General features: G+C 57.8%; 50 protein-coding genes, 1 tRNA gene and 1 riboswitch (2 of these 52 cut by a window edge). Of the genes, 34 read left to right on the top strand and 17 right to left on the bottom strand.

The annotated features are described in order from the left end of the window. The 3 genes from LAC65_RS13585 to hldE form a co-directional block, all read left to right on the top strand. Positions 1-959, top strand: the 3' portion of a protein-coding gene (locus tag LAC65_RS13585) for a CYTH domain-containing protein (RefSeq protein ID WP_039380227.1). Its footprint begins 352 nt before the window's first position; the window shows 959 of its 1,311 coding nt (coding positions 353-1,311); its start codon lies off the left edge, out of view; the stop codon is at positions 957-959. A gap of 29 nt (positions 960-988) precedes the next feature. Further along, the gene (glnE, locus tag LAC65_RS13580) at positions 989-3,838 is read left to right on the top strand and encodes a bifunctional [glutamate--ammonia ligase]-adenylyl-L-tyrosine phosphorylase/[glutamate--ammonia-ligase] adenylyltransferase (RefSeq protein ID WP_039380225.1); all 2,850 of its coding nucleotides are present in this window, start codon (positions 989-991) and stop codon (positions 3,836-3,838) included. A gap of 81 nt (positions 3,839-3,919) precedes the next feature. Then, positions 3,920-5,344, top strand: a complete 1,425-nt coding sequence (gene hldE / locus LAC65_RS13575) for a bifunctional D-glycero-beta-D-manno-heptose-7-phosphate kinase/D-glycero-beta-D-manno-heptose 1-phosphate adenylyltransferase HldE (protein WP_039380223.1) — start codon at positions 3,920-3,922, stop codon at positions 5,342-5,344. 39 nt (positions 5,345-5,383) lie between these two features. Here the strand turns inward: hldE and ubiK are convergent, their stop codons facing one another. Beyond that, on the bottom strand, positions 5,384-5,689 hold the full coding sequence (gene ubiK / locus LAC65_RS13570) for a ubiquinone biosynthesis accessory factor UbiK (RefSeq protein WP_034828368.1): 306 nt from the start codon (positions 5,687-5,689) through the stop codon (positions 5,384-5,386). Positions 5,690-5,860: 171 nt separating this feature from the next. Further along, a riboswitch (FMN riboswitch) is annotated at positions 5,861-6,010 on the top strand. A 108-nt stretch (positions 6,011-6,118) separates the two neighbouring features. Between ubiK and ribB the strand changes: the two genes are divergently transcribed. Next, positions 6,119-6,775 (top strand): 3,4-dihydroxy-2-butanone-4-phosphate synthase, encoded by a 657-nt coding sequence (ribB, locus tag LAC65_RS13565; protein WP_039380221.1) that lies wholly within the window; start codon positions 6,119-6,121, stop codon positions 6,773-6,775. A 39-nt stretch (positions 6,776-6,814) separates the two neighbouring features. On the opposite strand, the gene zupT is transcribed toward ribB, so the two are convergent. Then, a complete protein-coding gene (gene zupT, locus LAC65_RS13560) occupies positions 6,815-7,582 on the bottom strand; it encodes a zinc transporter ZupT (protein ID WP_039380219.1) in 768 nt (255 codons plus the stop codon). Positions 7,583-7,778: 196 nt separating this feature from the next. Between zupT and ygiD the strand changes: the two genes are divergently transcribed. Further along, the gene (ygiD, locus tag LAC65_RS13555; RefSeq protein ID WP_169713297.1) at positions 7,779-8,558 is read left to right on the top strand and encodes a 4,5-DOPA-extradiol-dioxygenase; all 780 of its coding nucleotides are present in this window, start codon (positions 7,779-7,781) and stop codon (positions 8,556-8,558) included. A gap of 52 nt (positions 8,559-8,610) precedes the next feature. Here ygiD and LAC65_RS13550 read toward each other — a convergent pair whose 3' ends face one another. The 3 genes from LAC65_RS13550 to tolC all read right to left on the bottom strand — a co-directional run bounded on the left by LAC65_RS13550 (position 8,611) and on the right by tolC (position 12,065). Next, positions 8,611-9,774, bottom strand: coding sequence for a glutathionylspermidine synthase family protein (locus tag LAC65_RS13550; RefSeq protein ID WP_039380217.1), 1,164 nt, complete (start codon positions 9,772-9,774; stop codon positions 8,611-8,613). 7 nt (positions 9,775-9,781) lie between these two features. After that, positions 9,782-10,456, bottom strand: coding sequence for a DUF1190 family protein (locus LAC65_RS13545; RefSeq protein ID WP_039380215.1), 675 nt, complete (start codon positions 10,454-10,456; stop codon positions 9,782-9,784). A 139-nt stretch (positions 10,457-10,595) separates the two neighbouring features. Then, positions 10,596-12,065 (bottom strand): outer membrane channel protein TolC, encoded by a 1,470-nt coding sequence (gene tolC / locus LAC65_RS13540; protein ID WP_039380213.1) that lies wholly within the window; start codon positions 12,063-12,065, stop codon positions 10,596-10,598. A gap of 213 nt (positions 12,066-12,278) precedes the next feature. On the opposite strand from tolC, the gene nudF reads away from it, so the two are divergent. Genes nudF through LAC65_RS13510 form a run of 6 tightly spaced genes read left to right on the top strand, consistent with a single transcriptional unit; the run spans position 12,279 to position 17,661 of the window. Continuing rightward, complete coding sequence (gene nudF, locus LAC65_RS13535) at positions 12,279-12,914, top strand: ADP-ribose diphosphatase (protein ID WP_039380210.1); 636 nt, start codon at positions 12,279-12,281, stop codon at positions 12,912-12,914. Beyond that, a complete protein-coding gene (locus LAC65_RS13530; protein ID WP_039380208.1) occupies positions 12,911-13,336 on the top strand; it encodes a DUF1249 family protein in 426 nt (141 codons plus the stop codon). The genes nudF and LAC65_RS13530 overlap by 4 nt, the downstream gene beginning before the upstream one ends. A 42-nt stretch (positions 13,337-13,378) precedes the next feature. After that, positions 13,379-14,206 carry a 3',5'-cyclic-AMP phosphodiesterase gene (cpdA, locus tag LAC65_RS13525; protein WP_039380205.1) on the top strand — a complete coding sequence of 276 codons (828 nt, stop codon included), beginning with the start codon at positions 13,379-13,381 and terminating at the stop codon, positions 14,204-14,206. Positions 14,207-14,209: 3 nt separating this feature from the next. Continuing rightward, positions 14,210-14,791, top strand: a complete 582-nt coding sequence (gene yqiA, locus LAC65_RS13520) for an esterase YqiA (protein ID WP_039380202.1) — start codon at positions 14,210-14,212, stop codon at positions 14,789-14,791. Between the two features lie 45 nt (positions 14,792-14,836). Then, the gene (parE, locus tag LAC65_RS13515) at positions 14,837-16,732 is read left to right on the top strand and encodes a DNA topoisomerase IV subunit B (protein WP_039380200.1); all 1,896 of its coding nucleotides are present in this window, start codon (positions 14,837-14,839) and stop codon (positions 16,730-16,732) included. Between the two features lie 29 nt (positions 16,733-16,761). After that, positions 16,762-17,661, top strand: coding sequence for a LysR substrate-binding domain-containing protein (locus LAC65_RS13510; protein WP_039385639.1), 900 nt, complete (start codon positions 16,762-16,764; stop codon positions 17,659-17,661). A 53-nt stretch (positions 17,662-17,714) separates the two neighbouring features. Here LAC65_RS13510 and LAC65_RS13505 read toward each other — a convergent pair whose 3' ends face one another. Both LAC65_RS13505 and LAC65_RS13500 read right to left on the bottom strand, forming a co-directional pair. Continuing rightward, positions 17,715-18,023, bottom strand: a complete 309-nt coding sequence (locus tag LAC65_RS13505) for a putative quinol monooxygenase (protein ID WP_039380197.1) — start codon at positions 18,021-18,023, stop codon at positions 17,715-17,717. Positions 18,024-18,054: 31 nt separating this feature from the next. After that, positions 18,055-18,636, bottom strand: coding sequence for an NAD(P)H-dependent oxidoreductase (locus tag LAC65_RS13500; RefSeq protein ID WP_039380195.1), 582 nt, complete (start codon positions 18,634-18,636; stop codon positions 18,055-18,057). A gap of 161 nt (positions 18,637-18,797) precedes the next feature. Between LAC65_RS13500 and LAC65_RS13495 the strand changes: the two genes are divergently transcribed. The 4 genes from LAC65_RS13495 to ftsP all read left to right on the top strand — a co-directional run bounded on the left by LAC65_RS13495 (position 18,798) and on the right by ftsP (position 24,355). Next, positions 18,798-19,562 carry a transporter substrate-binding domain-containing protein gene (locus tag LAC65_RS13495; protein ID WP_039380192.1) on the top strand — a complete coding sequence of 255 codons (765 nt, stop codon included), beginning with the start codon at positions 18,798-18,800 and terminating at the stop codon, positions 19,560-19,562. Positions 19,563-19,775: 213 nt separating this feature from the next. Next, positions 19,776-22,046, top strand: coding sequence for a DNA topoisomerase IV subunit A (gene parC, locus LAC65_RS13490; protein WP_039380189.1), 2,271 nt, complete (start codon positions 19,776-19,778; stop codon positions 22,044-22,046). 38 nt (positions 22,047-22,084) lie between these two features. After that, positions 22,085-22,822, top strand: coding sequence for a 1-acylglycerol-3-phosphate O-acyltransferase (locus LAC65_RS13485; RefSeq protein WP_039380186.1), 738 nt, complete (start codon positions 22,085-22,087; stop codon positions 22,820-22,822). Between the two features lie 105 nt (positions 22,823-22,927). Next, on the top strand, positions 22,928-24,355 hold the full coding sequence (gene ftsP, locus LAC65_RS13480; protein WP_039380184.1) for a cell division protein FtsP: 1,428 nt from the start codon (positions 22,928-22,930) through the stop codon (positions 24,353-24,355). 46 nt (positions 24,356-24,401) lie between these two features. On the opposite strand, the gene dkgA is transcribed toward ftsP, so the two are convergent. Beyond that, positions 24,402-25,229 (bottom strand): 2,5-didehydrogluconate reductase DkgA, encoded by an 828-nt coding sequence (gene dkgA, locus LAC65_RS13475; protein WP_039380182.1) that lies wholly within the window; start codon positions 25,227-25,229, stop codon positions 24,402-24,404. A 192-nt stretch (positions 25,230-25,421) separates the two neighbouring features. On the opposite strand from dkgA, the gene LAC65_RS13470 reads away from it, so the two are divergent. Beyond that, positions 25,422-26,339 carry an AraC family transcriptional regulator gene (locus LAC65_RS13470; RefSeq protein WP_039380180.1) on the top strand — a complete coding sequence of 306 codons (918 nt, stop codon included), beginning with the start codon at positions 25,422-25,424 and terminating at the stop codon, positions 26,337-26,339. Between the two features lie 3 nt (positions 26,340-26,342). On the opposite strand, the gene LAC65_RS13465 is transcribed toward LAC65_RS13470, so the two are convergent. Beyond that, positions 26,343-27,005 (bottom strand): DedA family protein, encoded by a 663-nt coding sequence (locus LAC65_RS13465; protein WP_039380178.1) that lies wholly within the window; start codon positions 27,003-27,005, stop codon positions 26,343-26,345. 97 nt (positions 27,006-27,102) lie between these two features. Further along, positions 27,103-28,293: a cystathionine beta-lyase gene (metC, locus tag LAC65_RS13460; protein ID WP_039380176.1), complete on the bottom strand. Its 1,191-nt coding sequence runs from the start codon at positions 28,291-28,293 to the stop codon at positions 27,103-27,105. Positions 28,294-28,539: 246 nt separating this feature from the next. Here metC and exbB point away from each other — a divergent pair, with 246 nt between their 5' ends. The 3 genes from exbB to tcuC all read left to right on the top strand — a co-directional run bounded on the left by exbB (position 28,540) and on the right by tcuC (position 31,221). Then, complete coding sequence (gene exbB, locus LAC65_RS13455) at positions 28,540-29,268, top strand: tol-pal system-associated acyl-CoA thioesterase (RefSeq protein ID WP_175540485.1); 729 nt, start codon at positions 28,540-28,542, stop codon at positions 29,266-29,268. A gap of 5 nt (positions 29,269-29,273) precedes the next feature. Further along, entirely contained in the window at positions 29,274-29,696 is a 423-nt protein-coding gene (gene exbD / locus LAC65_RS13450; protein WP_039380171.1) for a TonB system transport protein ExbD, read from the top strand. 202 nt (positions 29,697-29,898) lie between these two features. Then, a complete protein-coding gene (tcuC, locus tag LAC65_RS13445; protein ID WP_039380169.1) occupies positions 29,899-31,221 on the top strand; it encodes an MFS transporter in 1,323 nt (440 codons plus the stop codon). Positions 31,222-31,260: 39 nt separating this feature from the next. On the opposite strand, the gene LAC65_RS13440 is transcribed toward tcuC, so the two are convergent. From LAC65_RS13440 to LAC65_RS13420, 5 genes are read right to left on the bottom strand one after another with little or no spacing between them, the layout of a single operon-like run. Beyond that, the gene (locus LAC65_RS13440; protein WP_039380166.1) at positions 31,261-32,223 is read right to left on the bottom strand and encodes a Csu type fimbrial protein; all 963 of its coding nucleotides are present in this window, start codon (positions 32,221-32,223) and stop codon (positions 31,261-31,263) included. Beyond that, a complete protein-coding gene (locus LAC65_RS13435; RefSeq protein ID WP_039380164.1) occupies positions 32,216-34,648 on the bottom strand; it encodes a fimbria/pilus outer membrane usher protein in 2,433 nt (810 codons plus the stop codon). The genes LAC65_RS13440 and LAC65_RS13435 overlap by 8 nt, the downstream gene beginning before the upstream one ends. Beyond that, entirely contained in the window at positions 34,648-35,337 is a 690-nt protein-coding gene (locus LAC65_RS13430; protein WP_039380162.1) for a fimbrial biogenesis chaperone, read from the bottom strand. Before LAC65_RS13430 ends, LAC65_RS13435 begins: the two co-directional genes overlap by 1 nt. A gap of 22 nt (positions 35,338-35,359) precedes the next feature. Beyond that, the gene (locus LAC65_RS13425; RefSeq protein WP_039385638.1) at positions 35,360-35,836 is read right to left on the bottom strand and encodes a Csu type fimbrial protein; all 477 of its coding nucleotides are present in this window, start codon (positions 35,834-35,836) and stop codon (positions 35,360-35,362) included. 53 nt (positions 35,837-35,889) lie between these two features. Further along, positions 35,890-36,459, bottom strand: a complete 570-nt coding sequence (locus LAC65_RS13420; protein WP_039380159.1) for a spore coat protein U domain-containing protein — start codon at positions 36,457-36,459, stop codon at positions 35,890-35,892. Between the two features lie 403 nt (positions 36,460-36,862). Between LAC65_RS13420 and LAC65_RS13415 the strand changes: the two genes are divergently transcribed. From LAC65_RS13415 to LAC65_RS13405, 3 genes are all read left to right on the top strand, one after another. After that, positions 36,863-38,950, top strand: coding sequence for a putative bifunctional diguanylate cyclase/phosphodiesterase (locus tag LAC65_RS13415; protein ID WP_039380156.1), 2,088 nt, complete (start codon positions 36,863-36,865; stop codon positions 38,948-38,950). Between the two features lie 181 nt (positions 38,951-39,131). Then, positions 39,132-39,734, top strand: coding sequence for a hypothetical protein (locus tag LAC65_RS13410; protein ID WP_039380155.1), 603 nt, complete (start codon positions 39,132-39,134; stop codon positions 39,732-39,734). Positions 39,735-40,012: 278 nt separating this feature from the next. Continuing rightward, positions 40,013-42,856, top strand: coding sequence for a sensor domain-containing protein (locus tag LAC65_RS13405; protein ID WP_052246446.1), 2,844 nt, complete (start codon positions 40,013-40,015; stop codon positions 42,854-42,856). 154 nt (positions 42,857-43,010) lie between these two features. Here LAC65_RS13405 and ftnA read toward each other — a convergent pair whose 3' ends face one another. Next, positions 43,011-43,517 (bottom strand): non-heme ferritin, encoded by a 507-nt coding sequence (gene ftnA, locus LAC65_RS13400; protein ID WP_039380152.1) that lies wholly within the window; start codon positions 43,515-43,517, stop codon positions 43,011-43,013. A 429-nt stretch (positions 43,518-43,946) separates the two neighbouring features. On the opposite strand from ftnA, the gene prfC reads away from it, so the two are divergent. The 10 genes from prfC (at position 43,947) to mrdA (ending at position 55,214) form a co-directional block, all read left to right on the top strand. After that, complete coding sequence (gene prfC, locus LAC65_RS13395) at positions 43,947-45,536, top strand: peptide chain release factor 3 (protein ID WP_039380149.1); 1,590 nt, start codon at positions 43,947-43,949, stop codon at positions 45,534-45,536. Between the two features lie 257 nt (positions 45,537-45,793). Further along, on the top strand, positions 45,794-46,381 hold the full coding sequence (gene osmY, locus LAC65_RS13390; protein ID WP_039380146.1) for a molecular chaperone OsmY: 588 nt from the start codon (positions 45,794-45,796) through the stop codon (positions 46,379-46,381). Positions 46,382-46,477: 96 nt separating this feature from the next. After that, the gene (locus tag LAC65_RS13385) at positions 46,478-46,639 is read left to right on the top strand and encodes a DUF1328 domain-containing protein (protein WP_065648197.1); all 162 of its coding nucleotides are present in this window, start codon (positions 46,478-46,480) and stop codon (positions 46,637-46,639) included. Between the two features lie 171 nt (positions 46,640-46,810). Continuing rightward, positions 46,811-47,863 carry a patatin-like phospholipase family protein gene (locus tag LAC65_RS13380; protein WP_039380144.1) on the top strand — a complete coding sequence of 351 codons (1,053 nt, stop codon included), beginning with the start codon at positions 46,811-46,813 and terminating at the stop codon, positions 47,861-47,863. Next, a complete protein-coding gene (locus LAC65_RS13375; RefSeq protein WP_052246445.1) occupies positions 47,860-48,663 on the top strand; it encodes a TatD family hydrolase in 804 nt (267 codons plus the stop codon). The genes LAC65_RS13380 and LAC65_RS13375 overlap by 4 nt, the downstream gene beginning before the upstream one ends. Positions 48,664-48,883: 220 nt before the next feature. Continuing rightward, on the top strand, positions 48,884-49,663 hold the full coding sequence (gene deoC, locus LAC65_RS13370) for a deoxyribose-phosphate aldolase (protein WP_039380141.1): 780 nt from the start codon (positions 48,884-48,886) through the stop codon (positions 49,661-49,663). Positions 49,664-49,801: 138 nt separating this feature from the next. After that, on the top strand, positions 49,802-51,124 hold the full coding sequence (gene deoA, locus LAC65_RS13365) for a thymidine phosphorylase (RefSeq protein WP_039380139.1): 1,323 nt from the start codon (positions 49,802-49,804) through the stop codon (positions 51,122-51,124). 94 nt (positions 51,125-51,218) lie between these two features. Then, the gene (gene deoB / locus LAC65_RS13360) at positions 51,219-52,442 is read left to right on the top strand and encodes a phosphopentomutase (RefSeq protein WP_039380136.1); all 1,224 of its coding nucleotides are present in this window, start codon (positions 51,219-51,221) and stop codon (positions 52,440-52,442) included. Between the two features lie 35 nt (positions 52,443-52,477). Further along, positions 52,478-53,191 (top strand): purine-nucleoside phosphorylase, encoded by a 714-nt coding sequence (gene deoD, locus LAC65_RS13355; RefSeq protein ID WP_039380134.1) that lies wholly within the window; start codon positions 52,478-52,480, stop codon positions 53,189-53,191. 148 nt (positions 53,192-53,339) lie between these two features. Further along, complete coding sequence (gene mrdA, locus LAC65_RS13350) at positions 53,340-55,214, top strand: penicillin-binding protein 2 (RefSeq protein ID WP_039380131.1); 1,875 nt, start codon at positions 53,340-53,342, stop codon at positions 55,212-55,214. 3 nt (positions 55,215-55,217) lie between these two features. Here the strand turns inward: mrdA and LAC65_RS18225 are convergent, their stop codons facing one another. Continuing rightward, positions 55,218-56,534 carry a methyl-accepting chemotaxis protein gene (locus tag LAC65_RS18225; RefSeq protein ID WP_039380129.1) on the bottom strand — a complete coding sequence of 439 codons (1,317 nt, stop codon included), beginning with the start codon at positions 56,532-56,534 and terminating at the stop codon, positions 55,218-55,220. Positions 56,535-56,730: 196 nt separating this feature from the next. Between LAC65_RS18225 and LAC65_RS13335 the strand changes: the two genes are divergently transcribed. Together LAC65_RS13335 and LAC65_RS13330 are read left to right on the top strand one after the other, a co-directional pair. Then, positions 56,731-56,806 (top strand) — tRNA-Phe (locus LAC65_RS13335). A gap of 255 nt (positions 56,807-57,061) precedes the next feature. Continuing rightward, positions 57,062-57,671, top strand: partial view of an MFS transporter gene (locus LAC65_RS13330; RefSeq protein ID WP_039380128.1) — the 5' portion only. 584 nt of this gene lie beyond the right edge of the window; only the first 610 of its 1,194 coding nucleotides appear in the window; it begins with the start codon at positions 57,062-57,064; the stop codon falls past the right edge of the window.

Genomic DNA, 57,671 nt, shown 5'->3' with positions numbered 1-57,671 from the left:
CGCTATTCAGCACGCATTTCCGGCGCGAAACCTGGACGGTAGAGGCAGGTAACAGCACGATTGAAATTGCCTTCGATCAGGGCAGCGTGGCGGCCGGCGAGCTTAGCGAACCGCTGTGTGAAGTTGAGCTGGAGCTTAAACAGGGCACGCCTGCCGATCTGCTCAGGCTCGCGCAGACGCTGGCAGCGGGCGGCGGACTCCGTCCCGGCAGCCTGAGCAAAGCCGCGCGTGGCTATCAGCTGGCGCAGGGTGACGCGCTGCGCCCGGTTCGGGCGCTGCCGCTGCTGAAAGTGACGCCAAAAGCGACAGTAGAGCAGGGGATGATTGCCGCGCTCAGCGCCGCGCTGGATCACTGGCAGTATCATGAAGAGGTCTGGCTGCGCGGTAATCCGGCTGCGCGACACGCTGTGCTGGAGGCGCTGGAAACGCTGCGTCAGGCGTTTTCGCTGTTTGGTGCGCTGGTGCCGCGTAAGGCTAACAGCGAGCTGCGCCAGAAGCTGACCCGTCTTGAGGAGCTGCTGCAGGATGATGCTATCAGTGCGGAAACCCTCTGTTTCTCTGCCACCTCAGTCGAGGCGCAGATGGCGCTGACGTGCTGGCTGGCAGAAGCGCAGTGGCAGCCGTGGATCGACAGCAAAAACCAGATCAAGCTGCAGGGCTCTTATAAACGCTTTTGCGACATCATGCTAAGCCGCGTGGCTGCGGATCTGCGGGAAACCTTTACGGATGTAAAACTGGTCAGCGAGTTTCAGGATAAGGCCACGCGTCTGCAGCGGCAGCTGCTGGCTGTCTGTCTGCTGGCGGCGGCGTATCCGGCTGAAGAGGTATGCCAGTGGATGGCGGGATGGCAGGAGCTGCAGCTCGCCATCCGGGAAAAACAGCAGCACGGCCTGATTCAGCTCGCTACGATGGCCATGCGCCAGCCGCCATTCTGGCTGAGCAGCGGCGTCAGGCGTTAACGACACTATGTAAAATTCAGGGAGAGAGGATGCAGTTACCGTTACCTTCGCTGATGCAGGCGCAGCTGGCCGGCATCGCAGAACGCCTGCAGCTGTCGCTGCCGGCGCTGACGTCTGAACAGGCTGGCGCGCTGGCCTTTAGTGACTTTATCGCAGATAACCTGCAGCAGCAGCCAGCATGGTGGCAGCAACTGCAGCAGCAGCCTCCTCAGCCTGATGAATGGCAGCACTATGCTCTGTGGCTGCAGCAGGCGCTGCAGCATGTGGATAGCGAGGCCGCGCTGATGCGTGAGCTGCGCCTGTTCCGCCGGCATATGCTGGTGCGTATCGCCTGGATGCAGGCGCTGCAGCACGCCACGACCGAACAGAGCCTGACGCAGCTTAGCGTACTGGCAGAAAGCCTGATCGCTGCCGCCCGCGATCGCGTGTGGCAGGATTGCTGTCGCGATTTTGGCACGCCCTGCAACGAGGCGGGCGAGCCGCAGCCGCTGCTGATCCTCGGCATGGGCAAGCTGGGTGGCGGAGAACTCAACTTCTCCTCTGATATCGATCTGATCTTTGCCTGGCCGGAGAGCGGCGTCACGCGCGGCGGGCGACGCGAGCTGGACAACGCACAGTTTTTTACCCGCATGGGGCAGCGCCTGATAAAAGTGCTGGATCAGCCTGGCGTCGATGGTTTTGTTTACCGCGTGGATATGCGACTGCGTCCGTTCGGCGATAGCGGCCCGCTGGTGATGAGCTTTGCGGCGCTGGAAGATTACTATCAGGAGCAGGGGCGTGACTGGGAGCGCTACGCCATGGTCAAAGCGCGTCTGATGGGCGACGATCGCGGCGAGTGGAGCCAGGCGCTGCAGCAGATGCTGCGGCCGTTTGTCTATCGCCGCTATATCGATTTCAGCGTGATTCAGTCGCTGCGTAACATGAAAGGGATGATCGCGCGTGAAGTGCGCCGTCGTGGCCTGAAAGATAATATCAAGCTGGGTGCCGGCGGTATCCGCGAAATCGAATTTATTGTGCAGGTGTTTCAGCTGATTCGCGGTGGACGTGAGCGCTTACTTCAGTCGCGCTCACTGCTGCCAGTGCTGCAGGCCATCGGTGAGCTGGAGTTGCTGCGTCCGCAGCAGGTCAGTCAGCTGCATGACGCCTACCTTTTTTTACGCCGGCTGGAGAATCTGCTGCAGAGCATCAATGATGAGCAGACGCAGACGCTGCCGCAGGATGCGCTCAACCGGGAGCGTCTGGCGTGGGCGATGAACTGCGCCGACTGGAAAGCGCTGACGGCACAGCTAACGGCGCACATGGCCGCCGTACGCGCGGTGTTTGATGAGCTGATTGGCGACGATGCCCCGGACGTTGATGATCAGCCGGAACTGGCGGAATTTGCGGCACTCTGGCAGGACACGCTGGAGGAGCATGAGCTGACGCCGGTGGTGCCGCAGCTGAATGAAACGCAGCGGCAGCGCTTTTTTTACGTGCTTAATGACTTCCGGCAGGATGCCAGCCGGCGCACAAGCGGGCCGCGTGGCCGGCTGGCGCTCGACCAGCTGATGCCGCGCCTGCTGGGGGAGATCGCTTCGCGTGAGGATGCCGACAGCGTACTGGAGCGCCTGACGCCGCTGCTGCTGGGGGTGCTGACGCGCAGCACCTATCTTGAGCTGCTGACTGAGTATCACGGCGCGCTGCGTCACCTGATCCGTCTCTGTGCCGCCTCACCAATGATTGCCAGCCAGCTGGCGCGCTATCCGCTGCTGCTGGATGAGCTGCTCGACCCCGCCACGCTGTATCAGCCCACTGCCACTGACGCCTACCGTGACGAACTGCGGCAATATCTGCTGCGTATTCCGGCAGAGGATGAAGAGCAGCAGCTGGAGGCGGTGCGCCAGTTCAAACAGGCGCAGCTCTTGCGTATTGCCGCAGCAGATATCGCCGGAACGCTGCCGGTAATGAAAGTAAGCGATCACTTAACCTGGCTGGCAGAGGCGATGATCGAGTCGGTGGTGCAGCAGGCCTGGCAGATGATGGTACAGCGCTATGGGCGGCCATCACATTTGACGCGTGACGATGAGCGCGGCTTTGCCGTGGTCGGCTATGGCAAGCTGGGGGGCTGGGAGCTTGGCTACAGCTCCGATCTCGATCTGGTGTTTCTGCATGATTGTCCGGAGAGTGCAGAGACCGACGGTGAACGCGTCATCGACGGAAGGCAGTTTTATCTGCGTCTGGCGCAGCGCATCATGCATCTCTTCAGCACCCGCACCGCCTCCGGTATTTTGTATGAGGTGGATGCCCGCCTGCGTCCTTCTGGCTCAGCAGGCATGCTGGTCAGCACCTTCGACGCCTTTGAAGAGTATCAGCGTAATGATGCCTGGACCTGGGAGCATCAGGCGCTGGTGCGTGCGCGTATTGTCTTTGGTGAGCCGGCGCTGATGGCGCGTTTTACGCAGATCCGCCACGCTATTCTCAGCCTGCCCCGTGCAACAGCACCGCTGCGGGCTGAGGTACGTGAAATGCGCGAAAAGATGCGTGCGCACCTGAGCAACAAACATAAAGGGCGCTGGGAGATAAAAACAGATGCAGGCGGTATTACCGATATTGAATTCATTGCCCAGTATCTGGTCTTAGCGTCAGCGGCGGATCGGCCGGCCCTGACGCGCTGGTCAGATAACGTGCGCATTTTTGCTCTGATGGCGGAGCACGATATTATGCCTGCCCAGGAAGCGCAGGCGCTGACGCATGCTTACGTCACGCTGCGTGATGCGCTGCATCATCTGGCCCTGCAGGCGCTGCCGGGTCACGTGGCACCGGATCGTTTTGCCCGCGAGCGCGGCATTGTCAACGCCAGCTGGCAGCGCTGGCTGGGCACGGTTGAGTCAGACAGTTGAGGCGTGCGGCGGCATCTTACCCTGCGGCGGGTATATGGTATTATCCGCGCAATATTTTGAGCGTAGTCTGGAGTCTCTGAAATGAAAGTAACACTGCCCGCGTTTGGCAAGGCCACCGTACTGGTTGTTGGCGATGTGATGTTAGACCGCTACTGGTATGGCCCGACCAGCCGCATTTCACCTGAGGCGCCGGTGCCGGTCGTCAAAGTGGATACCATTGAGGAGCGTCCGGGCGGCGCGGCCAACGTGGCAATGAACATTGCCGCGCTGGGTGCCGCATCGCGTCTGATTGGGCTGACCGGTGAGGATGATGCCGCGCAGGTACTGAGCCGCACGCTGGAGCAGGTTAACGTCAGCTGTGACTTTGTGGCGCTGAAAACGCATCCCACCATCACCAAGCTGCGCGTGCTGTCGCGCAACCAGCAGCTGATCCGGCTGGACTTTGAAGAGGGCTTTGATCAGGTCGATCCGCAGCCCATCCACGATCGTATGCGTCAGTCGCTGTCACAGGCTGGCGCGCTGGTGCTGTCAGACTACGCTAAAGGCGCCCTGAGCAGCGTCCAGACTATGATCGGGCTGGCCCGCGAAGCGGGTGTACCGGTACTGATCGACCCGAAGGGCACCGACTTTGAGCGCTATCGCGGTGCAACCCTGCTGACGCCAAACCTGTCTGAATTTGAAGCCGTTGCCGGCAAATGTAAAACCGAAGCGGACATTGTCAGCCGGGGAATGCAGCTGATCGCTGACTATGCGCTCTCAGCGCTGCTGGTGACCCGTTCTGAAAACGGCATGACGCTGCTGCAGCCGGGTAAAGCGCCCCTGCATATGCCGACGCAGGCGCAGGAAGTCTATGACGTGACCGGTGCCGGCGATACGGTTATTGGCGTCCTGGCCGCGGTCCTTGCGGCAGGTGACACGCTGGAAAACGCCTGTTTCCTTGCCAACGCGGCGGCAGGCGTCGTGGTGGGCAAGCTGGGAACCTCCACCGTCAGTACGGTGGAGCTGGAGAACGCTATTCATGCACGTCCCGAAAGCGGCTTTGGCGTGATGACGGAGAGCGAGCTGAAAACCGCCGTGGCTCAGGCGCGTCAGCGCGGCGAGAAAGTGGTGATGACCAACGGCGTGTTTGACATCCTGCATGCAGGACACGTCTCTTATCTCGCCAATGCCCGCAAGCTGGGCGATAGGCTGATTGTGGCGGTGAACAGCGACGCGTCAACCCGACGTCTTAAAGGCGAAACCCGGCCGGTTAATCCGCAGGAGAACCGGATGATTGTGCTGAGCGCACTCGAAGCGGTGGACTGGGTCGTACTGTTTGAAGAAGATACGCCGCAGCGTCTGATTGCCGATGTGCTGCCGGATTTGCTGGTGAAAGGCGGAGATTACAAGCCGGAAGAGATCGCAGGCAGCAAAGAAGTATGGGCCAACGGCGGTGACGTACGCGTGCTTAACTTTGAAGATGGCATCTCCACCACCAACATTATTAAAACGATCCGCAGTCACTGAGCAGACAGCCGGGGGCAGCAGCCACCCGGCTGATCATATTTACTGTGGCGTATCGATTTTACCGGCCGGATCGGGCGTCACCACTGCTGGCGCCGGTGCCGCCGGGCTTTCACTCTCCAGTTTAGCCAGACGCTGCTCCAGGGCTGCCAGCTTTTCGCGGGTGCGCAGCAGGACCTGAGTCTGCACATCAAACTCTTCACGGTTAACCAGATCCATACGGGTCAGCTGCGCCTGCAGAACCTGCCGGATTTTCTTCTCCACGTCGTCGCCAAAGTCGCGGATGCCTTTCGGCATCGCTTCATGGACCTGGCGCGCCAGTTGTTCAATTTTTTTTGTGTCGATCATGGTTATTTCCTGATTGCAGTGGCTGTGAGCAGCACGTTTTCCGACGGTACAAGAAGTAAGTGTAATGCCAGAACCAAAAAGGTTAAACCCGAAATCCGCAACGCATGATGTGCAAAAGCAATTGCACTTTTGTCGATTGCCCGTCCCGGTGAATAACGCTATAGTGATTTTGCTTATTCTCAGGGCGGGGCGAAATTCCCCACCGGCGGTAAATCAGCTTCTGCTGAAAGCCCGCGAGCGCTTTTGCGACCGTGCAAAAGGACAGCAGATCCGGTGTGATTCCGGGGCCGACGGTTAAAGTCCGGATGGGAGAGGGTAACGACATCAGCCGGGTTTATGCCCGCGTCACGTTTTTGCCATGTGTATTTTTCACGCACTCCTAAGCTCGCCCTGGTTCTGGTAACTCATAATATTTTAAGGTTAATTACCATGAATCAGACGCTTCTTTCTGAATTTGGCACGCCGGAACAGCGTGTAGAACGTGCACTTGACGCACTGCGTAACGGTCGCGGTGTGATGGTTCTTGACGATGAAGATCGCGAGAACGAAGGCGATATGATTTTTGCCGCCGAGACCATGACCACAGAGCAGATGGCGCTGACTATCCGCCACGGCAGCGGCATTGTCTGCCTCTGCATCAATGAGGCCCGCCGCCAGCAGCTCGATCTGCCGATGATGGTAGAGAACAACACCAGCTCTTACGGCACCGGATTTACCGTTACGATTGAAGCCGCAGCGGGAGTGACCACCGGCGTCTCTGCAGCTGACCGCATCACCACTATCCGCGCCGCGATTGCTGATAATGCTAAACCGGCTGACCTGCACCGTCCGGGACACGTTTTCCCGCTGCGCGCGCGCGAAGGTGGCGTACTGACGCGCGGCGGTCATACCGAGGCCACGCTCGATCTGGTCACGCTTGCGGGCTTCAGGCCGGCTGGCGTCCTGTGCGAGCTGACTAACGACGATGGCAGCATGGCGCGCGCCCCTGAAGCGATCGCGTTTGCGCAGCAGCATGATATGCCCGTGGTGACCATTGAAGATCTGGTGGCTTACCGCCGCCAGCGTGAGACCCGTCAGGCCAGCTAAAGCTGGCATACAAAAGCAGACCAGCCGGAGGGCGGGAAATCAGCCCGCGCCGGCGGTCTGCAGCAGCGTCAGACTCAGCCCCATCACCGTCATCCCACACAGCACGCCATAGCTCGGGTTATTGTGCGGATCGATTTCGCGCGCCAGCGGCATCAGTTCATCCACCGAAAGTGCGACCATAATCCCTGCGACGGCGGCCATAATGGCAGCAATCACTACCGGCGACAGCGCCGGACCGAGCAGCAGAAAGGCAATGACGCCGCCCAGAATTTCCGCCATACCAGAAATACAGGCCCAGAACAGCGCTTTGGCTTTGGAACCGGTCGCCGCGTACATCGGCCCGGCAACCGCCAGTCCTTCAGGAATATTGTGGATGGCCACGGCTAAAGCGATGCCCAGCCCCAGCTCCATATCGCTGCTGGCAGTAACAAAGGTGGCGACCCCTTCAGGAAAATTGTGCAGGCTGATGCCCAGCGTCAGCAGCACAGCAGTTCGCTTCAGGTTAACGGGACGACCCTGAGTGGCCATCAGATCCTGCGGATGCTGATGCGGCAGCAGGCGATCCATCGCGAAATAGCCGATCAGGCCGAGCATAAACATACCGTATCCCAGCATCGGTGACATTCCCGCAGTATGCAGCGCCGCTGGCAGCATCTCCATCAGCGAAATCAGTAGCATAATGCCGGCGGCGAAGCCGAGCGCAAAGGCGAGCAGACGGTTTGACGGCTTTTGACCGAGAATGCCAAACAGGGCGCCAATAAAGGTGGCACCACCGGCCAGAATAGTGAGCAGTAAAGGCACCGACATAGCAAGCTCCATGATGATAATGATTACCAGTTACATTATAATTAACCTTATAAAATATCGAGTTATTAAGCGTAAAGTTATGTCGTTCACGCTTATTCAAATTTGCTGACAGACATTATCACGCTTCTCCGCGTTTAAGTGGCCTGGCAAGCGCGTATTGTGACGCTTATGAAAGCAACAGCGATGAGGTGTGAAAATGTGTGATGGCCGTATGCCTGCTCTGTTTCTGGGTCATGGCAGCCCGATGAACGTGCTGGAAGAGAACCGTTATACCCGGGTATGGCAGCAGCTGGGCAGAGATCTGCCGCGCCCGCGCGCTATTCTCGCGATTTCCGCGCACTGGTACACGCGCGGAACGCGGGTAACCGCCATGGAACAGCCACGCACTATTCACGATTTCGGCGGATTTCCGCAGGCGCTGTTTGACGTGCGCTACCCGGCACCCGGATCGCCTGCGCTGGCGCAGCGCGTAACGGAGCTGCTGCCGGCGGCAGAAAAAGATGAGAGCTGGGGGTTCGATCACGGCTCGTGGGGCCTGCTGGCCAAAATCTATCCTGAGGCGGATATTCCGCTGGTGCAGCTCAGCGTGGACAGTACCCGGCCCGCCGCATGGCATTTTGAGGCCGGACGTAAGCTGGCTGCGCTGCGCGATGAGGGGATCCTGCTGGTTGCGAGCGGCAACGTGGTACATAACCTGCGCAAGCTGCAGTGGCAGGGGAGTGCGCCGGCGTATCCATGGGCCGAAGCGTTTAACCAGTATGTGCGCGATAATCTGCCCAGCGACGCGCCGGCAGCCGATCATCCGCTGGTTAACTATCAGCAGCATCCGGGCGCGGCGCTTTCGCATCCGACCGCTGAACACTATCTGCCGCTGCTCTATATTCTGGGCGCACGCGCAGCGGGTGAGGCGGTCAGCGTGCCGGTTGAGGGCATGGAGATGGGCGCAATCAGTATGCTGTCAGCGCAGGTGGGATAACGGCCCGCGGCGTCGCAGGCCGGAAGGGGGCGCACCGGAATGCGCCACCAGGTTAGCCGATAAAAGTATGCGGATAGAAGCGCGACAGATCCTGGGTGATCAGCGCCCGATCTTCGCGTAAGCCAATCCCCGCCGGCTGATCGTCTATCAGCCAGCTGCCAATCAGCGTATAGCTGTCGCCAAATCGGGGCAGCGCGCAGAACTGCTGGATAATCATACCCTCTTCGCCATAGGGACCGTCAGCGCGCGCAATTTCGTTGCCGTTTTCAATAATACGGATGTTGGCGCCCTCACGGGAGAAGAGCGGCTTCACCACATATTTATCCATCTGCGGCGCCTGGCTGTCATCTGCAAACCAGGCGGGCAGCAGATTGGGATGGTCCGGGAACATCTCCCACAGCAGCGGCAGCAGGGCTTTATTGGAGAGGATGCTTTTCCAGGCGGGTTCCAGCCAGCGTACGCCGGCATCGGCCAGCTTGGTCGAGAACACCTCGCGCAGCATGAACTCCCAGGGGTAGAGCTTGAACACGTTGCTGATGACGCGATCGTGCTGGTCGGTAAACTGGCCTTTTTCCCCTAGTCCAATCTCGTCGATATAGAGAAACTCGCCGGGAAGTCCCGCTTCTGTGGCGCAATCCTGCAGATACTGTACCGTCGCGCGGTCCTCTTCCGTATCACGGCAGCAGGCAAAGTGCAGCCAGTTAAAGCCGTGCTGCTGCTGCAGAACCGCAAACCGCTCAATCAGCTTCTCCTGCAGGCTGTTAAACTGATCGCTGCCCGCCGGCAGGTTGCCCGCTTTGAGCTGATCTTCGAGCCAGATCCACTGAAAAAAAGCGGCCTCATAGAGTGACGTCGGCGTGTCGGCGTTGTTTTCCAGCAGCTTGATCTCACCGCTGCCATCCCACACCAGATCCAGACGGGAATAGAGCGAAGGCTGACGCTGAGCCCAGGATTCGCGGACAAACTCCCAAGTGTGTTTCGGAATGCAGAAGCGGGTCAGTAGCGCATCGCTGTTAACCACTTTTTCCACCGCCTGCAGGCACATCTGATGCAGCTCTGCCGTAACGCTTTCCAGCGTCTCTACCTGTGCCAGCGTGAACTGATAATAGGCCTCTTCACACCAGTAAGGCTCACCATACATAGTGTGAAACTGAAAGCCATATTCAGTGGCTTTTGCGCGCCAGTCCGGGCGTTCGCTGATAGCAATACGTTGCATACGGCGCTTAGCCTCCCAGCGAGCGACTGCTGGTGCCGCTGGCGCTGCTGCGCTGCATACTGTTTTGCTTCGCGACCGTCTCACCAAAGCCACCGCGGGTAATGGTCGAGGTCGTGGCCGGTTTAGGTGCCATGGCGGTTTTAGGCACGTTCATGGTACGGCCAGAGGTTGCTGAGCCATAGTTTTTACCGGCGGCGTCTACGAACTGTCCGTTAGCCGGGCTGGCAGGCGTTTTAGGGGAAAACAGCGGCTGCTGAGCAAAACCGGCGCCGCCGCCCATCATACGTCCCATCATGTAGCCAGCCATCAGCGGCATCCAGAAGCCGCCGCTGTGCTGTGCTTCGGCATTGTTTGCGGTGGTGCCCGCACCCGCCTGAGCCGGTGCCTGCTGGCACTGATTTTCGCCAAATTCCGCCACGCAATCTTCGCGTGAGGCATATTTAGGCGCGGTGCGCTCCGCCTCTTTCAGCGCATTGTTATAAGCGGCTTTACACTGACCGCTCTGATCCGGATTGGCTTTCGCACAGTCGTCAGCATTCTGATAGAGCGAAACTGTTTCGTCGCTCTGTTCGCAGCCTGCCAGCATAAATACTGCAGTGACCGCCAGCGCGACGGGCGTAAGATGACGTGCCTGCCAGCCTTTACGAAAAGCGGCATGACGGATATTTTTTGTCCGTTTCATAGTGATTATCCTGTACCCAGAGTTGCAGTCAGGATAGGTGATGCGAGGGGGGATTTAAAGCGTGAAGCCTGACAGGGCGCGGATCTTTACGTAGCTATACGTTCAAATGCGAAAGGGGCCGCAGGGGCCCCTTTTGCTGTCAGCGGCTGAATGGATTGCCGCTGTTGCGCGCTGCCGGCTGAACAGACGCCGCCGGAGCGGAAGCTGCCGCCTGCGGTGCGCTGTCGGCCTGTGCAGTCTGCTGGCTATTTTCCGGCGCGACGACTTCAGGTGAGGTCGTCACCTCTTTGCCCAGCGCGCTGTTCAGCTGCTGCAGGTCCTGCTCATTGAGAGTACCCAGCGCATATTTGATATTCAGCTGGTTAATCAGATAGCTGTAGCGCGCGTTGGAGAGCTGCTGTTTAGCGTTAAACAGCGTAGTGGTCGCGTCCAGTACATCAACAATCGTACGGGTACCCACCTGATAGCCTGCTTCAGAGGCGTCGAGTGAGCTTTGCGCAGAGATCACTGCCTGTTTGTACGCATCAATGCTGCTGATTGACGCATTCACGTTGTTAAACGAGGAGCGTACGGTCTGCACCGCGCTGCGATGCGCGCCTTCCAGCTGTTCGCTGGCGGCGACAAAGTTGTACTGCGCCTGTTTCACCTGCGAGGTCACTGAACCACCGCTGTAGAGCGGTAATGAGAAGCTCAGGCCGACCTGATTTGAACCCGAGATCGAGTCGTTATTGGTGATGCTCTGATTCGCCCGGCTGCCGCTATATTTATTGTTAGACAGACCGGTCGACGCCGTCAGATCCAGCGTAGGCATATGGCCCGATTCAGCATAGCGGATCTGCTCACGAGCCAGATCCTGGCTCAGGCGCGCAGAGAGCAGGTTAAGGTTGCGACTCTCAGCCTGCTTTAACAGGCTGGCGACCGCATCAGGCCGTGCTGTTTTAAAGCGATCGATGCTCAGCGAGGCCAGGGAGAGGTAGTCCATCCCGGTGATCTGACGCAGCGATTCAACCGCATTATCCAGCGTGTTTCGGGCCGTCACTTCATTCGCCAGCACGCTGTCATACTGGGCGCGGGCGTTCTGTACATCGGTAATCGCCACCAGGCCGACATTAAAGCGCTGCGTGGTTTGATCCAGCTCGCGATAAATGGACTGTTTCTGCGCTTCGGTATAGGAGAGCGTATCAATCGCATTCAGCACGTTGAAGTAGGCGGTAGCGGTATTGAGGATCAGATCCTGCTGCGCGACCTGGTAGGTGACATCCTGAATGCCGGCAGTTTTTTCCTGCAGCGTCAGGCTGCGCCACTTTGACATATCAAAAATCGTCTGCGTTAATTGCAGCGAGGCGCTTTTGGTAGTGGTGTTCAGTCCGCTGTTATCACGATAGCCGTTGTTATAGGTGTAATCTGCACCCAGGCCCAGCTGCGGCAGCAACGGGCTGCGCGCTTCGTTGATCTTTTCAAACGCAGCGTCGCGATCGGCGGCAGAAGCACGCAGATCGGGATTGCTCAGGCGCGCCTGCTGATAAACCTGCAGCAGGTTTTCTGCCTGGCTGGCAAGGCTGAATCCGCCCAGGCTCAGTCCAATAAAAAATGGGAGCAGTTTTTTCATTTGCATTCCTTTTGTTGCAGCCTGTGACGCGAAAAGTGCTGCTGCTAAGCCAAAAAAATAATCGCCGATTTTACAGAGGCGCTGTCAGAGATAGGTTGGCTGAACGTGCCTTCTTTCCCTAATTTACGTAAATAATTCAGAAAGAACCACTCGGATGGAGCACAAGGGTTGGCTTTTCGATGCTCTATCCCAATCTGCATAAGGAACCAGACGATGGCGGGCGAAAAAAAATCCCCTGTGACTTTCACAAAAAACGATGTAGAAATTATTGCACGCGATACCCGTTATGACGGTTTTTTTTCCATCGTCAGCTATCGCTTTCGCCACCGCCTTTTTAATGGCGGAATGAGTGGTGAAGTAGTGCGTGAAGTTTTCGAGCGCGGACATGCCGCCGTGCTGCTACCCTATGATCCCCTGCGCGACGAAGTCGTCTTAATCGAACAGATCCGCATTCCGGCTCTTGATTCCAGCGCCACACCCTGGCTGCTGGAGATGGTGGCAGGTATCATTGAGCCCGGAGAAACGCCGGAAGAGGTCGTACGACGCGAAGCACAGGAAGAAGCGGGCCTGAATGTCGGGCGCGTGAAACCGGTTATCAGTTATTTAGCCAGCCCTGGCGGCACCTCTGAACGGTTGTCGGTGCTGGTGGGTGAAGTGGATGCCAGCCTGGCAGAAGGGAACCATGGGCTGGAGGAAGAGAATGAGGATATTCTCGTACATGTGGTGAGCCGCGAACAGGCTTATCGCTGGGTGGAAGAGGGGATTATTGATAACGCAGCTTCTGTCATTGCGCTGCAATGGCTGGCGTTGCACCATGAAACACTACGACGTGAGTGGAAGGTAAAATGAAACAGCGCTATACCCCTGATTTTCCCGAAATGATGCGCCTGTGCGAAACGAACTTCGCGCAGCTGCGTCGCCTGCTGCCGCGCAGTGATGAAGCAGGCGCCTCGGTGCTCTATCAGGTCAACGGCGCCCGTTATCAGCTGACGATTGAAGAATCAACGCGTTATACCACGCTGGTTGAAATCCGGCAGGTGGCGCCGGCGGTAAGCTACTGGAGTCTGCCCGCGATGTCAGTGCGGCTCTATCACGATGCGATGGTCGCTGAAGTGTGTTCCACACAGCAGATCTATCGCTTTAAAGCACGCTATGATTATCCTAATAAAAAATTGCATCAGCGTGATGAAAAACATCAGATTAACCAGTTTCTGGCTGACTGGCTGCGCTACTGCCTGGCGCACGGTGCTCTGGCCGTGCCTGTTTGCTAAACGCGTCTGACGCATTGATGGCGTGGAGATTAAGGAAACGCTTTGGATAGCCTGCTCACTTTTCCTGCGGCACCAGGATCCGCGATCCGGATCCTGCAGATCACTGATACCCATCTCTTCGCGGGGAAGCACCAATCTTTGCTGGGGGTTAACACCTGGGCGAGCTTCGATGCGGTGCTGGATGCTATCGCGGCACAGCAGCACGAATATGATCTGATTATCGCGACCGGCGATCTGGCGCAGGATCATACCGTGGAAGCGTACCAGCATTTTGTTGCCGGTATTGCCCGCCTGCAAAAGCCATGCGTCTGGCTGCCCGGTAATCACGATTTCCAGCCAGCGATGGTGAATACCCTCGCCGAAGCAGGCATAGCGGCAGATAAACACGTTCTGCTGGGGGAGCAGTGGCAGCTGCTGCTGCTCGATAGCCAGGTATCTGGCGTGCCACACGGCATGCTGAGCGACTATCAGCTGGAGTGGCTGGCAGCGTCACTTGCGCGGTTTCCTGGGCGGCACTCGCTCATCCTGCTGCACCATCATCCGGTGCCTTCCGGCTGTACCTGGCTCGATCAGCATAGCCTGCGTAACCCGCACCAGCTGGAAGCGGTGTTACAGGCTTTTCCGCAGGCGCAGCATCTGGTATGTGGCCACATTCATCAGGAGCTCGATCTTCACTGGCAGGGGCGCCGGGTTCTGGCCTCGCCTTCTACCTGCGTCCAGTTCAAACCGCACTGCACCAGTTTCACCATTGACACGCTGGCCCCCGGCTGGCGCTGGCTGACATTAGCGGCGGATGGCTCACTGGAGACGGAAGTGAATCGCCTGCAAAGCGATATGTTCCGGCCGGACCTTGACTCAGATGGGTACTGATTAATGGCCACGCTGCTCTATCTGCACGGATTTAATAGCTCGCCGCAGTCAGCCAAAGCGACGCAGCTGCAGGCGTGGTGCGCCGCAGCGCAGCCGCACATTAATGTTCTGGTGCCTCAGCTGCCCGCTTTTCCGGAGGAGGCAGCCAGCCTGCTGGAAGAGTTAGTGATGCAGCATACCGGCGAACCGCTGGGGCTGGTTGGCTCATCGCTGGGCGGCTATTTCGCGACCTGGCTGTCGCAATGTTTTATGCTGCCAGCGGTGGTGGTGAATCCGGCGGTACGTCCGTTTGAGCTGCTGACGGATTATCTGGGCGAGAACCGTAATCCCTACACCGGCCAGCAATATGTGTTAGAGTCACGCCATATTTACGATCTGAAAGTGATGCAGATTGACCCGCTTGATGCGCCCGATCTGCTCTGGCTATTGCAGCAGACCGGCGATGAGATCCTCGACTATCGCCAGGCACTGAATTACTACAGCGCATGCCGGCAGACGGTTGAAGCGGGCGGCAATCACGCCTTTATCGGATTTGAACGCCATTTTACGCAGATAGTAGATTTTCTGGGTTTATCCCTCTCCTAAGCTGCGTCATGGGCTCCTTTTTCTCTTGTTCATCAGACAAATACAATGAGCCAATCAAACTATAATGCTGACGCGATTGAGGTCCTGACCGGCCTTGAGCCTGTGCGTCGCCGTCCGGGTATGTATACCGATACCACCCGGCCAAACCATCTGGGTCAGGAAGTTATCGATAACAGCGTCGATGAAGCGCTGGCGGGCCATGCCAGCCGGGTCGAGGTGATCCTGCACGCCGATCAGTCACTGGAAGTGATCGACGACGGGCGCGGTATGCCGGTGGATATCCATCCGGAAGAGGGCGTACCGGCCGTTGAACTGATCCTGTGCCGGCTGCACGCAGGCGGTAAATTCTCCGGTAAAAACTATCAGTTTTCCGGTGGCCTGCACGGCGTGGGCATCTCGGTTGTCAACGCGCTCTCCACGCGGGTGGAAGTGACCGTACGGCGTAATGGTGAAGTGTATCGTATCGCTTTTGAGCATGGCGAAAAGGTTGAAGACCTGAAAGTGATAGGTACGGTCGCCAAACGTAACACGGGCACCAGCGTGCATTTCTGGCCTGACGTCAGCTTCTTCGACAGCCCGCGCTTCTCCGTATCGCGCCTGAAACACCTGCTCAAAGCGAAAGCGGTACTCTGTCCCGGCGTTGAGATTGTCTTTAAAGATAAGGTGAACAACAGCGAGCAGACCTGGCTCTATCAGGATGGTCTGACCGATTATCTGAGTGAGGCGGTCAACGGGCTGCCCACGCTGCCGGAAACGCCGTTTACGGGCAGCTTTGCCGGTGACGTGGAAGCGGTAGACTGGGCGCTGCTGTGGTTACCGGAAGGGGGCGAGCTGCTGACGGAAAGCTACGTTAACCTGATCCCGACCATGCAGGGCGGAACGCACGTAAACGGTCTGCGCCAGGGACTGCTGGATGCCATGCGCGAATTCTGCGAATACCGCAATATTTTACCGCGCGGCGTTAAGCTGTCAGCGGAAGATATCTGGGATCGCTGCGCCTATGTGTTATCGGTAAAAATGCAGGATCCGCAGTTTGCCGGTCAGACCAAAGAGCGTCTCTCCTCGCGCCAGTGCGCGGCCTTTGTGTCGGCGGTGGTGAAAGATGCGTTCAGCCTGTGGCTGAATCAGAACGTGCAGGCGGCAGAAATGCTGGCTGAGCTGGCGATCTCCAGCGCGCAGCGCCGTATGCGCGCGGCGAAAAAGGTGGTGCGTAAAAAACTCACCAGCGGGCCGGCGCTGCCGGGCAAGCTGGCAGACTGCACCGCCCAGGATCTGAATAAAACCGAGCTGTTCCTGGTTGAGGGTGACTCAGCGGGCGGCTCGGCCAAGCAGGCGCGCGATCGCGAATACCAGGCGATTATGCCGCTGAAGGGAAAGATCCTGAACACCTGGGAAGTCTCTTCTGATGAGGTACTGGCGTCGCAGGAGGTGCATGACATTTCCGTAGCGATTGGTATCGACCCGGATAGCGAAGATCTGAGCCAGCTGCGCTACGGCAAAATCTGTATTCTGGCGGATGCGGACTCCGATGGCCTGCACATCGCCACGCTGCTGTGCGCGCTGTTTGTGAAGCACTTCCGTTCACTGGTGCAGCAGGGACACGTCTATGTTGCGATGCCGCCGCTCTATCGTATCGACCTCGGTAAAGAGGTCTATTATGCGCTGGATGAAGATGAAAAAGAGGGCGTGCTGGAGCAGCTGAAGCGGAAAAAAGGCAAGCCGAACGTACAGCGTTTTAAAGGGCTGGGTGAAATGAACCCGCTGCAGCTGCGCGAAACCACGCTCGATCCAAATACCCGGCGTCTGGTACAGCTGACCATTGCCGATGAGGATATTGAGCAGACTCTGCGCGTAATGGATATGCTGCTGGCGAAGAAACGCTCCGAAGATCGCCGCAACTGGCTACAGGAGAAAGGCGATCTCGCCGATCTCGACGTTTAATGACGGCGACGCGCGCTGAGGATAACACGGTGAAAATTACTCTCGAAGAGCTGCGCGCCTGGGTGGCGGTGGTCGACAGCGGTTCGATCACCGCCGCTGCAGAACAGCTGGAGCAGACCACCTCCGGTATCAGCCGCGCGCTCAGCCGGCTGGAGAGTAAGTTACAGACCACGCTGATGCACCGCACCACGCGCCGTCTGGCGCTGACCGATGAGGGCGCGATTTTTCTTGAGCACGCCCGCCAGATCCTCACCTCCGTTGAGCGGGCCGAAGAGCAGATAGCCCGCCGCCGTGAGACGCCTGCCGGGCGACTGCGCATTAACGCCAATACCCCCTTTATGCTGCACGTCATCGTGCCGCTGCTGGCGGAGTTCCGGCAACGCTATCCGCAAATTGAACTTGAACTCAACACCGACGACATCGTTATCGATCTGCTGGAACAGCAAACGGATATCGCTATTCGCATTGGCGAACTGCGCGACTCGACGCTGCGCGCCAGGGTGTTAGGCAGCAGCGCGACGCGACTGGTAGCCAGTCCGGACTATCTGGCAAAACATGGCATACCCGATAGCGTAGCCGCGCTGAGCCAGCACCAGCTGATCGGGTTCAGCCAGCTGGATACCCATAACATCTGGCCCGTCTGGCAGCAGGAGGGAGAGTTTCTGCGTATTAAACCCACCCTGACCGCCTCCAGCGGCGAAACGCTGCGCCAGCTGGCCCTGCAGGGGCTGGGTATTGTCAGGCTCTCTGATTTTGTCAGCCGGGAAGATCGCGAACAGGGGCGGCTGATGGATGTGCTGGCGAGCGAAACCCGGGAGCTACGTTTGCCGGTGCACGCCGTCTACTATCGCAACCAGACGCTGAGTTCGCGCGTCACCTGCTTTCTCGATTTCCTGCAGGAGAAAATCCAGCGTCAGCAGCTGATTTAAGCATTCGGGCGGCAGACGCTCCGGCATAGCCAGAGCGTTGCCTGAGGAGAGGATCAGCTGGCCGGTTCCAGCACCAGGATTTTTACATCCACCACGTCGTCTTTGATGCGGGCGCGATGTGCATCCATATGCGGCATCTGCTGATGCTGCTCCAGCGCCCGCAGCGAGGCCCACTGCTCCAGCATAAAAATGGAGTCAGGTGAGTTTTGCTTCCACGGCACCTGCGCCTGATGGTCGAGCAGCGCATCATACTGATGGCAACCCTCCTCCTGCAGTACCGCCGGAATCAGCTCATTGATGGCATCCAGCACCGCCTGACGACGGCCCGGTTTAACACAAATTTCAGCGACGACTGTTAACATAGCGCTTCCTCTTTTCCCGTTGTGCTTACAGTTAAGCAAAGATTGCGCTGAGATGAGTCCGATAACTCGCAATATCGCGCGGCACATCGGGCTGTTTGATAACGTCGTTGCAGATAAAGGTAGGCAGCGCCTCCATTCCGAGGAACTGGTTGGCCTTATGGAAGTGCAGATAGAGGCCATCCACGCCCACGCCTTCAAAGAACTGATCGGCTTCAGTAAAGGCTTCCAGCGGCGCGTTCCACGTCAGCGACAGCATATATTTTTTACCCTGAATCAGGCCGCCGGAACCATATTTTTTGCTGGCGTCGCTGCGTGAGCGGCCATCGCTGGCGTAAAGTTTGCCGTGACCTTCGGTAAAGATCTCATCGATATATTTCTTCACCGTCCACGGCTCGCCCATCCACCAGCCCGGCATCTGATAGATCACCACATCGCTGTCCAGATACTTCTGGATCTCCTCTGCGACGTCGTAGTTACTGTCGGCCAGCGTGACAGAGACCTGATGACCGAGATCGCGCAGCTGACTGGCCGCGACGTCGGTCAGCGTATGGTTAAGTTCGCCTTTTGAGTGAGCAAAGGTTTTGCCACCGTCAATGATCAGAATGTTGCTCATACTGTTTTGCACCTGAATGTTAGTTTGATACGGCACACTCTACGCGCGAAAGTTGCGGGGAAAAACGTGCCACGGGTCACAATACTGTTGCTTATAAAGCAATAATGCTCCGGCGTGTGAAACACTCTGTGCGCAACCCGGAATTAAAATAAGAAGAGGCTATGAAAAAACAGATCACTATCGCGCTGCTGCTGGTAGCGGGCACGGCTCAGGCGCAGTCACGTCTCGATCTCATTCAGCAGCAGCAGACGCTGCGCGTCTGTACCACTGGCGACTATAAGCCCTACAGCTTTCTGCGCAGTGATGGAAAATATGAAGGGCTGGATATCAGCATGGCGGAGTCGCTGGCCGCCAGCCTGGGCGCCAGAGTCGCGTGGGTGCCGACCACCTGGAAAAAACTGAGCGCCGATTTTGTTGCCCGCCAGTGCGATATCGCGCTGGGCGGCGTATCGGTCACGCTGAAGCGTCAGAAAATCGCCTGGTTTGCCCGACCGCTCGGCACAGATGGCAAAATTCCGCTGGTGCGCTGTGAGGACAAAGCGCGCTATCAGACCATTGCGCAGATAAACCGGCGTGAGGTGCGGGTCATCGAGCCTGCCGGAGGCACTAACGAAGCGTTCGTGCACAGCCATCTGCCGCAGGCTACGCTGCAGCTGGCAGAGAATACGACCATCTTTCAGCAGCTGACGGATAAAAAAGCGGACGTGATGATCACCGACGCGTCTGAAGCGCAGTTTCAGCAGCAGCACTATCCGTCGCTATGCGCCATTAATCCGGATAAGCCGATGCAGTATGGTGAAAAAGCTTACATGCTGCCGCGCGATGATATGAGCTGGAAACTCTACGTGGATCAGTGGCTGCATCTGGCGACTGCCACGGGCGAATATGCGGCGATCCAGCAAGCGTGGCTGGGTAAAGTGCCCTGATGCGGTATGACGTCACACCGGGTTTTCTGCAGCAAAATCAGCGCTTTTATCAAAGGGCAAAAGCGGCCGGATCCGCCTGCTGCGCTGTTGTTTTTTAACGCAAACCTTTCTGCCGCAGAGACACGGCTTCTCTGTGACTAACTCGCGTGAATAAGGTACTATCCTCGCCAAATGACCCGCCGGTGCGGGCCACGAAGTGAGGATGCAAACGTAATGAGCGAAATGACGCAGGATGGTGCAGAGCGTCTTGCCCTGCACAAGTTTACCGAAAAAGCGTACCTGGACTACTCCATGTATGTGATTATGGATCGCGCGCTGCCCTATATCGGTGACGGTCTGAAGCCGGTGCAGCGCCGTATCGTCTACGCCATGTCAGAGCTGGGCCTGAGCGCCAGCGCCAAATTTAAGAAGTCAGCGCGCACCGTCGGTGACGTGCTGGGCAAATATCATCCGCATGGGGACAGCGCCTGTTACGAAGCGATGGTATTAATGGCGCAGCCGTTCTCCTATCGTTATCCGCTGGTTGATGGTCAGGGTAACTGGGGCGCACCGGACGATCCCAAATCTTTTGCCGCGATGCGCTATACCGAATCGCGCCTCTCTAAATATGCGGAAGTGCTGCTCAGCGAGCTGGGCCAGGGCACGGTTGATTACACCCCGAATTTTGACGGCACGCTGCAGGAACCCAAAATGCTGCCGGCGCGGCTGCCCAACATTCTGCTTAACGGCACCACCGGTATCGCCGTCGGCATGGCAACGGATATCCCGCCGCACAATCTGCGCGAAGTGGCTGAAGCCGCGGTGCGGCTGATCGACAAACCCAAAACCACGCTGGATGAGCTGCTGGATATTGTGCAGGGTCCTGACTATCCGACGGAAGCAGAGATCATCACGCCGCGTGAAGAGATCCGCAAGATCTACCAGAGCGGGCGTGGATCGGTACGTCAGCGCGCCGTCTGGAAAAAAGAAGAGGGTGAGGCAGTGATCACTGCGCTGCCGCATCAGGTCTCCGGCGCGCGCGTGCTGGAGCAGATCGCCGCCCAGATGCGTAACAAAAAACTGCCGATGATTGAGGATCTGCGCGACGAATCCGATCACGAAAACCCGACGCGGCTGGTGATTGTGCCGCGTTCTAACCGCGTCGATCTCGATCAGGTCATGCACCATCTCTTCGCCACCACCGATCTGGAGAAGAGCTACCGCGTTAACCTGAACATGATTGGTCTGGATAACCGTCCGGCAGTGAAAAACCTGCTGGAGATCCTCTCTGAATGGCTGGTCTACCGGCGCGATACGGTCACGCGCCGTCTGAATTACCGGCTGGAGCGCGTGCTGCGCCGCCTGCATATCCTTGAGGGGCTGCTGGTCGCGTTTCTGAACATTGATGATGTGATCCACATTATCCGCAGTGAAGATGAACCCAAAGCGGTCCTGATGTCGCGCTTTGCAATCAGCGAAACGCAGGCCGAAGCGATTCTGGAGCTGAAGCTGCGTCATCTTGCGAAACTCGAAGAGATGAAGATCCGCGGCGAGCAGGCCGAACTGGAGAAAGAGCGCGATCAGCTGCAGGCCACGCTGGCGTCTGAGCGGAAAATGAACAGCCTGCTGAAGAAAGAGCTGCAGGCTGACAGCCAGGCATACGGCGACGAGCGCCGCTCGCCGCTGCACGAGCGCGAAGAGGCGAAAGCGCTGAGTGAAAATGAGCTGGTGAGCGCTGAGCCGGTGACCATTGTGCTGTCGCAGATGGGCTGGGTGCGCAGCGCCAAAGGGCACGATATCGACCCTGCCGGCCTGAGCTATAAAGCGGGAGACAGCTATCGGGCGGCGGCGCGCGGCAAGAGCAATCAGCCGGTGGCATTTATTGACTCCACCGGCCGCAGCTATACGCTCGATCCCACCTCGCTGCCGTCGGCGCGCGGGCAGGGGGAACCGCTGACCGGCAAGCTGACGCTTCCGCCGGGCGCAGTGATGGAGCAGGTGCTGATGGAAGCGGACGATCAGAAGCTGCTGATGGCCTCTGATGCCGGCTATGGCTTTATCTGTACCTTTGCCGATCTGGTATCGCGCAACCGCGCCGGTAAAGCGCTGCTGACGCTGCCGGAGAATGCGCGCGTCATGACGCCGCTGGCGGTCAATTCCGGCGATGACATGCTGCTGGCAATCACCCAGGCGGGCAGAATGCTGATGTTCCCGGTGGCTGACCTGCCGCAAATGTCTAAAGGCAAAGGCAATAAAATTATCTCAATTCCTGCCGCAGATGCTGCCTCCGGTGCCGACCGGCTGCAGTGGCTACTGATTCTGACGCCGGGCAGCACTCTTACCCTCTATGTGGGTAAACGTAAGCTGATCCTGCGCGATGAAGATCTGCAGAAAGTGCGTGCCGATCGCGGCCGTCGCGGCAGCGTATCACGCGGCCTGCAGCGTATTGACAGCGTTGAAGTCAACGCGCCGGCACGCCCTAAGCGTGACGCAAGTGCAGAGTAATCGGGTTATCTGCGAAGGAGTACTTTTTTGAGGACGCTATGTTACTAATTTTACGCGCGATAATTATTATCATCTATTCCGTACTGGTCTGTGTCTTCGGCAGCATCTGGTGCCTGTTTTCGCCGCGCAACCCGCGCCATGTCGCGACGTTTGGCCATCTTTTTGGCCGGCTCTCCGGAGTGCTGGGCGTTAAAGTTGAGCTGCGTAAGCCTCCTGAGGCGGCGAATTACGGTAATGCTATCTATATTGCAAACCATCAGAACAACTATGACATGATCACGGCGGCGAAAATCGTACAGCCGACCACCGTTACCGTGGGCAAAAAGAGCCTGTTGTGGATCCCGTTTTTCGGGCAGCTCTACTGGCTGACAGGCAACCTGCTGATCGATCGCGACAACCGTGCGAAAGCGCACGGTACTATCGGAGAGATCGTCGGGCAATTTAAAAAGAAGCGTATCTCGTTCTGGATGTTTCCGGAAGGCACGCGCAGCCGCGGACGCGGCCTGCTGCCGTTTAAGACCGGCGCGTTTCACGCTGCCGTCGCCGCTGGCGTACCCATTATCCCGATCGTCGTCTCTAATACGCATGGCAAAATTAATATGAATCGCTGGAAGAATGGCCTGGTGATTGTAGAGATGCTGCCACCGGTCGATACCGCACAGTTTGAGACCACCTCTGTGCGTAAGCTGGCGACCCACTGCCGTGAAATAATGTCTGCTAAGCTGGAAGAGTTAAACGCAGAAGTCGCCGAACGCGAAAAAAACGGTAAAATCTGAGCCTCATTCGGGGGCGGTGGATATCGCCCCTGCGCATCACAGCAAAATTAACAACAACAACATGGACACGGCGTTTTACGCCCCGCTCAAAAGGTCTGAAGTTTTATGTCTTGCAGCAGACGTCATTTTATTCAGCTTTCTGCCGGCGTTGCGCTGGCCTCATCGGCATTGCCTTTTTCAGCCCGCGCCGCTGCTCCGGCTGGCGATGTCCCGCTGCCGGTCCCGCCGCTGATTGAATCCCGCCGCGGACAGCCGCTGTTTCTGACGCTGCAGCGCAGCCACTGGTCGTTTACGGGCAGCGGCAGCAAAGTTCCGGTCTGGGGCATTAACGGCCTCTATCTGGGGCCGACGGTGCGGGTTTACAGCGGTGATGACGTTAAGCTTATCTACAGCAACCGGCTTAATGAGCCGGTGGCGATGACGGTCAGCGGCCTGCAGGTGCCGGGCGCGCTGATGGGCGGGGCGCCGCGCATGATGTCAGCGGGTGCTGACTGGTCGCCGGTGCTGCCCATTCGGCAGGGGGCGGCGACGCTGTGGTATCACGCCAGCACGCCGAATCATATGGCCCCACACGTCTATAACGGCCTGGCGGGAATGTGGCTGATTGAAGATGAGGTCAGCAAATCGCTGCCGCTGCCTAAGCACTACGGCGTGGATGATTTTCCACTGGTGATTCAGGATAAGCGCCTCGATAACTTCGCCACCCCGGTCTATAACCCGCCATCAGAGGGCGGGTTTCTTGGTGATACGCTGCTGGTTAACGGCGTGCAGAATCCCTATGTGGATGTTTCCCGCGGCTGGGTGCGCCTGCGCCTGCTGAACGCCGCCAATGCGCGCCGCTTTGACCTGCGTTTTTCAGACGGTCGCCCTTTTACCGTTATTGCCAGCGATCAGGGGTTCCTGCCTTCGCCGGTCGCGGTGCAGACGCTCTCTCTGGCGCCAGGCGAACGGCGTGAGGTGCTGGTGGATATGTCGCAGGGGGATGAAGTGTCAATCACGGCGGGCACGGCGGCAGGGATTATGGATCGCCTGCGCGGCCTGTTTGAACCCTCATCCATTCTGACCAACACGCTGGTGCTGACGCTGCGCCCGACCGGGCTGCTGCCGCTGGTCACCGATAACCTGCCGATGCGACTGCTGGCCGATCAGATCCTCGACGGCGTGGCGGTGCGGACGCGCGAATTTCGTATTGGCGACAGCGTACCGGGCATTAACGGCGCGCTGTGGGATATGAACCGCATCGATACCACAACGCAGCAGGGAACGTTTGAGCGCTGGATTATTCACGCCGATCGCCCGCAGTCGCTGCATATTCAGGGCGTCATGTTCCTTATCAAAAGCGTCAACGGCGCGCAGTCGATGGGCGAAGATCGCGGCTGGAAAGATACCGTCTGGGTTGACGGCAGTGTGGAACTGCTGGTGAGTTTTCCGCAAAGCGCCAGCGATCACTTCCCGTTTGTCTATTATAGCCAGACGCTGGAACTGGCCGATCGCGGTACGGCAGGGCAGATGGTCGTCAATCCGCTCTCCTGAAGAAGAAAAAGGCCGCCGTGAGGGCGGCCGCAATTGTCGTGCTTCTCTAGCCGTTAAACGTCTCCGGGTCGGGACCCAGACGCTGGCCCTTATCCAGTTTGGTGATTTCACTGATCTCACTTTTCTCCAGCCGGAAATCGAAGACGTTAAAGTTCTCCTCAATGCGTGCCGGCGTCACGGATTTCGGGATCACCACCAGGCCGCTGTCGAGATGCCAGCGGATCACAATCTGCGCCGCGCTCTTGCCATACTTTTTCGCCAGCGTGCGGATAATCGCCTGATCGAACACGCCTTCGCCGCCCTGCGCCAGCGGGCTCCAGGACTCAGTCTGAATCTGATGCAGTGCGTTCCAGGCGTGCAGCGTACGCTGCTGCAGCATCGGATGTAGCTCAATCTGATTCACGACGGGCGTCACGCCGGTTTCATCAATCAGGCGTTTCAGGTGGGCCTCATGGAAGTTGCAGACGCCGATGCTTTTGGTCAGACCCTGCTGCTGCAGCTCAATCATCTTCTCCCATGCCGCAACGTAGTGATCTTTTTCCGGGCAGGGCCAGTGCATCAGGTAGAGATCAACGCTGTCGAGCTGCAGTTTCTCCAGGCTGGTCTCCATCGCCTGCTGCACATTTTGCTGGTCATCATTCCACAGCTTGGTGGTGACGAAGATATCGTCGCGCGCTACCGGCGTATCCTTCAGCGCCCTGCCAATCGCCTCTTCATTTTTATAGGCGGCAGCGGTATCGATAGAGCGATAGCCCACTTCCAGCGCTTTCAGTACGGCGGTATGCGCCTCTTCCTGACTTGCCTGCCAGACACCGAGGCCAAGCTGCGGCATCATATTGCCGTCGCGCAGTTTGATAATAGGTTGATCTGCCATAGGGGCTCCTTTTTCATTGCGATCGCTGAATGGAAAACTGTGTGCTTAAGTCTAGACAACAAACGTGCAGTGCGGATCGCTCTGCCAGAGCGGACTCTGACCCTTTTCTGCAAAAATCTTGCCTGATCCTCCAGGGAAGTAGAGCTTTGTGCAGCGTTGCGGCACACTGAGTTTTTTATCCGGAAAGCAGCCATGTCCCATGACGCCCTGTGTCGCCAGCTTGCCCGCCGGGTTGTCGCGCTAATGTGCGACCCGCAAAAACCGCACTGTGCAGTGAAAAATGTCCGGCTCATTTACGCCAGCGAAACGCTGCCGCGTACGCCGATGATGTATCAGCCCGGCATTGTGATCCTGTTTCAGGGACGCAAAACCGGCTATCTCGGCAGCACGGTCTTTCACTATGACGCCAGTAAATATCTGATGCTGACGGTGCCGCTGCCGGTTGAGTGCGAAACGGAAGCCACGCCCGATGCGCCGCTGGCGGGCATGTGTCTGAGCGTGGATACCGCTTCGCTGCAGGATCTGCTGCTGGATATCGGTGACGATGAGCAGTTTCAGCCCGCGGTGCAGACCTCGGGTATTCATTCTGCCTGGCTGAGCGAAGAGATGCTGTGTGCCGCAGAGCGGCTGCTGGATGTGATGAGCCATCCGCGCGATGCACGGGTGCTTGGCCCGCAGCTGGTACGGGAAATCCTTTATTATGTGCTCACCGGTCCGATTGGCGGGGCGCTGCTGTCGCTGGTTAACCGGCAGACGCAGTTCAGTCAGATTGCGCGCGCGCTGCGGCGGATAGAAACGCACTTTGCCGGCAGCCTGAGCGTTGAGACGCTGGCGGCCGAGGTCAACATGAGCGTGTCCGCTTTTCACCACAACTTTAAGGCGGTAACGCAGACGTCCCCGCTGCAGTACCTCAAACGCTATCGTCTGCATCAGGCGCGGCTGATGATGCTGCAGGATGGCGTAAAGGCGAGTACAGCCGCGCTGCGGGTAGGGTATGAGAGTCCGTCACAGTTTTCCCGGGAGTTCAAACGGCTGTTTGGCACAACGCCGGGTGAAGAGGTCAGCCGCGCGCGTCAAACGGTGCAGACGCTGCCGTTTGACGCGGCGTGATAATTAAGAGGTTTTCTGACGGCGTTTTTTCCAGATCACCACAATGCTGCCGGCCAGCCCGGTAAACAGCAGCACCAGCGGCAGGATCATCAGAATAGCCATAACCTGATCTTCATGCCGCTTGATAAACGGCACCTGGCTGATGCCGTAGCCCATCGTAACGACAATGCCGACCCACAACACGCCGCTTAACCAGTTAAACAGCTGAAAACGGCTGTTACGCAGTCCGGAGATACCCGCCATGGTAGGCAGCAGCGTGCGCACAAACGCCAGGAAACGGCCCACCAGCAGCGCCATCAGGCCGTGGCGGTTAAACAGATGCCAGGCGCGCTGATGGTACTGCGCGGGCAGATGCATCAGCCAGCTTTTGACCAGCTTTGTATTGCCCAGCCAGCGCCCCTGCAGATAGCTCAGCCAGCAGCCGAGGCTGGCGGCAGTGGTCAGGATCACCATGGTCGGCACAAAGTCCATTACGCCTTTAGCAATCATGGCGCCCGCCAGCAGCAGCAGGCTGTCACCCGGCAGAAACGACGCCGGCAGCAAGCCATTTTCCAGAAACAGCGTCAGAAACATCACGCCGTAGACGATCCATACGACATCCGGATTGGCCAGCGCAGCAAAATCCTGATGCCAGAGCGCCTGGACAATCTCATGTAAAACACCCATCTGCTATCCCGTCGAGTTACAAGGCTTTTATAGTAGCCCTCCGCAGCCGCCGGCGCGTTGATCTGACACGGCGAGCCACGGATGGTTAAAGGTTGGTTTAATTCGTTAAGCGGTCAAAACCCGCCTGCAGATCGGCCAGCAGGTCGCTGACGTGCTCCAGACCGATATGCAGACGTATCAGCGTGCCCGTAAAGTCGACGCCGCCTGCCGGGCGAATCGCCGCCAGCTCTTCGGGCTGGCTGGCCAGAATCAGCGACTCATAACCGCCCCACGAATAGGCCATGCTGAAATGATGGAAGCGATCGAGATAATTTGCCAGCTGCTGCGCATCCAGCCGCTCATGCAGCACAAATGAAAACAGGCCGCTGCTGCCGCTGAAGTCGCGCTGCCAGAAACGGTGTCCCGGGCTCTGCGCCAGCGCCGGATGATTGACCCGCGCCACTTCAGGCCGGCCAGTCAGCCACTCCGCCACCTGCAGCGCGCTCTCTTCGTGCTGGCGCAGGCGGGTGCCTAAGGTGCGCAGACCGCGGCTCGCCATATAGGCCGTATCCGCATCGACCATCTGCCCCATCAGGTAAGAGTTCTCACGCAGCTGCGGCCAGCAGCGGGCGTTGGCCACCGCGGTGCCAATCATGGCGTCGCTGTGACCAATGATATATTTGGTGCCGGCCTGGATAGAGATATCAATCCCGAACGACAGCGCGTTAAACAGCACGCCCGCCGCCCAGGTGTTGTCCAGCATGATAATCGCCTCGGGCGCTTTGGCACGTACGGCGGCAACAATCGCCGGGATATCCTGCACTTCCATCGTCACCGACGCCGGCGACTCAAGAAACACCACGCGGGTATTGGGCTGCACCAGTTCACCGATCTCACTGCCAGTGCAGTGATTAAACCAGGTGGTGGTGACCTGCATTTTGGTGAGGATTTTGCTGCAGAAATCCTGCGTCGGTTCGTAGACCGCTCCGCTCATCAGCACGTGATCGCCCGCTTCAACAAACGCCAGAATGGCGTTGGCAACGGCGGCTGCGCCGCAGGGATAGAGTGCACAGCCTGCGCCACCTTCCAGTTCGCTCATCGCATCCTGCAGCGAAAAGTGCGTAAGCGTGCCGCGACGGCCATAAAAGAGTTCGCCTTCAGCCCGCCCGGCGGTGGCGCGCTGTTTATCCGCGACGGTATCAAAAACCAGGGATGAGGCGCGCTGTATTACGCTGTTCACCGCGCCCTGCGTATAACGTTTATTACGTCCTGCGCTCACCAGCGCGGTATCCAGTTTTTTCGTAGCCATCACTGCCTGTCCTGACCCATCTTACAAAGCATTCACGTTACCACGAATCAGGGGAGGGGTTGAGCCTGTTTACCGATTATCAGAGTGGCACCAGCCCGGTGGCGAAGGCACAGCAGCAGCAGGCGCTGCTTTGTAAATAGTAATGAGAACGACTATCACTTAGATCCTTTTTTTTGCTATGATCGTCTCTTCAGTCGTGAACTCTACAACAGAATCTGGAGATGCAGCGTGGTAGCCAGTGATTTAATGCAGACAGACCTCTCCGTCTGGGGGATGTACCAGCATGCCGACATCGTGGTTAAAATTGTCATGATTGGCCTGTTACTGGCATCCGTCGTGACCTGGGCCATCTTTTTTGGCAAATATGCTGAACTGAGCGCCGCGAAACGTCGCCTGAAAAAAGAGCAGCAGGCGCTGGGCGCAGCACGCTCGCTGGCTGACGCTTACCGTACGGCAGAGAGCTTTAAAGCCAGCAGTCACAGTGCTGTACTGCTGGCCGATGCGCGCGAGGAGCTGACGCTGTCAGCGGGCACAGACGATCTGGCGGGCATCAAGGATCGCACCAGTTTTCGCCTTGAGCGTCGGGTAGGGGCGTTCGGTCGTCATGCCGGGCGCGGCAATGGTTTTCTGGCAACCATCGGTTCCGTGGCGCCTTTTATCGGCCTGTTCGGTACCGTATGGGGCATTATGAATAGCTTTATCGGCATCGCTAAAACGCAGACTACCAATCTTGCCGTGGTCGCGCCTGGCATTGCTGAAGCGCTGCTGGCGACAGCAGTCGGCCTGGTTGCCGCTATTCCTGCCGTGGTTATTTACAACGTTTTTGCGCGCATGATTGCCAGTTATAAAGCGTCGCTGGGTGACGTCGCAGCCCAGGTGCTGCTGCTGCAAAGCCGCGATCTCGATCTCGGCACGGCGCACGTCGCGGCGGAAACCAGCCGTCCGGCCGCTACGCATAAGCTGCGCGCAGGATAATCATTATGGCGATGCGTTTAAACGATGAGGCCGCTGGCGACAGCGAAATGCATGAGATTAACGTCACGCCGTTTATCGACGTTATGCTGGTGCTGCTGATTATCTTTATGGTGGCGGCACCACTGGCAACGGTGGATGTACGCGTTAACCTGCCAGCGTCCACCAGCGCACCGCAGCCGCGCCCGGAGAAGCCGGTCTATCTCTCAATCAAAGCGGATAAGCAGATCTATATCGGCAATGATGCGGTGACGAAAGAGACGCTGGTAAACGCGCTGACTGCGCAGACCGCGGGAGATAAGCAGACCACTATCTTCTTCCAGGCCGATCAGTCAGTGGACTATGCCACGCTGATGGCGGTGATGGACCAGCTGCGCGCGGCGGGCTATCTGAAGATTGGCCTGATGGGAATGGAAACGGCCGGCAAATAGCCAGACTGTTTTGACTCAGAGAAAGCCGCTGATAACAGCGGCTTTTTTTATACCTGCTTTCTGCAGAGCTGCTGTCAGGACCGCGCCGCATTGTTAATTTTCTGTTACCTTTTGTCAGTCTTTGTAAAGCACAATGGTGATTCAGATCACATTCATTCCTGGCTGAGCAGGCTACAACGGGTAAAAAACCAGGAAGGACAGTATGAGCAGCCAGTTATCTCTGCAAAAGCCTGCGCGCAGCGGGGCGAAAACCATCTTTAGCGTTACCAGCGGTAACTTCCTTGAGATGTATGATTTTATGGTCTTTGGCTACTACGCCACCGCCATCGCGAAAACCTTTTTTCCCGGCGACGATCCCTTTGCCTCTCTGATGCTGACGCTGATGACCTTCGGCGCCGGATTTCTTATGCGTCCGCTGGGCGCCATTGTGCTGGGTGCCTATATCGACCATCACGGCCGGCGCAAAGGCCTGCTGCTGACGCTGGGGCTGATGGCGATTGGCACACTGACCATTGCGCTGGTGCCGGGTTACGCCACGCTTGGCGCCGCGGCACCAATTTTGATCCTGCTCGGACGCCTGCTGCAGGGCTTCTCCGCGGGGGTAGAACTCGGCGGCGTCTCGGTCTATCTGGCAGAAGCTGCGCCCGAAGGGCGTAAAGGATTCTGGGTTAGCTGGCAGTCGGGCAGTCAGCAGGTGGCGGTGATCTTCGCCGCGCTGCTGGGACTGGGGCTGAATCATTTGCTGGCGAAAGAGGCCGTTACCGAATGGGGCTGGCGTATTCCGTTTGTGGTGGGCTGTATGATTGTGCCGTTTCTGTTCTGGATCCGCCGCATGCTGGAAGAGACAGAGGCGTTCAGCCAGCGTAAAACGCATCCTTCGATGCGCCAGATTGTACGGTCAGTCGGACAGAACTGGGCGCTGGTGCTGGCGGGCATGCTGATGGTGGTCACCACCACTGTTATGTTCTACATGATCACCGCTTTCACGCCGACCTTTGGCAAAACGGTGCTGATGATGAGCGATAAACAGAGCTTTCTGGTGACGCTGTTTGTCGGGATATCCAATCTGTTCTGGCTGCCGGTTATGGGTTCACTTTCCGATCGGGTCGGACGGCGGCCGCTGCTGATTATCTTTACCGTGCTGATGATCCTGACGGCCTGGCCGGTGCTGCACTGGCTCACCGGTTCCGCGAGCTTTGCGCATCTGGTCGAAGCGGAGCTGTGGCTCTCTTTTCTCTATGCCAGCTACAACGGTGCCATGGTGGTCTATCTGGCAGAGATTATGCCGGCAGAGGTGCGCGCATCCGGCTTTTCCCTGGCCTACAGCCTGGCGACCGCACTGTTTGGCGGCTTTACGCCAGCCATCTCCAGCTACCTTATTCATGCCACCGGCGATAAAGCGATGCCCGGCATCTGGCTCTCATTTGCTGCCGTCTGCGGACTGGCAGGCACACTGCTGATTGGCCGGATGGTGAGACAGTATCAGCAGCGCCACGCGGTAACGCCCGCCAGCGCCTCACTCTGATGCTTTTCCGGCCGCGCCCTGCGGCCGGCTCTCTCCCCGCTAAAACGCCACGTCCACCACCACGTTATCCGTGTAGTTTCCGGCTGCCGGCGTCGCCTGCGTCGTCAGTATCCGGGCCGTGTAGGTAAAGTTGCGCGTTACCGTATCGGGATTAAGCGAGGTTGACGTTGTGCTGCTCCAGCGATCGCTGCCGGAGGGTCCCCAGCGCGAGGTCGTGGCCGCGTCTTTATAAATGTCATAGGCCAGCCGGCTGGCACCGTTTGCCATCTGCCGCGCGGTGCCGCTGAAATTATTGCCGTTGCTCAGCCCGACGCTATAAGTGCTTCCTTTAGAGCAGACCACGCTGATGGTCTGCTGAACGGCAGAGAAGCTGCCCGCCAGCGGCGCGCTGCCAAAGTTGAGGTTCGGGGCGGTAATGGTGGTGCAGTCGTTGGTGACCACCAGCGTCACGGTCAGCGGCAGGGCGGTGCCGCTGCTGGCTTGCACGGTTCCCAGACAGATACCGGCCACGCCGGCGCTGGTACAGACGCTGTAGCTTACCGTCAGCGTCAGGGTGGTGGTGTATGTGCCTGCCGCAATCACCTGGCCCGGCACGGTGCGGAAATAGAGCGGGATAGTGAAGTTGAGGCTGTTGCCCAGCGCCAGCAGCGCCGAGGCGTTCCAGCGATAGCTGTTGCCCTGACGCAGCTCGGTGGCGCAGGCGCTGTCGACACAAAGCTGGATCGGAACGTTATCGCTGCCGCCGGCGCTCGCTTTCAGCGTGGCGCGGGTCCCGTTCAGGTAGCTGGCAGCGGTAAACGCATAGGCAATATAGTCGTTGCCCAGCAGATTAAGCGTGGCGGAGCCGCAGTTGACATTCGTATTGGCGGACGTGGGGATAACCTGGGATTGCACAGAAAAGGTGGTCTGGCTGCCAAAGCTGGCCGGCGAAGCGGAGAGCGGGCAGAGCGCATAGCTGGCGCCGGGCAGCAGCAGTGCCAGCATCAATAGTAACTTAATCATGTTGTAATCCTGCTGAGGGTGTCTGCGCCAGCGCACCGGCGCCGGGCTGCGGGAGAGGTAGCGCGCAGACCAGCGGGCCATAGGTTTTCAGCGCCTCTGGTTCGCCGCGCGCGACGCTGAACGTGGTTTCACACTGGCGGCCATCGGGCGTGATAACCTGCAGCGTATTACGCGCCTGCAAATTCTCCAGCCAGACGATGCCGTCCCAGCCGACATAGCTGCTCTCTTTACCTGCGCGCAGCACCTGACTGGCAAGCGGCAGCGGCTGACCGCGCGTGTCGTGCAAAATAACGCTGGCGGCACGCAGCGGCTCAATCGGGAAGTCGAGCAGAAAACCGCTTTTACGCTTCACGGCAATGCGCTGCTCAACCCGGGATGCGGCGACGCTGGCAGGCAGATCCAGCGTATCGATATCATATTTTGCGCCGTAGTAGCTGCTGACCGCCGGGACCAGCAGATAGCCCTGGCCGTCAGTTTTCCCCATCGCCTGGTTCTCGTAGCGCACGGTCACGCCGGGATAGCGGGTTTTCACCAGCACAAAGGCGTCGTTGATATCATTAGCAGCAAAGAGGCGGTTATCCATCAGCACCAGCGCGCCAGAGAGATCTGCCCATTGCGTTGTATTGTCATCATCGCCCCAGAATCCGGCTGACGTATCGATCCGGTTATTGCGATAGCGCAGGCTGCCCTGACGATAATCGCCGCTGTCGCCCCCCTGGCGTGCCCAGGAGGCGTCCCAGGCGATTCCCCCCTCAGTGGGCATTGCCCGCGAGGCATACAGCCGCTGGTTACTGCGCCCCTGGCGATCGCGCTCCACGCTCACAGACGCGCTGCTCTGTTCACCAAACGGGATCACCAGTGAAATCGCCCCGTCCCAGCTACCGAGATCGCGATCGCGGCTGGCTGAGATATAGAGACTGCTGTTGCCCCACAAATTTTTGCTCCAGGTCAGGTTCCACAGACGCGTGCGCTCACCGTAGCCGCCGCTGATATCGAGATAAGCGAGTCCCAGACTGCCGTAGTCGCTGAGCGACAGGCTGGCCGTATATTGTGCGCTGCGACGCGCGAGTGAATAGCGGCTGTCGGCGCTTTCACTGCGGCTGCCGATCAGCGCCAGATTACTGAACGTGGTATCGCGCAGAATGTGCTGGGTGCCAAGGCTGAACCAGCTGTTGTTATATTGATATCCCCAGCTGTACTGCGTGCCGCTCTGGCTCTGCGCGTCGCTCTGCGCCACCGCCGCGTTGATGACGCCCAGGCTTCCCGCTTTCAGCAGGCCGCCCGCACCGCCCATGACAACGTCATCACTGCCTTCAGCGTGCGACTCCAGCGTCAGCCAGTCGCTGATACCGTAGCGATAGGAGCCACTGGCAGCGGCAGCGCCGTAGTCGGCACTCTTCACACCATAATTTTGCCGGACAGCGCCGGCAGAGAAGGCGTAATCAGACAGGCCACTTTTTAACAGGCTGGCCGACACGTAAAAGGGCAGCGTGGTGGTGACCTGACGCCCCAGCGCATCGGTGGTGGTGATCACCGCATCCCCGGCACCATTGACAAAGGGGATGTTGGTCAGCGACCACGGACCGGGCTGCACCGCCGTTTGCGCACTGCGATAGCCGTTAATAAACAGATCGACCGAGGAGGGCACCGCCGCCTGGCCGCTGAAGGCAGGCAGCGGATAAGTTACTAAATCGGGACGCACGCTGAAATCACGCGCTATCTGCACCCCGCCCAGCCGCACGCTGTTGCTCCAGCTCAGGGCGTCAGTGATAAGGTCGCCCACCCGCCAGCTGAGCGCGGCGTCTTCATTCTCATTGCTGAACCAGGTGTCGTAACGCAGATATCCCTCCTGCTGACCGCTGAGCGATCCATTCAGCTGCTGCGTATAGACGCCGTTAGAGGAGAACTGTCCTGCCGGGCCGAACAGCCGTAACTCATTCCACGAGGAGAGGCGTGAGCCGGCCCGGTCGGTGTGGGTCAGATAAACGTCGTAATTCAGCAGCGCCCCGTTGCTGGCGCGCGCCGGAAAGCGGGGACGCTGCTCAGCCTGCCCGAGCCGCTGCGCCGGCAGCCAGGCCGGCGGCACCGTCAGCAGCAGCCGCTGCCGGGTTTCATCATAGGTGACATCCGCGCCAAGCAGCTGCCGAAGATCGACCCGCTCATCCGGCAGCTTTTCCGCCGCCACGCCCGCCTGCAGCAGATCGCTGCGGCGCAGCCAGAAATGATCCTGCTGATGTTCAACGGCAACAATATCGCCGCGCGCGCGCTGATTGATAATTAACTCCAGCATCAGCTGCTGCCCCTGTGCGCTGCTTTCCAGCGCGGGCGGAGGCGGCAGCGCAGACCAGCTCTCCGCACGCCCGTGCGCGGGCAGGATCATCAGTACGCTGCCCAGCAGCAGATAACGCGAGGGCGCAGGCGTCATTAGCGTGCGGCAGTACTGCGCCAGGCGCGGTTGTTGACATCGGCTGCCAGCTCTCCGCGCAGAGGCTGGCTGACCGGCCAGCGCTGGCTGCTGTGTGCCAGCACATAGCCAAACAGGCCGTTGCCCAGGGCGGCTCCGCCGGCGCGGAAATTGCTCAGGCGCGCATGGCCGCTGCCGCTGTTGGTCAGCTCCAGCCAGCGCCTGCCGCCGCTGCTGACTTCGCGCCAGCTCAGCACCGCTTTCGCGCTGTCGCGCGTCAGACCGCTGCCGTAGACAAACAGCGGAACGGAATAGCGCATCTGAAAGTTAAGCCCGGCCTGATTATCATCGGGCTTACGCGGCGACGGGATCTCATCAAGTACCACGCGATAGGCGCTCTCCTGACCGGCAGGAGGCGGCGTCTGTTTGATCAGGCGCACCAGCTGTTTTTGCCCCGGCTCCAGCCGCACCATAGGCGGACTGGCGGCGACCTGCTGCTGCGTCTGATACTGCTCCTGGCCCTCGCGCTGCTGCCAGGCAAAAATGCGTACCTGCATAATGGTGCTGCTGCTGCCGCGGTTCTCCAGCCAGAGCTCGCTGGCTTTATCTTCAGAGGCTATGGCGGGGTCAATGGGCCAGATCATCAGCGAGTTGGCGGCCCGGACTGAGGGGATGATTAACAGCAAAAGCAGCGCGCGCAGGTTTCTCATGGTTCATCCTTTTTTTTCAGCATCACCAGCTCAGGGTGACGGTCAGCGTGTCGGTATAGGTTCCGGCTTGCGCGGTGCCAGGCAGCGTCAGCTGACCATAAACAGGCAGCGTAATCGTATTCGCATTGCTATAGTTCAGCGCTATAGCGCTGTTAATGGGTATAGGCGCAGTCAGCGCAGCGTTACTGAAGAGCCGGTAGGCAACGGTATTGCTGCTGCTGGTGTGTTTGAGATTGCGGACAGAGGTGTAGTTAGCGCCGCCGTCAATACTCATGCTGACGGCGGTGCCTGGCGTGCAGGCCAGGTTCAGCGTTGTGCTCTGCAGGTAGCTTGCGCTGAAGTTTCCCGTAGCCACGCCGGAGTGCGAGCCAAAGTTGAGCGTACCAAACACGCCCGTATTGCTGCCCGACACCACGCAGCCCGCCACGATGGACGCAGCGACCTGAAAGTTTGCCACAGGCAGCGCATCTGCCGGCAGGCAGGCGAAGGCTGCTATCAGCCCCGCCGCCCGCCAGAGAGAGAGGGATAGCCTCACTGCGCGCGCACCCGTGCTCAGTAATTCACCGCCACGTTTATGGTGTCGGTATAGGTACCCGCCGGGATAAGCGGGTTGAAGCCGCCGCCGACGACCCGACCATAGATGGCATAGTTGGTGCCCAGCGTCGGATCGGTGGTGCCGCTGGCGGCAATGTTGGTGTTGTTCGCTATCGCGGTGGTAAAGGCGGCGTCGCTGTAGAGGGTATAGGCGATGCCCCGCGTATTATCCGAGCCCAGAATGAGGTAGCGCGGCTGGCCGCTGACGGTGCCGTAAATCGTGCCCGGCGCGCCGTTGCTGCTGGTGACCTGTACATTAAAGGTCTGTCCGGTTGTGCAGCGCACATAGATACCGCTGCCGGCCGCGCCCACCAGCGTGGCATTCAGCGTATCAAAGGTAGCTGCGCTGCTGCCAAAGTTCAGGGTACCGAAATTGACGCCGGTGGTGGCTGACTGACCGTTGACCAGGCAACCGGTCGTCAGCGTGAGCGTGGCGTTGATCGCCCCGGTAGTGGTGGCTGCCAGGGCCGTTACGGACGTCAATCCTGTGTACAGGCCTGCGGTCATAAGAAAAAGCTTGAGTTTCATAATCATTCCTTACTGATTATCCGGAGTCGATGCTTTTCCACCTGGCCTGTTAATAAAAAACGAACCCGTAAAATGCCGCTGGCAAAGAGAATTAAGGCGATATATGGCGCTTCCCCCAGATTAGCACTGAGGTTGCTTTATGATTTACATCAGTTTTATTTACTATAGTTCAGCATGGTAGTACGTCTAATCTCTGGCTCGCATTTTTTACTCATTATTTTTGCCGCCAGGCCGATAATAGAGTCATAACAGTGGCTGGACTTGCTGCCAGCCTGCTGTCGTCTGGCGCGGGAAGAGGGCTGGATTTCTGCCTCGTTCAGGAAGGGCGATAGCGGTTCAAAAGCTGCAGGGATGCCGTTTGCACGATTTTATAGCTGGAAACAGCGTTAATCCGGACTTCCCTATGCTGGTAACGTCATACGACTCATTCACGGTTATCGTTTCAATTGTTGTCGCCATGCTCGCCTCCTTTACTGCGCTGGATATGGCAGGCCGGGTCGCCTCCTCGTCAGGTCGCGTCGCACTCATCTGGCTGCTGGGTGGCGGTTTTGCCATGGGCGTAGGAATCTGGGCGATGCATTTCATCGGCATGCTCTCCATGAATCTCGATATGGAGATGAGCTACGACCCCGTACTCACTGCGGCCTCCATGCTGGTCGCTATTCTCGCCTCGATTTTTGCCCTGCGGCTGGTCTGCATGGGAGAGCTGCCGTGGCGGCGACTGGCTGGCGGCGCGCTGGTACTGGGGTCGGGCGTGGTGGCTATGCACTATACCGGCATGGCGGCACTGATGTTTATGCCGGGTATTATCTGGAACCGGGGCTGGATCGCCGTCTCGGTGCTGATTGCGCTGCTCGCATCAGGGGCTGCGCTCTGGCTGGCCTTTCATCTGCGTCACAGCCATGGCCGGGTAACGCTGTTGCGTTTTGGCGCCTCGGTTGTCATGGGGTGCGCCATTGCCGGCATGCACTACACCGGTATGGCGGCGGCCGGATTTCCGGCGAGCAGCCACGTCACACACCACGGAGTAAACAGCGACTGGCTGGCGATGATTGTCACCGTGGTGACGCTGGCGATACTCGGCATAACGCTGCTGGTCTCTATGCTGGATGCGCGTATGCAGGCGCGCACGTCAATTCTGGCGCGCTCGCTGGCAGAGGCGAATCGTGAACTGGCTCAGCTGGCGCTGCATGACAACCTGACCCGGCTGCCCAATCGCATTTTGCTGGAGGATCGGCTCGATCAGGCGATCAATAAAGCCAATCGCGAGAAGTCGCAGTTTGCACTGATGTTTATGGATCTCGATGGTTTTAAAGCGGTTAACGACGCGTTCGGGCACCATATCGGGGACAAACTGCTGGTGAGCGTAACGGAACGTATGATGAGCCAGATGCAGGGGCACTATACGCTGGCGCGGATGGGCGGAGATGAGTTTGTGCTGCTGCTGGAGATTGACGATCCCAACGACGCCGCCTCGGTGGCCGATATGCTGGTGAAGGCCGTTGACCGGCCGTTTGCCATATCGCGTTATGAGCTGGTGGTCTCTTTAAGTCTCGGGATTGCCGTCTATCCCGGCGACGGCAGAGATGAGCGTGAGCTGATGTTTAACGCCGATGCCGCGATGTACCACACCAAACACAATGGCCGCAACGGTTACACCTTCTTCCAGCCCTCAATGAATATTCTGGCGCAGTCGCAGCTGCAGCTTAACAACGATCTGTGGCAGGCGCTGGATAACCATGAACTGCGGCTGTTTTACCAGCCGAAGTATTGCGCCCCCGGCGGGCCGATTCTCGGTTTTGAAGCGCTACTGCGCTGGCAGCACCCGCAGCGCGGTCTGCTTACGCCTGATCTGTTTCTGCCGGGCGCAGAAAAAACCGGTTTAATCATAAATATAGGTAACTGGGTGATCAATGAAGCGTGCCGCCAGCTGCACTGCTGGCATCAGGAGGGGCATACCGCCTGGTCAGTTGCGGTGAACCTCTCTGCGCTGCAGTTTGAGCAGTCGGGGCTGATTACCACCGTAACGCAGGCGCTGAAAACGCATCAGATCCCGGCAGAGCAGCTGACGCTGGAGGTAACTGAGACCACGGCGATGCGCGATCCGGAAGAGAGCGTGCGTATCCTGACTGAACTCACCAGCATGGGGGTAAAGGCGTCGATTGATGACTTCGGAACCGGCTACTCCAGCCTGCTCTATCTGAAGCGGCTGCCCGCCAGTGAACTGAAGATCGACCGCGCGTTTGTGAATGAGCTGCAGGCAAATTCCGAGGACGCCACTATCGTCTCCGCTATTGTCGCGCTGGCGCAGTCGCTGGATCTGAAAGTGGTCGCGGAAGGGGTGGAGACGCCCGATCAGCAGGCTTTTCTGACCGGCCTTGGCTGCGACACGCTGCAGGGATACCTGCTCGGCAGGCCGCTGCCACCTGAGCGCGTAGATGAGCTGCCCGATTTTGTCAGCAGCCAGTACGATCTGGATAAAACTGCCTGAGTGTGCGTCAGCAATCTCCTGGCCAGAAAGCGATCGCCATCACAAACCGGCAACGCCGGAACGAAAAATTTGGCTTAAGTTGCTAAGAGACTAATTAACAGGGATTTTTTCAGATATTGCCACATTGCATTGCCGCCTGAAATTGCCACAATTAATTAACATTATTTGTCGGAGCACGTTCATGCCGTCCTGTTCTTCCAGCCTGCTGTTATCGATGTCGTTTGCTGCCGGCACCTTTTCAGCAGGCGCCTCCTTTAACCCGCAGCATCTGCGGCTCTCTCACACCAGCGGCGGCGTGCCGAACAGCCCGCTGCCGCTGATTATCTGGCCGCGTGTGGTGCCGGACGACACGGAAGATAGTGCACGCTGGTTTGAAACGACCTTTACCGCCAGCGGCTGGCCTGCCGCATGGCGCGCGCCGGTATTCCCTTATACCCACTATCATCCGAATACGCATGAAGTGCTGGGCGTCGGGGCGGGCTGGGCTGAGATCCTGCTGGGCGGCGACAGCGGGCGTATGGTGGTGCTGCGTGAAGGTGATGCCGTGCTGATCCCGGCAGGCGTCGGGCATAAACAGGTTTACGCGTCAGACGATTTTTTCATGGTCGGCGCTTATCCGGAAGGAATGACGCCCGAAACAATACGCGATGAACCCTCGCGGCTGCGTGCAGCCAGAGAGCAAATTCAGCGCGTTCCTCTGCCCCCGCGCGACCCGCTTACCGGCGGCAAAGGGATGATGACCGACCTGTGGCTGCCGGTTATGCAGCAGCTGGCAGCCCGATAGGCCAGCGACAGCGTCTCGTCTCTCTGCCCATACCGGCTCTCTCCGGTATGCGGCTTTCCTGCATGCTCTTCCCCGACTGACCTGCCATAAATAGCAGGTAGCCACGAGGAATGATGCATTTCTCTGAACGTTTTCTCGCCACTGCCGATAACACTCCTGCCAGATTTTGTCTGAAATCGATTAGCGCTTGTCAGCGCTGCACTTTTGCGTTTAAGTCTGAAATAATTAAGAATCTTCTGAAAAGCCGATGCTGTATCAGGCCGGAACAGGCACAAAATATGAACAATAACTCTGATGTAATGTATCGGCTGCTGGTGCAGAGCGTCGTAGATTACGCCATTTACATGCTCAAACCTGACGGTACCGTTGCTAACTGGAATACCGGTGCGCAGCGCGCCAAAGGGTATACGCCAGATGAGATCGTTGGTAAAAATTTTGCGCTGTTTTATAGCGAAGAGGAGCGCAAAAACGGCGCGCCGCAGCGCGGTCTCTCTGTTGCTGCCGCAACCGGTAAGTTTGAAACCGAAGGCTGGCGCTATCGCAAAGATGGCAGCGCGTTCTGGGCTCACGTCGTGATTGACGCTATCCGGGATGAGCAGGGCGAGCTGCTGGGTTTTGCCAAAATCACCCGCGACTACACGCAGCAGCAGGCGCAGCAGCGCAGGCAGCGTGAACAGGAGCAGCGCTTTCGTTTACTGGTAGAGGGCGTAACCGACTATGCGATTTATATGCTGGATCTGGAGGGCAACGTTGAGAACTGGAATGCCGGGGCTCAGCGGACAAAAGGCTACGTGGCAGAGGAAATTGTCGGACAGCACTTCTCCCGCTTTTACAGCGCGCAGGATCGTCTGAACCATCTACCGGAAAAGAATCTTACGACCGCGTTTAAAACCGGACGTTTTGAAGATGAGGGGTGGCGCTATCGTAAAGATGGTTCCGCTTTCTGGGCGCACGTTATCATCGACGCAATTCGCGACGACGCCGGGAAACTGATTGGCTACGCAAAAATTACCCGCGACTGCACTGAACAGCAGGCGCTGCTGCGCCAGCAGCGCGAACATGAAAAAACGTTTCGGCTGCTGGTGGAGGGCGTCACCGATTACGCTATCTACATGCTGGACCTGAAGGGGCGAGTCGTTAACTGGAACGCCGGGGCGCAGCGCGCTAAAGGATATCGCGCAGATGAGATTGTGGGGCAGCACTTCTCACTCTTTTACAGCGCGCAGGAGCGCCAGCTCCATCTGCCGGATGCAAACCTCGGCATTGCGCTAAAAACCGGGCGGTTTGAAGATGAGGGATGGCGCTACCGGAAAGATGGATCGGCTTTCTGGGCGCACGTGGTAATTGACGCGATTCATGATGAGAGTGGACGCCTGATCGGATTTGCCAAAATCACGCGCGACGTGACGGAGCGGCGTGAACATGAGCAGCAGCTTCTGCGCGCGCGCGATCTGGCACAGGCGCAGAGCAGCAGAATGTCGGAGCTGTCGACCTTTCTCGACACCATCATCAGCAACATCCCCTCCTGCGTGATTGTGGAGGATGCTATCAGCCGCGAAATTCTGATGGTGAATGCCAAAGCTGAGCAGCTGTTTGGGCTGAGCCGATCGCTGCTCATGCATAAGCGTCCGCACGAGTGCATGTCTGCCGAACTGAGCGACTACTTTAATAGCCTGGCGGATATTGCGCTGCGCAGTGAAGGCATTCACGCCCGCGAGCAGCTGCTGCTGACCGCCAGCGGTGAGCGGGTTCTGCATACCCGCGCCACCACCATCACCGGCAAAGATATGCGGCAAAATTATGTCATGCTGATCGTGGAAGATGTGACTGACCAGCGCGAAGCGGATGCGCGTATTCACCATATGGCGCATCACGACAACCTGACCAGCCTGCCTAACCGCATTCTGTTCCGGCAAAAACTCAGCGAAGCGCTGCGTAACGACACGGCACAGAACCAGATCAGCGCCACGCTTTGTCTCGACCTCGATAATTTCAAAAACGTGAATGATGCGCTTGGCCACCAGATTGGTGACGATCTGCTGCGCGCGGTGGCTAAGCGGCTGCGCAGCGTGCTGCGTGAGCGTGATACGCTGGCCCGCATCGGCGGCGACGAATTTGCTATTGTGCTGCCCGATATCCACAACGCTGACGAAGCGGCCACGGTGGCGCAGCGCCTGATCGAGGCGATTCAGCCGCCCATGAATGTCGAAGGGCATAATCTTACCGTGGGCCTGAGCGTGGGGATCGCCCTGACCACCCAGGCCGTCAACACGCCGGAACATATGCTGCGCTGCGCCGATATGGCGCTCTACGAGGCGAAGCGTAACGGCCGTAACCGCTATGAGCACTTTACGCCAGAGATGGATGACCAGGCGCGCAGCCGGCGCATCATTGAAAACGATCTGCGTGATGCGATTACCGGACGGCAGCTCAGACTTTACTATCAGCCCATCACCAGCCAGAGCGGCATTATTGGTTATGAAGCGCTGATGCGCTGGCACCATCCGGTCAAAGGCTTGATCATGCCGGTGGATTTCATCCCGATTGCTGAAGAGACCGGGCTGATTCATATGCTGGGTGCCTATGCGCTGTATGAGGCGTGTCGCGAGGCGCAGAGCTGGAACACCGAACAGTCCGTTTCGGTGAATCTCTCACCGCTGCAGTTTAAAAACAGCTCGCTGGTGTCGGTGGTAGAGGGAGCGCTGAAGGAGTCAGGTCTGGCACCGCATCGGCTGGAGATGGAGATCACGGAGTCGGTGCTGCTGGACGATACGCTGGGCAATATCCGGACGCTGCAGAACCTCAAAGCGCTGGGCGTACAGATTGCGCTGGATGATTTTGGCACCGGCTACTCTTCGCTCAGCTATCTGCGCTCATTCCCGTTCGATAAGATCAAAATCGATAAATCTTTTATCAACGATATGGGCGACAGCCGCGAAGCGCTGGCGATCATCCGGGCAATAACCGGCATGAGCCGCAGCCTGGATATTCAGATCACGGCGGAAGGCGTGGAGAACAGCGAACAGTTTGCGAAGCTGCGTGAAGAGGGCTGCACGCTGTTTCAGGGGTATCTGTTTGGCCGCCCGCAACCCTCAGAGCTGCGACTGAAAGCGCTGGAGTAAGATGGCGCCATGGGTGACGACGTGACAACGCAGAGGGCGCATTTATGTGCTCCTGACCGTCTGCAGGCTCGTCGTCCTCTGAGCGCACGCTTTCAGCATAAAAAAACGCCCGGCAAAACCGGGCGCTGCTGCTTGCTGTATGTCATCTTTTTTATTATTGACCGTGACCTTCCACGTTCATGCGGCCCAGGTCCTTGTCCACCAGGAACAGACCTTCACCTTTGTTACCCACCAGCGCCAGTTTATCGAGCACGGTTTTAAACAATTTCTCTTCTTCATGCTGCTCTGCCACATACCACTGCAGGAAATTAAAAGTGGAGTAGTCCTGCGATGTCAGCGCGGTGTGCACCAGTTCATTGATTTTCTGCGTGATCAGCTGCTCATGCTTCAGCGCTTCGCTCAGCACATCGCTCAGAGAGTTCCAGCTGACAGCCGGTGCCGCTATGCTGCCCAGTACCGGCATGGAACCCGCGTCGCTGACGTAATCAAACAGGCGCTGCATATGCTCCATCTCTTCACGCGAATGCATTTTCAGGAAAGAGGCGGCCCCTTCAAATCCTTTATCGCTGCACCAGGCGCTCATCTGCAGATAGAGGTTGGCAGAGAAGAACTCCAGATTAAGCTGGTCGTTCAGGCGAGAGGTCATTTCAGCAGTTAACATAGCTGCGTCCTTATTAAGCAGTCAGAAAAATTACGGCGAATTATGCAGCAATATCAGCGTTTATGTGAAGGGTTTTTTGCACGAAATTTTAATTTATATCATTGAATATAAATGGAATTATTCAACATTCTGAATGCGACGAATTCTCATTGTTAACTGATTGCCATTCGCCTGCCATGACCGGACGCGGACGGAGCCGTAAGAGGTTACCTGCGCGCTACAGTCGTGATTTCCCCGCCTGCTGAAATATTGTATGCTATGCCGCCTCAACGCTGACCGGATAACCGGAGCACCGCCAGCGCAGCCGCGAACCGCTGCTGTGCAGTGACGCCACGGCGTTGCCACTGGCACTGTTACCCACCGGACAGGTTCCGGAACGATTTATCTGCCGCGCGTTACAGACGCGCCGCCCTGAAGAAGAACGCACTCATGTCTAATGCTCCCTTTTTAGAAGAAGTGGCGCGCCGCCGTACCTTTGCGATTATCTCGCATCCGGACGCCGGTAAAACCACAATCACCGAAAAAGTCCTGCTGTTCGGACAGGCTATCCAGACTGCCGGTACTGTCAAAGGCCGCGGCTCCAGCCAGCATGCTAAATCAGACTGGATGGAAATGGAGAAGCAGCGTGGTATTTCAATCACCACCTCGGTGATGCAGTTTCCCTATCGTGAAAGCCTGGTCAACCTGCTGGATACGCCGGGGCATGAAGACTTCTCGGAAGATACCTATCGCACGCTGACCGCCGTTGACTGCTGTCTGATGGTTATTGATGCCGCGAAAGGGGTTGAGGATCGTACCCGCAAGCTGATGGAAGTAACCCGCCTGCGCGATACGCCCATCATCACCTTTATGAACAAACTGGACCGCGACATCCGCGATCCGATGGAGCTGCTGGATGAGGTTGAGAGCGAGCTGAAGATCGCCTGCGCCCCCATTACCTGGCCAATCGGCTGCGGCAAGCTGTTTAAAGGGGTTTACCACCTTTATAAAGATGAAACCTATCTCTATCAGAGCGGTAAAGGCCATACTATTCAGGACGTGCGCGTTGTAAAAGGATTGAATAATCCCGATCTCGACGCGGCGGTGGGCGAAGAGCTGGCACAGCAGCTGCGTGATGAGCTGGAGCTGGTGCAGGGCGCCTCACACGAATTTGAGCAGTCGCTGTTTCTCAACGGCGAGCTGACGCCGGTGTTCTTCGGCACTGCGCTGGGCAACTTTGGTGTCGATCATATGCTGGATGGTCTGGTCTCCTGGGCACCTGCGCCGATGCCGCGTAAAAGCGATACCCGTATTGTGGAAGCGCGTGAAGAGAAGTTCAGCGGTTTTGTCTTCAAGATTCAGGCGAATATGGATCCCAAACACCGCGACCGCGTTGCGTTCATGCGTGTGGTATCGGGTCGTTATGAAAAGGGTATGAAACTGCGTCAGGTGCGTACCGGCAAAGATGTGGTGATCTCCGATGCGCTGACCTTTATGGCAGGCGATCGTTCGCACGTTGAAGAGGCGTTCCCGGGCGATATCATCGGCCTGCATAACCACGGCACGATTCAGATTGGCGACACCTTTACCCAGGGTGAAGCGATGAAGTTCACCGGCATTCCGAACTTTGCGCCAGAGCTGTTCCGCCGTATCCGTCTGCGCGATCCACTTAAGCAGAAGCAGCTGCTGAAAGGTCTGGTTCAGCTCTCTGAAGAGGGCGCCGTGCAGGTATTCCGCCCGGTGCATAACAACGATCTGATTGTTGGCGCCGTCGGCGTGCTGCAGTTTGATGTGGTTGTCGCCCGCCTTAAGAGCGAATACAACGTTGAAGCGATCTATGAAGCGATCAACGTCTCCACCGCCCGCTGGGTAGAGTGCAGCGACGCGAAGAAGTTTGACGACTTCCAGCGTAAAAATGAGGTCAATCTGGCGCTGGATGGGGGAGATAACCTCACCTATATCGCGCCTACGATGGTTAACCTGAATATTACGCAGGAGCGCTATCCTGACGTGGTTTTCCGCAAAACCCGCGAACACTGATCCCGCCTCGCTATCAGGACCAGTCATTACTGGTCCTGCTTTTTTTGTTACAGACTCCTCTTAATTACGCTGTCATTCTGACTTTCTGGCGAGATATCAACCACAAAAGCCAGCAAAAGCTGTAATCCCTACTATGATTATTCTGTCGGACGAAAAAACAGGCCTGCGAGTTTGGTTACGTCCATCAAGGCAACGGCGCCGTTAGCTGTTGTGCATTCGCGCTTGCGGGTGAATTAACTGATAGAAGGATCATATCGATGAATAAGACTAAGATTGCCAAGACCCTGATTGCTGCACTGGCCGGTACGGCGCTGTTAAGCGGTGCGGCATTTGCTGCTGATACCAGCTCGACGGGTTCCAAAATCGATAGTTCTATGAAAAAAGTCGATGGTTTTATGGATGACAGCGGCATCACGGCCAAAGCCAAAGCGGCGCTGGTTGATGATGACGCGATTAAAAGCACGGATATCTCCGTCAAAACGCAGCAGGGTGTGGTGACATTAAGCGGTTTCGTTGCCTCGCAGGATCAGGCTGAAAAGGCTGTCGCTCTGGTGCAGAAAGTTGAAGGAGTGAAATCCGTCAGTGACAAACTACACGTCAGAGACAATAAAGAAGGCTCGCTGAAAGGTTATGCCGGTGATGCCGCCACAACCAGCGAAATTAAAGCTAAGCTGTTAGCAGACGACATTGTTCCATCGCGCAATGTGAAGGTGGAAACCACCGATGGCGTGGTTCAGCTGTCAGGAGAAGTTGCGAATCAGGCACAGTCTGACCGTGCTGAGAAGATCGCAAAAGCCATTGAAGGCGTGAAAAGCGTGAAGAATGACCTCAAGGTGAAATCTTAACGCAGCCGGAACGGCATCGCTCTGATGCTGTTCCGCAATAAAACAGTGAAGTGAAGAATAAGCAGTTCGATTTCTACTATGGTAAAGGAGAGGCTTATGTTTCGTTGGGGTATTATCTTTCTGGTCATTGCACTGATCGCGGCAGCCTTAGGATTCGGCGGTCTGGCAGGTACGGCAGCATGGGCAGCTAAAATTGTCTTTATTGTCGGTATTATTCTGTTCCTGGTTAGCCTGTTTACCGGGCGCAAAAAACTCTGACCAGACACATCAATTGCAGTAACCCGCTAGTGATGTAAAGCGGAGGCCAGTCATTGACGGCATTGTCTGCCGTCGCAGCTGCCCGTGCAGTGGGTCAGGGAATGACAATGACTGGTTCTCCGGGATGCCGCTCTGGCCTCCCTCAGAGCAGCAACTACTGAGGGTACGCCATTGGGTATACGCATTCCGGTCTCACTCGGTTCCTTCGAACCGCTGGCGCTTCAGCCATTTAAATCCCGTAAAATTGCACTTGTCTGTGAAGGTGGCGGCCAGCGCGGAATATTCACCGCAGGCGTACTGGACGCATTCCAGCGGGCCGGATTTAACCCTTTTCATCTGATGCTGGGCACCTCCGCCGGCGCGCAAAATCTCTCCGCCTTTGTCTGCGCTCAGCCGGGCTATGCCCGACGTGTTATTACCCGCTATACCACCAGTAAGCAGTTTTTCGATCCGCTGCGCTTTGTACGCGGTGGACATCTTATCGATCTCGACTGGCTAATCGATATTACCCGCAGTGAATTTCCTCTGGCGTTCAGCAGCGCGCAGAAACTGTTTGCCGGTGGCAGCGAATTTTATATGTGCGCCTGCCGCAGTGACGATTATCAGGCACGCTATTTCAGGCCTGATGAGCTGACCTGGCATGACATCATCAAAGCGTCCAGCGCCATTCCTGGCTTTTATCGCAGCGGCGTGCTGATGGATGGCGTCAGCTATCTGGATGGCGGCATCAGCGACGCCATTCCGGTGCGTGAAGCCGCGCGACGCGGCGCGGATACCATTGTGGTGATCCGGACCACGCCTTCGCAGATGTTCTATACGCCGCAATGGTTCCAGCGGATGGAGCGCTGGCTGGGTGACAGTGCGCTGCAGCCGATGATCAACATCCTGCATCATCATGAAGCGAGCTATCGCGAGATCCAGCAGTTTATTGAACAGCCGCCGGGTAATCTGCGCATTGTGGAGATTTGCCCGCCGCGTCCTCTGGCCAGCATGGCGCTCGGCAGCCGCGTTGCCGCGCTAAACCACGATTATCATCTTGGCCGGCGCAGCGGACGCTATTTTCTGGCTACGCTGGGGCAGTGGTTGAGTGATGCAGAGCCGGCACGCCGATCGCTGCCGATTGCACCGCCCGCCGCCGCTGCAAACGCGCCGGACGCGCGGCCGTTACACACGCCGCCGCTGGCGGGGAACGATGCTGCCTGGGATGAAGGATCGCTGGCATGAAATTTATCGACACGCACTGCCATTTTGATTTCCCGCCGTTTGTTGATGATGCGGTCGCAAGCATTGCCCGCGCTGCGGCCGCCGGCGTAGAGCGCATTATTGTGCCATCGACAGAAGCGAGCCGTTTTGCACGCGTTGTGCAGCTGGCAAAAGATCACACGGCGCTCTATGCGGCGCTGGGCCTGCATCCGATCAATATTGCCCGCCATCAGGACGATCATCTGGATCTGCTCGCGCAGCATCTGGCGCAGGCAGAGAGCAACTGCGTAGCGATCGGCGAGATCGGACTTGATCTCTATATGAACGATCCCGATTTCGACAAGCAGACGCGGCTGCTGAACGCGCAGTTTATTCTGGCAAAACGTTTTGATCTGCCGGTGATCCTGCACTCCCGCCGCACCCACGATCAGCTGGCGATGCTGCTGCGACGCCATAATCTGCCGCGGCGCGGCGTCGTGCACGGCTTTGCCGGCAGCCAGCAGCAGGCAGAGCGCTTTATCCAGCTCGGCTATGCCATCGGCGTGGGAGGCACCATTACCTGGGAGCGCGCCAGCAAAACCCGCCATACCATTGCCAGCCTGCCGCTGGCGTCGCTGCTGCTGGAGACTGACGCACCGGATATGCCGCTGCAGGGTTTTCAGGGAGAGCCCAACCGGCCTGAGCGGGCGCGCAATGTGTTTGAGGTATTGTGCACGCTGCGTCCTGAACCGGCTGACGTGATTGCCGATGCGCTGTGGCAGAACAGCCTGCGTATATTTGCATTTTCTTCCCGATCGCCGTCCGGCGATCTATCAGAGTGATACCATTCAGCGCGCGATTTTGTGATAATAATTACATCTGCGTTGCGATCTGTTTAGCCATGCATTCACGTCAAAAAGAGATCTTAAGCAGATTTTCTATGTAATTTCGAGCTGCTATCTCTTTTTTATGTGATCTGATTCGCAATGGCAGTTCCCGACAATTGTTAAAATAATCACATTATCCGGCAGCTCGCTGCTGGCCTGACATCCGGAGCCTGTTATGACTGACCTTAATGCTGCTGCGCAGCGCGCGCTGCAACTGATGGATCTCACTACCCTGAATGACGATGACACTGATGAAAAAGTCATTGCGCTGTGTCATCAGGCCAAATCCCCTGCGGGCAACACTGCCGCTATCTGCATCTATCCGCGCTTTATCCCGATCGCCCGTAAAACGCTGCGCGAACAGGGTACGCCTGAGGTGCGCATTGCGACCGTGACCAATTTTCCGCATGGTAATGCGGATATTGAGATCGCTCTGGCGGAAACGCGCGCCGCTATCGCTTACGGCGCTGACGAAGTGGATGTGGTATTTCCCTATCGCGCTCTGATGGCTGGCGATCGTGATACCGGCTTTGCGCTGGTTAAAGCGTGCAAAGAGGCGTGTGCGGCAGCGGACGTGCTGCTGAAAGTGATTATCGAAACCGGCGAGCTGAAAGAAGAGGCGCTGATCCGTACGGCATCAGAAATTGCGATTGATGCCGGCGCTGATTTTATTAAAACCTCAACCGGTAAAGTGCCGGTGAACGCCACGCCGGAAGTTGCCGCCATTATGCTGCAGGTTATTCGCGATAAAGGCGTGCAGCAGCAGGTGGGTTTTAAACCAGCCGGCGGCGTGCGCACCGCAGAAGATGCCGCTCTTTACCTGAAGCTGGCTGACGACACCCTCGGTGAGGGCTGGGCTGACGCCCGTCACTTCCGCTTTGGTGCCTCCAGCCTGCTGGCAAACCTGCTCAGCACGCTGGGCCACGCAACCAGCGGCAGCAAAACGGGTTACTGATAGCGGCCCGGGTTAAATCCCGTTGCGGCATCCGGCCAGGGGCGCATGAATGCGCCCCCTACGGGGTACAAAATCCAACATTCCCGTAGAGGGCGCATTTATGCGCCGCGTATATACCAGCAATCACAGGAGGCAACCTTGTTTCTGCCACAGGAAATCATCCGGAAAAAACGTGACGGGCAGCCGCTGAGTGAGGCGGAGATCCGCTTTTTCATCGATGGCGTGCGCGATGAAACCGTTTCGGAAGGGCAAATCGCTGCGCTGGCGATGACCATCTATTTTAACGATATGAACCTGCAGGAACGCGTTGCCCTGACCATGGCGATGCGCGACTCAGGATCGGTTCTGGAGTGGCAGTCGCTGCAGCTCAACGGTCCGGTAGTGGATAAACATTCAACCGGTGGCGTAGGCGATGTTACCTCTCTGATGCTGGGACCGATGGTCGCCGCCTGCGGTGGATATGTGCCGATGATCTCCGGACGCGGTCTGGGTCATACCGGCGGCACGCTGGATAAGCTGGAGGCCATTCCGGGCTTTGATATTTACCCCAGCGACGACCGTTTCCGCGACATAATTAAACAGGTGGGGGTAGCGATCATCGGGCAGACCCGCTCGCTCGCGCCCGCAGATAAACGCTTTTACGCCACGCGCGATGTCACCGCCACGGTTGACTCCATTCCGCTGATCACCGCCTCGATTCTCGCCAAAAAACTCGCAGAAGGGCTGGATGCGCTGGTGATGGATGTCAAAGTGGGTTCAGGCGCCTTTATGCCCACCTTTGCCGCCTCGGAACAGCTGGCGCAGTCGATTGTGCGGGTGGCGAACGGCGCAGGATGCAAGACCACCGCGCTGCTTACCGACATGAATCAGGTACTGGCCTCAACCGCGGGTAACGCTCTGGAAGTGCGCGAAGCGGTGCAGTTCCTGACCGGCGAGGCGCGCAATCCGCGTCTGTATGAGGTCACGATGGCGCTTTGCGCTGAGATGCTGGTGTCCGGCCAGCTGGCAGCGAATGACACCGAGGCGCGGCAGAAACTGCAGCAGGTGCTGGATAACGGTAAAGCTGCCGAGGTATTCGCACGAATGGTGGCGGCTCAGAACGGGCCGGCAGATTTTATCGAGCGGATGGATCACTATCTGCCGGCGCCGGCTTTCAGCAGGCCGCTCTATGCAGAAGAAGCGGGGATCGTCAGCGCGATGGATACGCGGGCGCTGGGCATGGCCGTTGTGGCGCTGGGCGGCGGGCGGCGGCGGGCCACTGATACAATCGACTACAGCACAGGCCTGAGCGACATGATTGCGCTGGGCAGCCGGGTTGATACGCAGCGGCCGCTGGCGATGATCCATGCCGCCTCGGAAGCGCAGTGGCAGGAAGCCGCGCAGGCGGTCAGAACCGCCATCGTACTGAGCGACCAGGCACCTGAAACCACGCCCGTGGTCTATCGCCGCATCAGTGAATAGTGGCGTTACTGCGTGCCAGACAGCAGCCATTCAGGTATACTGATCTGATCGCTTTTTTTGACTTGTCATCGCGCCTGGCGCGCAGGAGACTTGCATGAAACGTGCTTTTATTATGGTTCTCGACTCCTTCGGCATCGGTTCCAGTAAAGATGCTGATAAATTCGGTGATGCGGGTTCAGATACGCTTGGCCATATCGCTGAAGCCTGTTTTGAAGGTCGCGCAAACGAAGGGCGCGAAGGCCCGCTACATCTGCCAAACATGACCGCGCTCGGTCTTGGCAAAGCGGCAGAACTCTCGACCGGCCGCTTTCCGCCAGGGCTGGATCCAAATGCTGAAATCATCGGCGCTTACGCTTACGCCAGCGAACTCTCTTCCGGCAAAGATACCCCCTCCGGCCACTGGGAAATTGCCGGTGTCCCGGTTCTGTTCGACTGGGGCTACTTTAGCGATAAAGAGAACAGCTTTCCGCAGGCGCTGCTGGATAAGCTGGTGGAGCGCGCCGATCTGCCGGGCTATCTCGGCAACTGCCACTCTTCCGGTACGGTGATCCTCGATCAGCTGGGTGAAGAGCACATGAAAACCGGTAAGCCGATTTTCTATACCTCAGCAGACTCGGTGTTCCAGATCGCCTGTCACGAAGAGACCTTTGGCCTTGAGCGGCTGTATGAACTGTGTGAAATTGCCCGTGAAGAGCTGACGGAAGGCGGCTACAACATCGGTCGCGTCATTGCCCGTCCGTTTGTGGGTGATAAAGCGGGCAGCTTTGAGCGTACCGGCAACCGTCACGATCTGGCCGTTGAGCCGCCATCACCGACCATGCTGAAAAAGCTGGTCGACGAGAAGGGCGGGGAAGTGATCTCGGTAGGTAAAATTGCCGATATCTATGCGCATCAGGGCATCACGCAGAAAGTGAAAGCGACCGGTCTCGACGCGCTGTTTGACGCCACGATTGAGCAGATGAAAAAGGCGCCTGACACCTCTATCGTCTTTACCAACTTTGTTGATTTCGACTCAACCTGGGGTCATCGCCGCGATATCGCAGGCTATGCCGGCGGACTGGAGCTGTTTGACCGCCGTCTGCCAGAGCTGATGGCGCTGGTGCAGGAGGGCGATATTCTGATCCTGACCGCTGACCACGGCTGCGATCCCAGCTGGGAAGGCACTGAGCATACGCGTGAGCATATCCCGATTCTCATCTACGGTCCGGGCGTCAAGCCGGGATCGCTGGGTTATCGCGACACCTTTGCCGATATCGGCCAGACCATTGCCGCGTACTTTGGCCTCTCCAGCATGGACTACGGCAAAAGCATGCTGTAAAACAGCGCACACTTTTTTGAAAAGGAATAAGAACCATGGCAACGCCACATATTAATGCAGAAATGGGTGATTTCGCGGACGTCGTGCTGATGCCTGGCGACCCGCTGCGCGCAAAGCATATCGCTGAGACTTTCCTGGACGATGTTGTGGAAGTCAACAACGTACGCGGTATGCTTGGCTTCACCGGCACCTATAAAGGCCGTAAGATTTCGGTAATGGGCCACGGTATGGGGATCCCATCCTGCTCAATCTATACCAAAGAGCTGATCACCGATTTTGGCGTGAAGAAAATCATCCGCGTCGGCTCATGTGGTGCAGTACGTGCTGACGTGAAACTGCGTGATGTGGTGATTGGTCTGGGCGCCTGCACCGACTCCAAAGTAAACCGTATGCGTTTCAAAGATCATGATTTTGCAGCGATTGCTGACTTTGACATGGTACGCAACGCGGTTGACGCAGCAAAAGCGCTGGGCGTTGACGCGCGCGTCGGCAACATCTTCTCTGCGGATCTGTTCTACACGCCCGATCCGCAGATGTTTGATGTCATGGAGAAGTACGGCATCCTCGGCGTTGAGATGGAAGCCGCAGGGATCTACGGCGTGGCGGCAGAGTTTGGTGCGAAAGCGCTGACCATCTGTACCGTCTCTGACCATATCCGCACGCACGAACAGACCAGCGCGGCAGAGCGTCAGACTACCTTCAACGATATGATCAAAATTGCACTGGAATCGGTGCTGCTGGGCGACTAACTTCGCCTGTGTCCGGGGCGCATTAATGCGCTCCGGTCCTCCCTCCGTAAACATCTGACACACTTTTACCCAGGCTTGTGCATCTTCAGGCTGGCTCTGACGCTCACGCTGTTTATCATTAGCGCGATAATGAAGAGACCCTTTCCTGATGAATTTTCGCAATTTCGAAGCTGAAGAAAAACTGTTTGCCCGGCGGGCGCTGGTGGCATTTGCGCTGGTGGTGACCTGCTTTATCGTTCTGGGAATCAATCTTTATCGTCTGCAGGTCCGTCAGCACCGCTACTACCAGACGCGCTCCAACGAAAACGACATTAAAATGATCCCCATCGCGCCCACGCGCGGGCTGATATACGATCGCAACGGCATTCCGCTGGTACACAATGTCACCTGGTATGACGTACTGGTTACGCCCTATAAGGTCAGCGATATGGCGGCCACGCTCCGCGCCCTGACGCCGCTGCTTGATCTGACGCCCGATGATATTGAAGCATTCAGGCATGCGCTGCAGCACAGCAGCCGCTATAAACCGGTCGAGCTGAAAGCGGAGCTTACCGATCGTCAGGTGGCACGCTTTGCCGTGAACCAGTTTCGTTTCACCGGCGTCAGCGTATCGACTTATCAGGATCGGGAATACCCCTATGGCGCTGACCTGGCGCACGTGGTGGGCTACGTCTCCAAAATCAACGACGCTGACTACCGGCGGCTGAACGAGGCGGGCACCGGGGAGAACTACGCCGCGGACCATAACATCGGCAAGCAGGGCATTGAAGGCTACTATGAGACGCTGCTGCACGGCAAAACCGGCTATCAGGAGGTGGAGGTCGACAACCATGGCCGCATCGTGCGCGTGCTGAAAGAGGTTCCACCCGTGGCTGGCAAAAATATCTGGCTGACCCTCGATCTGCATCTGCAGCAGTATGTTGAGCAGCAGCTGGCCGGCCAGCGTGCGGCGGTACTGATTGAAGATCCGCACGACGGCAGCGTACTGGCGATGGTCTCCAGTCCCAGCTACGATCCCAACCCGTTTGTGAAAGGCATCAGTTATAAAGCCTACAAAGCGCTGCTTCAGAATAAAGATTTGCCGCTTATCAACCGCGTCACGCAGGGCCTCTATCCGCCCGCCTCGACGGTAAAGCCATATATGGCGATCTCTGCACTGCTGACCCACACTATCACGCCCGCGACCACCTTCTTTGGCGGACCCACCTGGACCCTGCCCGGCACGCACCGCACCTGGCGCGACTGGAAAAAAACGGGCCACGGTATGCTGGACGTCACTAAAGCGATTGAGGAGTCGGCAGACACCTTTTTCTATCAGGTGGCATTTATGATGGGTATCGATCGCATTCATACGATGCTGAGCCAGTTTGGCTATGGCAAGTCAACCGGTATCGATCTTAACGAAGAGTACACCGGTCTGCTCCCCGATCGCGCCTGGAAAAAGCGGGTGCATAAACGGGCGTGGTATCAGGGCGATACGGTATCAGTCGGGATCGGGCAGGGCTACTGGATCGCAACCCCGATCCAGATGGTCCGGGCGATGGTCGCGCTGATCAATAACGGCAAAGTGATCACGCCGCATCTGCTGGCTAAAGCGCAGCGTGGCGGCTGGCAGCAGCCTTATCAGCCCGTCAGGCCGCAGCCGCAGATTGGCGAGGCGAACTCGCCATACTGGGGGCTGGTGCGCCGGGCGATGTTTGGTATGGCTAACGCCCCTAACGGCACCGGATATAAATATTTTCATACCGCGCCATACGGCATTGCAGCGAAGTCCGGGACGTCGCAGGTGTTCAGCCTGAAGCAGAATCAGACCTATAATGCGAAAGCGATCCCGATCCGGCTGCGCGATCATATTTTTTATACCGCGTTTGCACCGTTCAGCGATCCTAAAGTGGCGATTGCGTTGATTCTGGAAAACGGCGGAAACGAGAGCGTGAGCGCCGCGCCGGTAATGCGCAATATTCTCGATCATATCTTCCTGCCGCCGGCATCCGACGCGCCGCTGCAGACGGCAGGGCAGTAGCGGCTACTCTTCTTTTAACGTCGCGGTGACGTGGCCGATAGCGCGGACCACGTCACCTGAGCTGCCGCGGATCTCCGCCATCATGTCGCCCGCCTCCTGAGCAAGCAGTACGCCCTGATCGGCGCGTTTCAGGTTAGATGCAATGCCCTGCAGCGCTTTCTCTGCCAGCAGATGGTTATCGCGCACCCGGTTTTCGATTTCAGTAGTGGCGCGATTGATATTTTCCGCCAGCGCACGCACCTCGTTCGCGACGACGGCAAAGCTGCGTCCATGCTGTCCGGCCCGCGCCGCCTCAACCGCCGCGTTCAGCGCCAGCAGATTGGTCTGTTCGGCAATACGGCGGATGCTTTCGACAATCGCGCCAATGCGATCGGAGGAGTCGCTGAGATTGGTAATATCACCGGAGATACCGTGCAGTTCGCCTGCCAGCGCATTCATGGTCTGCACGCTGTTCTCCAGCACGGTAGCGCCCAGGCGGGTGCTTTCGCTGGTCTGCAGCGCCGTCTGATACGCCTGCTGCGCAGCGTCACGCTCCTGCTGGCTCTTCTCCACCTGCGGGGTCACATCAGTGGCGAATTTAACAATTTTATAGAGAGTGCCCGCCTCATCGAAAACCGGATTATAGGTGGCGCGCAGCCAGACGGTACGGCCCTGTTTATCCACGCGCTGAAACTGGCCGGAGATGTATTCACCCTGATTCAGCTTCTGCCAGAAACGACGATAGGCGTTGCTCTGCTGCGTTTCTGGCGGACAGAACTGACTGTGGTGCCGGCCAAGGATCTCCTGCTCCCGATAGCCCATGGTTTTAAGAAAATTGTCATTTGCCATCAGCACTTCGCCCTGCAGATTAAAGGCGATAACCGCCATTGAGCGATCAATAGCCGCCGTCATGGCGCGCTGCTCCTGCGTATCCAGAATGTGTGCCGTAATGTCACTCGCCAGCTTAACGATCTTTATTACCCGGCCGCTGCGGTCCTGTACCGGCACATAATTGGCTTCCAGCCAGACCGGACGGCTGTGTTTCGCCACGCGCAGAAACTTATCGCTGAACCCCTCGCCGCGGTTGAGCCGTTGCCAGAAATCGCGATACGCGGCCGAGTGCACCATATCGGGCGTACAAAACAGAGCGTGGTGCTGCCCGACGATCTCCGGCAGGGTATAGCCCATGCGCTCCAGAAACAGATCGTTGGCGGTGATAATTTTGCCGTCCGGCGTAAACTCAATCATGGCGATAGCATCCTGCAATGAACTGAGCGTCGCGCGGCTGCGCTTTTGCCACGCAAGGCGTGACATGATACCTGATGCAATAGTGCTGAACATGGTGGACCTTTTTATGTTTATTGGATGTCAGCACGGTTATCGGCAGCCGGATGCGAAAATCCATCGCGACAGCGCAGCAGAGTGTGTCAGAATTTAACCAGTAAGCGCAGCGGATGCTCTAAAAGTCAGCAGTCAGCGCGTATTTGCTGAAAAGCGTTTGACGCTGCGGCCGGGGTAGGGTTTAATGCGCCCCGTTGCCCGAATAGCTCAGTCGGTAGAGCAGCGGATTGAAAATCCGCGTGTCCCTGGTTCGATTCCGGGTTCGGGCACCACAATTCAGAAAACCCGGCCTTATGGCCGGGTTTTTGCTTTTCTGCGCTCCCCATATTCGCTCTGCGCTCCGGCGTATACGCTCCACTCCTGGTCTGACACAGTCAGCACCTTCATCTGCACGATCGCACCCCGGATACAGACAGACAGCTGCGAACACTGCTTTCATTTAGTTACTTTTACACTACGTGACTTTTCCTGAATCTTTGCCATTACTTAACAGGCGGACCCGCACTAAAAAATCAGGAATATGAGCAATGCCGATACGATCGCTGCAGGCGCTTTGTCTGGTGAGCTTTTTTCTCGCCGACGTGCGCGACGGGCTGGGACCTTTTCTGGGGATATTTTTAACGCAGCGTGGCTGGCAGCCAAATGATGTCGGCCTGGTGATGACGGCGGGCGGGCTGGCGGGGCTTATCGCCACGCTGCCTGCCGGGATCGTTACGGATGCCACGCGCTACAAACGTCTGCTGCTGCTGGGTGGCTGCGCGCTGATTACCGTTGCCACGCTGTGGCTCTGGTATTCACAGCAAAGCTGGGTGGTAGCAATTACGCAGATTATCAGCGGCGTTTCTGCCGCGTTTATTGCCCCGGTGCTGGCAGGGATCACGCTGGGTCTGGCCGGACAGCGCGGTTTTAACCGGCAGATGGGGCGCAACGAAGCGTTTAACCACGCCGGGAATATGAGCGCTGCGCTGATTGCCGGGGCCGCGACATGGTACTGGGGGACCGGCTCGGTATTTATCCTGATGACAGCGATGGCGTTGCTGACCTCACTCGCTATCCTGGCCATCCGCGGAAAAGATATTGATCATCAGGCAGCGCGCGGTCTGGATGCGTCTGCGGGCGGCGCGGTTCCCCGCCTCT

The organism is Pantoea eucrina (assembly GCF_020079945.1).
GTDB lineage: Bacteria > Pseudomonadota > Gammaproteobacteria > Enterobacterales > Enterobacteriaceae > Pantoea > Pantoea eucrina.
This window is presented reverse-complemented; position numbering and strand designations above follow the sequence as displayed.

What these genes read in the sequence shown, in the direction of transcription:
- glnE (WP_039380225.1), top strand. Translation starts at nt 989, where the DNA reads ATGCAGTTACCGTTACCTTCGCTGATGCAGGCGCAGCTGGCCGGCATC.
- hldE (WP_039380223.1), top strand. Translation starts at nt 3,920, where the DNA reads ATGAAAGTAACACTGCCCGCGTTTGGCAAGGCCACCGTACTGGTTGTT.
- ubiK (WP_034828368.1), bottom strand. Translation starts at nt 5,689, where the DNA reads ATGATCGACACAAAAAAAATTGAACAACTGGCGCGCCAGGTCCATGAA.
- ribB (WP_039380221.1), top strand. Translation starts at nt 6,119, where the DNA reads ATGAATCAGACGCTTCTTTCTGAATTTGGCACGCCGGAACAGCGTGTA.
- zupT (WP_039380219.1), bottom strand. Translation starts at nt 7,582, where the DNA reads ATGTCGGTGCCTTTACTGCTCACTATTCTGGCCGGTGGTGCCACCTTT.
- ygiD (WP_169713297.1), top strand. Translation starts at nt 7,779, where the DNA reads ATGTGTGATGGCCGTATGCCTGCTCTGTTTCTGGGTCATGGCAGCCCG.
- LAC65_RS13550 (WP_039380217.1), bottom strand. Translation starts at nt 9,774, where the DNA reads ATGCAACGTATTGCTATCAGCGAACGCCCGGACTGGCGCGCAAAAGCC.
- LAC65_RS13545 (WP_039380215.1), bottom strand. Translation starts at nt 10,456, where the DNA reads ATGAAACGGACAAAAAATATCCGTCATGCCGCTTTTCGTAAAGGCTGG.
- tolC (WP_039380213.1), bottom strand. Translation starts at nt 12,065, where the DNA reads ATGAAAAAACTGCTCCCATTTTTTATTGGACTGAGCCTGGGCGGATTC.
- nudF (WP_039380210.1), top strand. Translation starts at nt 12,279, where the DNA reads ATGGCGGGCGAAAAAAAATCCCCTGTGACTTTCACAAAAAACGATGTA.
- LAC65_RS13530 (WP_039380208.1), top strand. Translation starts at nt 12,911, where the DNA reads ATGAAACAGCGCTATACCCCTGATTTTCCCGAAATGATGCGCCTGTGC.
- yqiA (WP_039380202.1), top strand. Translation starts at nt 14,210, where the DNA reads ATGGCCACGCTGCTCTATCTGCACGGATTTAATAGCTCGCCGCAGTCA.
- parE (WP_039380200.1), top strand. Translation starts at nt 14,837, where the DNA reads ATGAGCCAATCAAACTATAATGCTGACGCGATTGAGGTCCTGACCGGC.
- LAC65_RS13505 (WP_039380197.1), bottom strand. Translation starts at nt 18,023, where the DNA reads ATGTTAACAGTCGTCGCTGAAATTTGTGTTAAACCGGGCCGTCGTCAG.
- LAC65_RS13500 (WP_039380195.1), bottom strand. Translation starts at nt 18,636, where the DNA reads ATGAGCAACATTCTGATCATTGACGGTGGCAAAACCTTTGCTCACTCA.
- LAC65_RS13495 (WP_039380192.1), top strand. Translation starts at nt 18,798, where the DNA reads ATGAAAAAACAGATCACTATCGCGCTGCTGCTGGTAGCGGGCACGGCT.
- parC (WP_039380189.1), top strand. Translation starts at nt 19,776, where the DNA reads ATGAGCGAAATGACGCAGGATGGTGCAGAGCGTCTTGCCCTGCACAAG.
- LAC65_RS13485 (WP_039380186.1), top strand. Translation starts at nt 22,085, where the DNA reads ATGTTACTAATTTTACGCGCGATAATTATTATCATCTATTCCGTACTG.
- ftsP (WP_039380184.1), top strand. Translation starts at nt 22,928, where the DNA reads ATGTCTTGCAGCAGACGTCATTTTATTCAGCTTTCTGCCGGCGTTGCG.
- dkgA (WP_039380182.1), bottom strand. Translation starts at nt 25,229, where the DNA reads ATGGCAGATCAACCTATTATCAAACTGCGCGACGGCAATATGATGCCG.
- LAC65_RS13470 (WP_039380180.1), top strand. Translation starts at nt 25,422, where the DNA reads ATGTCCCATGACGCCCTGTGTCGCCAGCTTGCCCGCCGGGTTGTCGCG.
- LAC65_RS13465 (WP_039380178.1), bottom strand. Translation starts at nt 27,005, where the DNA reads ATGGGTGTTTTACATGAGATTGTCCAGGCGCTCTGGCATCAGGATTTT.
- metC (WP_039380176.1), bottom strand. Translation starts at nt 28,293, where the DNA reads ATGGCTACGAAAAAACTGGATACCGCGCTGGTGAGCGCAGGACGTAAT.
- exbB (WP_175540485.1), top strand. Translation starts at nt 28,540, where the DNA reads ATGCAGACAGACCTCTCCGTCTGGGGGATGTACCAGCATGCCGACATC.
- exbD (WP_039380171.1), top strand. Translation starts at nt 29,274, where the DNA reads ATGGCGATGCGTTTAAACGATGAGGCCGCTGGCGACAGCGAAATGCAT.
- tcuC (WP_039380169.1), top strand. Translation starts at nt 29,899, where the DNA reads ATGAGCAGCCAGTTATCTCTGCAAAAGCCTGCGCGCAGCGGGGCGAAA.
- LAC65_RS13440 (WP_039380166.1), bottom strand. Translation starts at nt 32,223, where the DNA reads ATGATTAAGTTACTATTGATGCTGGCACTGCTGCTGCCCGGCGCCAGC.
- LAC65_RS13435 (WP_039380164.1), bottom strand. Translation starts at nt 34,648, where the DNA reads ATGACGCCTGCGCCCTCGCGTTATCTGCTGCTGGGCAGCGTACTGATG.
- LAC65_RS13430 (WP_039380162.1), bottom strand. Translation starts at nt 35,337, where the DNA reads ATGAGAAACCTGCGCGCGCTGCTTTTGCTGTTAATCATCCCCTCAGTC.
- LAC65_RS13420 (WP_039380159.1), bottom strand. Translation starts at nt 36,459, where the DNA reads ATGAAACTCAAGCTTTTTCTTATGACCGCAGGCCTGTACACAGGATTG.
- LAC65_RS13415 (WP_039380156.1), top strand. Translation starts at nt 36,863, where the DNA reads ATGCTGGTAACGTCATACGACTCATTCACGGTTATCGTTTCAATTGTT.
- LAC65_RS13410 (WP_039380155.1), top strand. Translation starts at nt 39,132, where the DNA reads ATGCCGTCCTGTTCTTCCAGCCTGCTGTTATCGATGTCGTTTGCTGCC.
- LAC65_RS13405 (WP_052246446.1), top strand. Translation starts at nt 40,013, where the DNA reads ATGAACAATAACTCTGATGTAATGTATCGGCTGCTGGTGCAGAGCGTC.
- ftnA (WP_039380152.1), bottom strand. Translation starts at nt 43,517, where the DNA reads ATGTTAACTGCTGAAATGACCTCTCGCCTGAACGACCAGCTTAATCTG.
- prfC (WP_039380149.1), top strand. Translation starts at nt 43,947, where the DNA reads ATGTCTAATGCTCCCTTTTTAGAAGAAGTGGCGCGCCGCCGTACCTTT.
- osmY (WP_039380146.1), top strand. Translation starts at nt 45,794, where the DNA reads ATGAATAAGACTAAGATTGCCAAGACCCTGATTGCTGCACTGGCCGGT.
- LAC65_RS13385 (WP_065648197.1), top strand. Translation starts at nt 46,478, where the DNA reads ATGTTTCGTTGGGGTATTATCTTTCTGGTCATTGCACTGATCGCGGCA.
- LAC65_RS13375 (WP_052246445.1), top strand. Translation starts at nt 47,860, where the DNA reads ATGAAATTTATCGACACGCACTGCCATTTTGATTTCCCGCCGTTTGTT.
- deoC (WP_039380141.1), top strand. Translation starts at nt 48,884, where the DNA reads ATGACTGACCTTAATGCTGCTGCGCAGCGCGCGCTGCAACTGATGGAT.
- deoB (WP_039380136.1), top strand. Translation starts at nt 51,219, where the DNA reads ATGAAACGTGCTTTTATTATGGTTCTCGACTCCTTCGGCATCGGTTCC.
- deoD (WP_039380134.1), top strand. Translation starts at nt 52,478, where the DNA reads ATGGCAACGCCACATATTAATGCAGAAATGGGTGATTTCGCGGACGTC.
- mrdA (WP_039380131.1), top strand. Translation starts at nt 53,340, where the DNA reads ATGAATTTTCGCAATTTCGAAGCTGAAGAAAAACTGTTTGCCCGGCGG.
- LAC65_RS18225 (WP_039380129.1), bottom strand. Translation starts at nt 56,534, where the DNA reads ATGTTCAGCACTATTGCATCAGGTATCATGTCACGCCTTGCGTGGCAA.